At 59.4% G+C, this 55027-nt stretch carries 57 protein-coding genes, 1 tRNA gene and 1 other RNA gene (2 of these 59 running past the window's edge); 32 read left to right on the forward strand and 27 right to left on the reverse strand.

The features are described from left to right. The 3 genes in view from K7H22_RS04380 to K7H22_RS04390 are tightly spaced (each overlapping or abutting the next) and all read left to right on the forward strand, a layout consistent with a single transcriptional unit that may run on beyond the window. A protein-coding gene (locus tag K7H22_RS04380) for a GcvT family protein (protein ID WP_230799526.1) crosses the window boundary here: on the forward strand, positions 1 to 384 show its final stretch. The gene continues 2061 nt to the left of window position 1, outside the view; 384 of the gene's 2445 nt are visible here — the last part of the coding sequence; its start codon lies beyond the left edge, outside the window; the stop codon is at positions 382 to 384. Further along, positions 381 to 1961 (forward strand): trimethylamine methyltransferase family protein, encoded by a 1581-nt coding sequence (locus K7H22_RS04385; RefSeq protein WP_230799527.1) that lies wholly within the window; start codon positions 381 to 383, stop codon positions 1959 to 1961. Before K7H22_RS04380 ends, K7H22_RS04385 begins: the two co-directional genes overlap by 4 nt. Then, positions 1958 to 2860 carry an NAD(P)-dependent oxidoreductase gene (locus K7H22_RS04390; RefSeq protein ID WP_230799528.1) on the forward strand — a complete coding sequence of 301 codons (903 nt, stop codon included), beginning with the start codon at positions 1958 to 1960 and terminating at the stop codon, positions 2858 to 2860. The genes K7H22_RS04385 and K7H22_RS04390 overlap by 4 nt, the downstream gene beginning before the upstream one ends. A gap of 72 nt (positions 2861 to 2932) precedes the next feature. Here K7H22_RS04390 and pheT read toward each other — a convergent pair whose 3' ends face one another. From pheT to pyk, 6 genes are all read right to left on the reverse strand, one after another. Beyond that, positions 2933 to 5344: a phenylalanine--tRNA ligase subunit beta gene (gene pheT, locus K7H22_RS04395; protein WP_230799529.1), complete on the reverse strand. Its 2412-nt coding sequence runs from the start codon at positions 5342 to 5344 to the stop codon at positions 2933 to 2935. A gap of 74 nt (positions 5345 to 5418) precedes the next feature. Next, entirely contained in the window at positions 5419 to 6492 is a 1074-nt protein-coding gene (gene pheS / locus K7H22_RS04400; protein WP_230799530.1) for a phenylalanine--tRNA ligase subunit alpha, read from the reverse strand. A gap of 125 nt (positions 6493 to 6617) precedes the next feature. Further along, positions 6618 to 6980 carry a 50S ribosomal protein L20 gene (rplT, locus tag K7H22_RS04405; RefSeq protein ID WP_230799531.1) on the reverse strand — a complete coding sequence of 121 codons (363 nt, stop codon included), beginning with the start codon at positions 6978 to 6980 and terminating at the stop codon, positions 6618 to 6620. Between the two features lie 12 nt (positions 6981 to 6992). Next, positions 6993 to 7193, reverse strand: coding sequence for a 50S ribosomal protein L35 (rpmI, locus tag K7H22_RS04410; protein WP_230799532.1), 201 nt, complete (start codon positions 7191 to 7193; stop codon positions 6993 to 6995). Positions 7194 to 7393: 200 nt separating this feature from the next. After that, positions 7394 to 7615: a hypothetical protein gene (locus K7H22_RS04415; RefSeq protein WP_230799533.1), complete on the reverse strand. Its 222-nt coding sequence runs from the start codon at positions 7613 to 7615 to the stop codon at positions 7394 to 7396. Positions 7616 to 7659: 44 nt separating this feature from the next. Further along, positions 7660 to 9105, reverse strand: a complete 1446-nt coding sequence (gene pyk / locus K7H22_RS04420) for a pyruvate kinase (RefSeq protein ID WP_230799534.1) — start codon at positions 9103 to 9105, stop codon at positions 7660 to 7662. Positions 9106 to 9231: 126 nt separating this feature from the next. Between pyk and K7H22_RS04425 the strand changes: the two genes are divergently transcribed. Both K7H22_RS04425 and K7H22_RS04430 read left to right on the forward strand, forming a co-directional pair. Further along, positions 9232 to 9975: an N-formylglutamate amidohydrolase gene (locus K7H22_RS04425; protein ID WP_230799535.1), complete on the forward strand. Its 744-nt coding sequence runs from the start codon at positions 9232 to 9234 to the stop codon at positions 9973 to 9975. Between the two features lie 14 nt (positions 9976 to 9989). Then, positions 9990 to 10307: a DUF1244 domain-containing protein gene (locus K7H22_RS04430; RefSeq protein WP_230799536.1), complete on the forward strand. Its 318-nt coding sequence runs from the start codon at positions 9990 to 9992 to the stop codon at positions 10305 to 10307. A gap of 59 nt (positions 10308 to 10366) precedes the next feature. Here the strand turns inward: K7H22_RS04430 and K7H22_RS04435 are convergent, their stop codons facing one another. The 3 genes from K7H22_RS04435 to dgcN form a co-directional block, all read right to left on the reverse strand. Next, positions 10367 to 11227, reverse strand: a complete 861-nt coding sequence (locus tag K7H22_RS04435) for a D-amino-acid transaminase (protein WP_230799537.1) — start codon at positions 11225 to 11227, stop codon at positions 10367 to 10369. A gap of 33 nt (positions 11228 to 11260) precedes the next feature. Then, positions 11261 to 12226: an N-acetyl-D-Glu racemase DgcA gene (dgcA, locus tag K7H22_RS04440; RefSeq protein ID WP_230799538.1), complete on the reverse strand. Its 966-nt coding sequence runs from the start codon at positions 12224 to 12226 to the stop codon at positions 11261 to 11263. Between the two features lie 84 nt (positions 12227 to 12310). Then, positions 12311 to 13312, reverse strand: coding sequence for an N-acetyltransferase DgcN (gene dgcN, locus K7H22_RS04445; protein WP_230799539.1), 1002 nt, complete (start codon positions 13310 to 13312; stop codon positions 12311 to 12313). 277 nt (positions 13313 to 13589) lie between these two features. On the opposite strand from dgcN, the gene K7H22_RS04450 reads away from it, so the two are divergent. Further along, on the forward strand, positions 13590 to 14546 hold the full coding sequence (locus K7H22_RS04450; RefSeq protein WP_230799540.1) for an L-malyl-CoA/beta-methylmalyl-CoA lyase: 957 nt from the start codon (positions 13590 to 13592) through the stop codon (positions 14544 to 14546). A gap of 81 nt (positions 14547 to 14627) precedes the next feature. On the opposite strand, the gene K7H22_RS04455 is transcribed toward K7H22_RS04450, so the two are convergent. Further along, a complete protein-coding gene (locus K7H22_RS04455) occupies positions 14628 to 15080 on the reverse strand; it encodes an Lrp/AsnC family transcriptional regulator (RefSeq protein ID WP_230799541.1) in 453 nt (150 codons plus the stop codon). A gap of 72 nt (positions 15081 to 15152) precedes the next feature. On the opposite strand from K7H22_RS04455, the gene K7H22_RS04460 reads away from it, so the two are divergent. Further along, a complete protein-coding gene (locus K7H22_RS04460; protein ID WP_230799542.1) occupies positions 15153 to 15755 on the forward strand; it encodes a LysE family translocator in 603 nt (200 codons plus the stop codon). A gap of 84 nt (positions 15756 to 15839) precedes the next feature. Then, positions 15840 to 16802 carry an acetyl-CoA carboxylase carboxyltransferase subunit alpha gene (locus K7H22_RS04465; protein ID WP_230799543.1) on the forward strand — a complete coding sequence of 321 codons (963 nt, stop codon included), beginning with the start codon at positions 15840 to 15842 and terminating at the stop codon, positions 16800 to 16802. Between the two features lie 4 nt (positions 16803 to 16806). On the opposite strand, the gene K7H22_RS04470 is transcribed toward K7H22_RS04465, so the two are convergent. Next, entirely contained in the window at positions 16807 to 17454 is a 648-nt protein-coding gene (locus K7H22_RS04470; protein ID WP_330165837.1) for a GntR family transcriptional regulator, read from the reverse strand. A 44-nt stretch (positions 17455 to 17498) separates the two neighbouring features. Next, positions 17499 to 18191 (reverse strand): M48 family metallopeptidase, encoded by a 693-nt coding sequence (locus tag K7H22_RS04475; protein ID WP_230799545.1) that lies wholly within the window; start codon positions 18189 to 18191, stop codon positions 17499 to 17501. A 111-nt stretch (positions 18192 to 18302) separates the two neighbouring features. Here K7H22_RS04475 and K7H22_RS04480 point away from each other — a divergent pair, with 111 nt between their 5' ends. Beyond that, the gene (locus tag K7H22_RS04480) at positions 18303 to 18626 is read left to right on the forward strand and encodes a TIGR02300 family protein (RefSeq protein WP_230799680.1); all 324 of its coding nucleotides are present in this window, start codon (positions 18303 to 18305) and stop codon (positions 18624 to 18626) included. Between the two features lie 92 nt (positions 18627 to 18718). Beyond that, positions 18719 to 18794: transfer RNA gene (locus K7H22_RS04485), tRNA-Ala, on the forward strand. Positions 18795 to 19029: 235 nt separating this feature from the next. On the opposite strand, the gene K7H22_RS04490 is transcribed toward K7H22_RS04485, so the two are convergent. Beyond that, complete coding sequence (locus tag K7H22_RS04490; protein ID WP_230799546.1) at positions 19030 to 19395, reverse strand: hypothetical protein; 366 nt, start codon at positions 19393 to 19395, stop codon at positions 19030 to 19032. 21 nt (positions 19396 to 19416) lie between these two features. Between K7H22_RS04490 and K7H22_RS04495 the strand changes: the two genes are divergently transcribed. From K7H22_RS04495 to K7H22_RS04505, 3 genes are all read left to right on the forward strand, one after another. Continuing rightward, positions 19417 to 19683 (forward strand): hypothetical protein, encoded by a 267-nt coding sequence (locus K7H22_RS04495; protein WP_230799547.1) that lies wholly within the window; start codon positions 19417 to 19419, stop codon positions 19681 to 19683. Between the two features lie 130 nt (positions 19684 to 19813). Beyond that, on the forward strand, positions 19814 to 20839 hold the full coding sequence (locus K7H22_RS04500; protein ID WP_230799548.1) for a hypothetical protein: 1026 nt from the start codon (positions 19814 to 19816) through the stop codon (positions 20837 to 20839). A 6-nt stretch (positions 20840 to 20845) separates the two neighbouring features. Continuing rightward, on the forward strand, positions 20846 to 21271 hold the full coding sequence (locus tag K7H22_RS04505) for a hypothetical protein (protein ID WP_230799549.1): 426 nt from the start codon (positions 20846 to 20848) through the stop codon (positions 21269 to 21271). 256 nt (positions 21272 to 21527) lie between these two features. Here the strand turns inward: K7H22_RS04505 and K7H22_RS04510 are convergent, their stop codons facing one another. From K7H22_RS04510 to K7H22_RS04520, 3 genes are all read right to left on the reverse strand, one after another. After that, positions 21528 to 21707 (reverse strand): hypothetical protein, encoded by a 180-nt coding sequence (locus tag K7H22_RS04510; RefSeq protein ID WP_230799550.1) that lies wholly within the window; start codon positions 21705 to 21707, stop codon positions 21528 to 21530. 796 nt (positions 21708 to 22503) lie between these two features. Then, entirely contained in the window at positions 22504 to 23589 is a 1086-nt protein-coding gene (locus K7H22_RS04515) for a hypothetical protein (protein ID WP_230799551.1), read from the reverse strand. Then, on the reverse strand, positions 23586 to 23777 hold the full coding sequence (locus tag K7H22_RS04520) for a hypothetical protein (RefSeq protein ID WP_230799552.1): 192 nt from the start codon (positions 23775 to 23777) through the stop codon (positions 23586 to 23588). The genes K7H22_RS04515 and K7H22_RS04520 overlap by 4 nt, the downstream gene beginning before the upstream one ends. A 446-nt stretch (positions 23778 to 24223) precedes the next feature. Here K7H22_RS04520 and mscL point away from each other — a divergent pair, with 446 nt between their 5' ends. The 5 genes from mscL (at position 24224) to K7H22_RS04545 (ending at position 30657) form a co-directional block, all read left to right on the forward strand. Beyond that, entirely contained in the window at positions 24224 to 24646 is a 423-nt protein-coding gene (gene mscL, locus K7H22_RS04525; protein ID WP_230799553.1) for a large conductance mechanosensitive channel protein MscL, read from the forward strand. Between the two features lie 240 nt (positions 24647 to 24886). Next, complete coding sequence (locus tag K7H22_RS04530; RefSeq protein WP_230799554.1) at positions 24887 to 26047, forward strand: efflux RND transporter periplasmic adaptor subunit; 1161 nt, start codon at positions 24887 to 24889, stop codon at positions 26045 to 26047. A gap of 9 nt (positions 26048 to 26056) precedes the next feature. Next, complete coding sequence (locus tag K7H22_RS04535; protein WP_230799555.1) at positions 26057 to 29167, forward strand: efflux RND transporter permease subunit; 3111 nt, start codon at positions 26057 to 26059, stop codon at positions 29165 to 29167. A 78-nt stretch (positions 29168 to 29245) separates the two neighbouring features. Next, complete coding sequence (locus K7H22_RS04540) at positions 29246 to 29563, forward strand: ArsR/SmtB family transcription factor (protein WP_230799556.1); 318 nt, start codon at positions 29246 to 29248, stop codon at positions 29561 to 29563. A gap of 44 nt (positions 29564 to 29607) precedes the next feature. Beyond that, positions 29608 to 30657: a permease gene (locus K7H22_RS04545; RefSeq protein WP_230799557.1), complete on the forward strand. Its 1050-nt coding sequence runs from the start codon at positions 29608 to 29610 to the stop codon at positions 30655 to 30657. Between the two features lie 48 nt (positions 30658 to 30705). On the opposite strand, the gene ald is transcribed toward K7H22_RS04545, so the two are convergent. Then, positions 30706 to 31824 carry an alanine dehydrogenase gene (ald, locus tag K7H22_RS04550; protein WP_230799558.1) on the reverse strand — a complete coding sequence of 373 codons (1119 nt, stop codon included), beginning with the start codon at positions 31822 to 31824 and terminating at the stop codon, positions 30706 to 30708. Between the two features lie 141 nt (positions 31825 to 31965). Here ald and K7H22_RS04555 point away from each other — a divergent pair, with 141 nt between their 5' ends. Both K7H22_RS04555 and K7H22_RS04560 read left to right on the forward strand, forming a co-directional pair. Continuing rightward, positions 31966 to 32424, forward strand: a complete 459-nt coding sequence (locus K7H22_RS04555; protein WP_230799559.1) for an Lrp/AsnC family transcriptional regulator — start codon at positions 31966 to 31968, stop codon at positions 32422 to 32424. A gap of 67 nt (positions 32425 to 32491) precedes the next feature. Then, complete coding sequence (locus K7H22_RS04560; RefSeq protein WP_230799560.1) at positions 32492 to 34078, forward strand: GMC family oxidoreductase; 1587 nt, start codon at positions 32492 to 32494, stop codon at positions 34076 to 34078. 106 nt (positions 34079 to 34184) lie between these two features. Here K7H22_RS04560 and rpsU read toward each other — a convergent pair whose 3' ends face one another. Continuing rightward, positions 34185 to 34391 (reverse strand): 30S ribosomal protein S21, encoded by a 207-nt coding sequence (rpsU, locus tag K7H22_RS04565; protein WP_230799561.1) that lies wholly within the window; start codon positions 34389 to 34391, stop codon positions 34185 to 34187. 133 nt (positions 34392 to 34524) lie between these two features. On the opposite strand from rpsU, the gene K7H22_RS04570 reads away from it, so the two are divergent. The 4 genes from K7H22_RS04570 to K7H22_RS04585 all read left to right on the forward strand — a co-directional run bounded on the left by K7H22_RS04570 (position 34525) and on the right by K7H22_RS04585 (position 37951). Continuing rightward, entirely contained in the window at positions 34525 to 35223 is a 699-nt protein-coding gene (locus tag K7H22_RS04570; protein WP_230799562.1) for a COQ9 family protein, read from the forward strand. A gap of 27 nt (positions 35224 to 35250) precedes the next feature. After that, positions 35251 to 36234 (forward strand): NAD(P)H-quinone oxidoreductase, encoded by a 984-nt coding sequence (locus tag K7H22_RS04575; protein WP_230799563.1) that lies wholly within the window; start codon positions 35251 to 35253, stop codon positions 36232 to 36234. A 52-nt stretch (positions 36235 to 36286) separates the two neighbouring features. Then, positions 36287 to 37270: a quinone oxidoreductase family protein gene (locus K7H22_RS04580; protein WP_230799564.1), complete on the forward strand. Its 984-nt coding sequence runs from the start codon at positions 36287 to 36289 to the stop codon at positions 37268 to 37270. Positions 37271 to 37630: 360 nt separating this feature from the next. Beyond that, positions 37631 to 37951 carry an H-NS family nucleoid-associated regulatory protein gene (locus K7H22_RS04585; protein ID WP_230799565.1) on the forward strand — a complete coding sequence of 107 codons (321 nt, stop codon included), beginning with the start codon at positions 37631 to 37633 and terminating at the stop codon, positions 37949 to 37951. 69 nt (positions 37952 to 38020) lie between these two features. Here K7H22_RS04585 and K7H22_RS04590 read toward each other — a convergent pair whose 3' ends face one another. Then, a complete protein-coding gene (locus tag K7H22_RS04590) occupies positions 38021 to 38668 on the reverse strand; it encodes a ribonuclease T2 family protein (protein WP_419248148.1) in 648 nt (215 codons plus the stop codon). Positions 38669 to 38860: 192 nt separating this feature from the next. On the opposite strand from K7H22_RS04590, the gene K7H22_RS04595 reads away from it, so the two are divergent. Together K7H22_RS04595 and K7H22_RS04600 are read left to right on the forward strand one after the other, a co-directional pair. Next, positions 38861 to 39625: a DUF1013 domain-containing protein gene (locus tag K7H22_RS04595; RefSeq protein WP_230799566.1), complete on the forward strand. Its 765-nt coding sequence runs from the start codon at positions 38861 to 38863 to the stop codon at positions 39623 to 39625. A 136-nt stretch (positions 39626 to 39761) separates the two neighbouring features. Next, positions 39762 to 40907, forward strand: coding sequence for an FAD-dependent oxidoreductase (locus tag K7H22_RS04600; protein ID WP_230799567.1), 1146 nt, complete (start codon positions 39762 to 39764; stop codon positions 40905 to 40907). An 84-nt stretch (positions 40908 to 40991) separates the two neighbouring features. On the opposite strand, the gene recR is transcribed toward K7H22_RS04600, so the two are convergent. The 3 genes from recR to K7H22_RS04615 all read right to left on the reverse strand — a co-directional run bounded on the left by recR (position 40992) and on the right by K7H22_RS04615 (position 43804). Then, the gene (gene recR / locus K7H22_RS04605) at positions 40992 to 41585 is read right to left on the reverse strand and encodes a recombination mediator RecR (protein ID WP_230799568.1); all 594 of its coding nucleotides are present in this window, start codon (positions 41583 to 41585) and stop codon (positions 40992 to 40994) included. Positions 41586 to 41658: 73 nt separating this feature from the next. Continuing rightward, positions 41659 to 42003: a YbaB/EbfC family nucleoid-associated protein gene (locus K7H22_RS04610; protein WP_230799569.1), complete on the reverse strand. Its 345-nt coding sequence runs from the start codon at positions 42001 to 42003 to the stop codon at positions 41659 to 41661. Positions 42004 to 42040: 37 nt separating this feature from the next. Continuing rightward, complete coding sequence (locus K7H22_RS04615; protein ID WP_230799570.1) at positions 42041 to 43804, reverse strand: DNA polymerase III subunit gamma/tau; 1764 nt, start codon at positions 43802 to 43804, stop codon at positions 42041 to 42043. 144 nt (positions 43805 to 43948) lie between these two features. On the opposite strand from K7H22_RS04615, the gene K7H22_RS04620 reads away from it, so the two are divergent. Continuing rightward, on the forward strand, positions 43949 to 44791 hold the full coding sequence (locus tag K7H22_RS04620) for a neutral zinc metallopeptidase (protein WP_230799571.1): 843 nt from the start codon (positions 43949 to 43951) through the stop codon (positions 44789 to 44791). A 1-nt stretch (position 44792) separates the two neighbouring features. Further along, positions 44793 to 45293, forward strand: coding sequence for a protein-tyrosine phosphatase family protein (locus K7H22_RS04625; RefSeq protein ID WP_230799572.1), 501 nt, complete (start codon positions 44793 to 44795; stop codon positions 45291 to 45293). Positions 45294 to 45341: 48 nt separating this feature from the next. Here K7H22_RS04625 and rsgA read toward each other — a convergent pair whose 3' ends face one another. The 3 genes from rsgA to K7H22_RS04640 all read right to left on the reverse strand — a co-directional run bounded on the left by rsgA (position 45342) and on the right by K7H22_RS04640 (position 48646). Further along, entirely contained in the window at positions 45342 to 46439 is a 1098-nt protein-coding gene (rsgA, locus tag K7H22_RS04630; RefSeq protein ID WP_230799573.1) for a ribosome small subunit-dependent GTPase A, read from the reverse strand. A 96-nt stretch (positions 46440 to 46535) separates the two neighbouring features. Beyond that, positions 46536 to 46634, reverse strand: an RNA gene (gene ffs / locus K7H22_RS04635) — signal recognition particle sRNA small type. A 71-nt stretch (positions 46635 to 46705) separates the two neighbouring features. Continuing rightward, the gene (locus K7H22_RS04640) at positions 46706 to 48646 is read right to left on the reverse strand and encodes a bifunctional 2',3'-cyclic-nucleotide 2'-phosphodiesterase/3'-nucleotidase (protein WP_330165830.1); all 1941 of its coding nucleotides are present in this window, start codon (positions 48644 to 48646) and stop codon (positions 46706 to 46708) included. Between the two features lie 212 nt (positions 48647 to 48858). On the opposite strand from K7H22_RS04640, the gene nudC reads away from it, so the two are divergent. Both nudC and K7H22_RS04650 read left to right on the forward strand, forming a co-directional pair. Continuing rightward, positions 48859 to 49830 carry an NAD(+) diphosphatase gene (gene nudC, locus K7H22_RS04645; RefSeq protein WP_230799574.1) on the forward strand — a complete coding sequence of 324 codons (972 nt, stop codon included), beginning with the start codon at positions 48859 to 48861 and terminating at the stop codon, positions 49828 to 49830. A 138-nt stretch (positions 49831 to 49968) separates the two neighbouring features. Beyond that, positions 49969 to 50439: an SRPBCC family protein gene (locus K7H22_RS04650; RefSeq protein WP_230799575.1), complete on the forward strand. Its 471-nt coding sequence runs from the start codon at positions 49969 to 49971 to the stop codon at positions 50437 to 50439. 7 nt (positions 50440 to 50446) lie between these two features. Here the strand turns inward: K7H22_RS04650 and K7H22_RS04655 are convergent, their stop codons facing one another. Both K7H22_RS04655 and K7H22_RS04660 read right to left on the reverse strand, forming a co-directional pair. Next, the gene (locus tag K7H22_RS04655; RefSeq protein WP_230799576.1) at positions 50447 to 51424 is read right to left on the reverse strand and encodes a D-2-hydroxyacid dehydrogenase family protein; all 978 of its coding nucleotides are present in this window, start codon (positions 51422 to 51424) and stop codon (positions 50447 to 50449) included. A 35-nt stretch (positions 51425 to 51459) separates the two neighbouring features. Then, positions 51460 to 52290 carry a prephenate dehydratase gene (locus K7H22_RS04660; RefSeq protein WP_230799577.1) on the reverse strand — a complete coding sequence of 277 codons (831 nt, stop codon included), beginning with the start codon at positions 52288 to 52290 and terminating at the stop codon, positions 51460 to 51462. 146 nt (positions 52291 to 52436) lie between these two features. Between K7H22_RS04660 and K7H22_RS04665 the strand changes: the two genes are divergently transcribed. Further along, on the forward strand, positions 52437 to 52943 hold the full coding sequence (locus tag K7H22_RS04665; RefSeq protein WP_230799578.1) for a c-type cytochrome: 507 nt from the start codon (positions 52437 to 52439) through the stop codon (positions 52941 to 52943). A gap of 202 nt (positions 52944 to 53145) precedes the next feature. Next, on the forward strand, positions 53146 to 55027 hold the 5' portion of the coding sequence (locus K7H22_RS04670; protein ID WP_230799579.1) for an extracellular solute-binding protein. It continues 32 nt past the right edge of the window; 1882 of the gene's 1914 nt are visible here — the first part of the coding sequence; it begins with the start codon at positions 53146 to 53148; the stop codon falls past the right edge of the window.

Below are 55027 nucleotides of genomic sequence, written 5' to 3' on the forward strand. Positions count from 1 at the left end.
GAGGATCACGTGCTGGAAGCGGGCCTTGGCTTTGCCACCCGCACGGGCAAGGGCGATTTCATCGGCCGCGATGCCGTCCTGCGCAAGCGTGAGGTGGGGCTGAACCGACGGATGGTGCAACTGCTGCTGCAAGACCCCGAACCGATGCTGTTCCATAACGAGGCACTGGTACGCGACGGCAAGATCGTGTCGATCGTCACCTCCGCCAATTACGGCCACACGCTCGGCGGTGCTGTTGGCATGGCCTATGTCCCCTGCGCCGGACAAAGCGCGGAACAGGTGCTTGCTTCGGATTACGAGATCGAAGTGGCGGGGCGGCGGTTCAAAGCCAAAGCCTCGCTTGACCCGCTATATGACCCCAAGGGCGAAAGGATGAAGACATGACTGAGCTGCGTGTCGAAGGTTGCGCCCCCGAGCGTGCAAAGCGATCCGCCCTGCGATCCGGCGGACGGGCCGCCCGAGTCGCGGCGCGCGGCGCGCCCTTGGCGGACAATATCCGGCCTGTGCGCGCGGGCATGTCCGGCGGGCAATACAAACCCCTGACCGAGGCGGGAATGCAGCGCGTTCACCAAGCCGCCCTCGACGCTCTGGAAACTATCGGTCTGGCCGACGCGCCGCCTTCGGGGATCGAGATTATGACGCGGGCAGGGGCCATCCTTGGCGCTGACGGTCGCCTGCGTTTCCCCTGCGCCTTGGTCGAGGATATGCTGGCGCTGGCCGCCCGCGACATCACTCTGTTCGGTCGCGATGCGCGCCACGATCTGCACCTGTCGGGCAGTAAGGTCCATTTCGGCACGGCGGGGGCGGCGGTCCATATCGTCGATCTGGAAACCAACAGCTACCGCGACAGCACGGCCCAGGACCTGTTCGACGCCGCCCGCCTGACCCATCATCTGGACAATGTGCATTTCTTCCAGCGCGCGATGGTCTGCCGTGATGTGATCGACAACTTCCAGATGGATATCAACACGCTCTATGCCTGCTGCGCGGGCACCACGAAACATGTGGGCACATCCTTCTCGGACCCGTCGCATGTCGATGGGTGCTTTGACCTTCTGCACATGATCGCGGGCGGTGAGGAGGCGTGGCGCGCCCGCCCCTTTGTCAGCAACTCCAACTGCTTTGTGGTTCCACCGATGAAATTCGCGACGGAAAGCTGCCAGACGATGGAAGCATGCATCCGGGGGGGTATGCCCGTTCTGCTTCTGTCTGCCGGACAAGCCGGGGCCACCGCGCCTGCGCCCATCGCGTTGGCTATCGTGCAGGCGGTCGCCGAATGTCTGGCGGGCGTTGTCTATGTGAACGCCATGGCGCCGGGCCATCCCGCGATCTTCGGCACTTGGCCCTTCGTATCTGACCTTCGCACAGGCTCCATGTCTGGCGGCAGCGCCGAACAGGCGCTACTGACCGCAGGCTGCGCGCAGATGCACCAGTTCTACCGCTTGCCGGGCGGGGCCGCCGCTGGCATCGCCGACAGCAAGCTACCCGACATGCAGGCAGGCTGGGAGCAGGGAATATCGAACGTCCTTGCCGGTTTGTCCGGCCTGAACATGGTCTATGAGGCGGTGGGGATGCACGCCTCTCTCCTTGGGTTCTGCCTTGAATCGCTGGTTCTGGGCGATGACATGCTGGGCCAAGTCATGCGCTGCGTACGCGGCATAGACATAACCGAAGACAGTGTGAGCATCGAAGCGATGCGGCAGGTCTGTCTCGAAGGGCCGGGCCATTATCTGGGATCGTCGCAAACGTTGGCCCTGATGCAGACTGAGTATATCTATCCCGAAATCGCCAACCGCATGAGCCCCAAGGAATGGGCCGAGGCGGGCAAGCCTGACCTTCTGAGCGTGGCCCGCGCCAGGATGGACCGCATCCTCGCGCAATCCGGTTCCGAGATTGACCCCGTCACGGACGCCGCCGTGCGCGCCAAATTCCAGATCGCGTTTGAGGGGCGTTTCGTATGATGCGGCTCGGGTTCATCGGTTGCGGCAATTTAGGCGGCAATCTAGCAGCCAGCCTGCTGCGCGCAGGCTTTACTGTGACGGTCCATGACCGCGATAGCAGCCTGGGTGACCGGCTTCTGGCGATGGGGGCGACATGGGCCGACAACCCAGCCGCCGTAGCCGCAGCCTCGGACACCGTGCTGACTTGCCTGCCCTCGCCCGCAGTATCAGAGGTGGTGCTGCGCCAGATGCTGCCGTCAATGCAACGGGGCAATACTTGGGTCGAAATGTCCACGCTGGGCCGCGACGATATTCTACGACTGGCCGCCATCGCAGCGGATCACGGCGTGCGGATGCTGGAAAGCCCCGTCACGGGCGGCGTCCACCTTGCTGCGCGGGGCGAGATCACCGTTCTGGCGGGCGGCGACAAGGAGGTGTTCGAGGCGCATCGCGCGGTACTGGACGCGATGGGCAACCGCATCTTCCACATCGGCCCCTTGGGATCGGCGGCGGTGATTAAGGTCATTACCAATATGCTGGCCTTCATCCATCTGGTGGCAGACGGTGAGGCCCTGATGCTGGCCAAACGCGCAGGGCTGGACCTTAAAACCGCGTGGGAGGCGATCTCGGCCTCCTCGGGCACGTCATTCGTGCATGAAACCGAAGGGCAACTGATCCTGAACGGGAGCTATGACATTGCCTTCAGCATGGATCTGGCCCTGAAGGACCTGGGCTTTGCCATGGGGTTTGGTCAGGAATTCGGTGTGCCGCTGGAATTGGCGGGACAGGTGCAGCAGACCTTCGTCAAGGGTCGCGCGGCCTATGGCGGGCTGGCGCAGTCGACGCAGATCGTGAAACTTCTGGAGGATGTGCTGGGCACGGACCTGCGGGCGGACGGCTTTCCGGCGCGTTTGGAATGAGTGTTTTGGGCAAAATGAAACGAAAGACGCCGCCCCGGATCAGGGGGCGGCGTTTTCGTTTCTGGCTTTGGGTCAGCCGCGCAGCGCGCCGCCGGTGGCTTTGGTCACCTTCTCGATGATCCGCGCGCCGACCGCCTCGATCTCGGCTTCCTTGAGGGTCTTTTCCGTCGGTTGCAAACGCACGGTGATGGCCACGGACTTCTTGCCCGCGCCCATCTGCGCCTCGGCCTTGTCGCCGGTGAATTCGTCAAAGACGCGCACCTGATCAATCAGCGACTTGTCGGCACCAAGGGCGGCGTTGACGATGGTCAACGCCTCGACCGTATTGTCGACGACAAAGGCGAAGTCACGTTCGACCGCTTGCAGGTCGCGCATGACAAGCGCGGGGCGCGTAGCGCTGCTTTTGCGCGGTGCGGGCACCTCGGCAGGCCAGATGGTGAAGGCCACTGCGGGGCCTTTGACATCCATAGCGGCCAGCACTTTCGGATGTACCTCGCCGAAGACAGCCAGTGCTTTTTTCGGCCCAAGGCAGATCACGCCGTGCCGTCCGGGATGCCACCAACCGGCCCCGTTTCGCAGGATCTGCACGCGTTCGGGCGCGCCGAGAGCAGCCAGAACCGCCTCAGCATCGGACTTGGCGTCGAACAGATCAACCGCGCGCGATGCGCCATGCGGATCGCGCGGACCGGTGCGGCCCACCAGCAAGCCTGCCACCTGCACCACCTGTTGGCCCGGCTCTCCGCCGGTGAAGGCGTGACCCACCTCGAACAGCGCCAGATCCGCGAAACCGCGCGCCTGATTGCGGGCGGCGGCTTGCAGCAGGCCGGCCAGCAGATCGGGGCGCATATGGGACATATCGGCGCTGATCGGGTTGGCCAGCATCGTCGCATCCGTCCCGCCACCGAACAACGTGGCAGAGGTCTGATCAATGAAGCTGTAGCTGACGCATTCATTATACCCAAGCGCCGCCACCGTCCGCCGGGCGAGCTGCTCGCGCCGCTGGCCCAACGACAGGATCGGATTGGGCACACCCACATCCGCGCGCGGCAAGGGGCGGCCCACCAGCTTGGTCAATGAGGCGATCCGCGCCACTTCCTCGACCAGATCGGCCTCGCCCTGCACATCAGGGCGCCAGCTTGGCACCTGCGCCATGTTCCCTTCCAGCCGGAAACCCAGCTTGGTCAGGGTCTGGCGTTGTTCGCTTTCGGCGATATCCATGCCGACCAGCGACTTCACACGCTCGGGGTTCAGCTTGTAGGCGCGGCTGACATCCGGCACCTGACCCGCGACCACGACATGCGAGGCCTCACCGCCGCAAAGATCAAGGATCATCTGCGTCGCCAGATCAACCGCTTCCATGTTGAACGCGGGATCAATGCCCCGCTCGTTGCGATACCGTGCGTCGGAATTGATCTTGAGCGCGCGCCCCGTCATCGCGATCTGCACCGTGTCCCAGACTGCGGCCTCAAGAAACACATTCACGGTCTCAAGGGTGCAGCCTGTCGCCAGCCCGCCCATGATGCCCGCAATGCTTTCCACGCCGGTATCATCTGAAATCACGACCTGACCCGCGCCGAATGTATAGGTCTTGTCATCCAGACCTGTCAGCGTTTCGCCGCCCTTGGTCCGGTGAATACGCAGATCACCCTGCACTTTGTCCGCGTCGAAGACATGCAGCGGGCGATTACGATCGAAGGTGAAGAAGTTGGTGATATCCACCAAAGCCGAGATCGGCCGCAGCCCGATCGCGCGCAGCCGCGTTTGCAGCCAGTCGGGGCTGGGGCCGTTCTTGACTCCACGGATCAGACGGCCCGCGAAAACCGCGCAGCCGCCCACGCGCGTGTCCTCGTCGATGCTGACGTTGATCGGGCAGGGGAAGCTGCCCTTGATCTCGGCCTCTTTCGCGGGCTTGAGCGTGCCCAGACCGCGCGCAGCCAGATCGCGGGCAATGCCGCGCACACCCAGCGCATCGGGGCGGTTCGGGGTAATGGCAATCTCGATCACCGGATCGACCTTTGCGGGGTCGTTCTTGGCCAGCCAGTCGGTGAACCGCTCGCCCACCTCGCCCGATGGCAGTTCGATGATGCCGTCATGTTCCTCGGACAGTTCCATCTCGCGCTCGGAACACATCATGCCGAAGCTTTCGACCCCGCGGATCTTGCCCACGCCGATGGTGGTGTCAATGCCGGGGACGTAGGTGCCGGGCTTGGCGATCACCACGGTAATGCCTTCACGCGCATTGGGCGCGCCGCAGATGATCTGGGTCTCGCCCTCGTCGGTCAGCACCTTGCAGACGCGCAGTTTGTCGGCGTCGGGGTGCTTTTCGGCATGGACCACCTTGCCGATGGTGAAATCGGCAAGCTTCGCGGCAGGGTTCTCGATGCCTTCGACCTCAAGCCCCAGATCGGTGAGCGCATAGGTGATCTCGTCCACCGAAGCAGTAGTGTCGAGATGTTCCTTCAGCCAGGAGAGGGTGAATTTCATGATGCTGTCCCGTCTCGTTTGGTGGGTTTAGATCCACCCATGTCCTTGATGCGGCGGGATTTCCCGCGCGCCATTTATCGCGAAAGGCCGCCATGCAGCGTCGGCACATCCAGAGATGCAAAACCGTAATGCCGCAGCCAGCGCAGGTCTGAATCGAAGAAGGCCCGCAGATCGGGGATGCCGTATTTCAACATGGCAATCCGGTCGATCCCCATACCGAAGGCAAAGCCCTGCCATTCGTTCGAATCAATCCCGCCCGCTTGCAGCACCTTGGGGTGAACCATCCCTGAGCCGAGGATTTCCAGCCAGTCATCGCCCTCGCCGACCTTCAGCGTGCCGCCTTCCCATGAGCAGCGGATATCGACCTCGGCCGAGGGTTCGGTGAAGGGGAAATGCGAGGCGCGGAAGCGTAGTTCCACGTTATCTACTTCGAAGAATGCCTTCACGAATTCCTCAAGGCACCATTTCAGGTTGGCCATGGAAATATCGCGGTCAATCGCCAGGCCTTCGACCTGATGGAACATCGGCGTATGGGTCTGGTCGTAATCCGCGCGATACACACCGCCGGGGCAGATGATACGGATAGGCGCGCCATGCGCCTCCATCGAGCGGATCTGCACGGGGCTGGTATGGGTCCGCAGCACATGCGGCGGGCGGTCGTCGCCGTCCGCACGGTGCATATAGAACGTGTCCATCTCGGCCCGCGCCGGATGGTGCGAAGGGATGTTCAGCGCATCGAAATTATACCAGTCGGTGTCGATGCGCGGCCCCTCAGCCACCGAGAAACCCATATCGGCGAAAATCGCCGCGACCTCTTCGGAGACCTGCGAAATCGGATGGATCGTCCCTGCACGGCGGCCACGCCCCGGCAAGGTTACATCCAGCCATTCGGCGCGCAGACGCTCATCAAGTGCGGCATCGCCCAAGGCGGCCTTTTTAGCGGCCAGTGCGCTGGCGATCTCGTCTTTCAGCGCGTTCAGCGCGGGGCCTGCGATCTGGCGTTCCTCGGGGCTCATCTGGCCCAACTCGCGCATCTTCAGGCTCAACTCGCCCTTCTTGCCAAGAGCGGAAAGGCGCACCTCCTCGATGCTGCCCTCATCCGCGGCATTTGCGATCAGGTCCAGATATTTGCGTTTCAGATCGTCCATCACATGGCGTTCCTTGCTGTTTGGTCGTTAGCTGCCGCGGCATTGGCAGGTCCCGTTCATGCAAGAAGCCGCAAGACCCTGACAGGTCCGCGGCTTCCTTATTCTGCAACTCCGGTTGGAGTGGCTTACGCGAGCGCGGCCTTCGCCTGTGTGACGATGGCCCCAAACGCTTCGGGCTCGTGCACGGCCAGATCGGCCAGAACCTTGCGGTCCACTTCGATCCCGGCCAGTGCCAGACCGTTGATGAAACGCGAATAGGTCATGGTTTCATCGAATGCGCGCACACCGGCGTTGATCCGCTGGATCCACAGAGCGCGGAAATTGCGCTTGCGGTTGTGCCGGTCGCGGGTTGCGTACTGGTTGGCTTTATCCACGGCCTGCGCGGCAACGCGGAAAGTATTCTTGCGACGACCATAATAGCCTTTTGCGGCTTTGATGATCTTCTTGTGACGGGCGTGGGTAACGACGCCGCTTTTAACGCGTGACATATCAGATTCTCCTTAACGTGCGTACGGCATCATCGACTTGATGATTTTCTCATCAGGGGCCGACATGACTGTGGTGCCGCGGGCGTTGCGGATGAACTTCTTGTGACGCTTGATCATGCCGTGGCGCTTGCCTGCCTGACCGGTCAGGATACGTCCTGTCGCCGTCACTTTGAACCGCTTTTTGCAGCTCGATTTGGTCTTCATCTTGGGCATTTCCGTCTCCTTGACTTTGGGTCGGTTCACGCGCGACTCGGCATGCCACATTGGCCGGTCCCGCAGGTAAGAGCGCGCGATATACGAAGGATCGCTGCGGGTGGCAAGACAAAACCGCCCGAAAACACAACCCAATGGCGGCTGCCGTGTCAAAATCTGCGGTTCAGCCTTGCGGTCCCAGCGCGGCCAGTCCTGACGGATCAGAAAAGGCTGCCGATCACCTTGACGAAAACCTCCGGAATATCCGCGATGCGGTAGCCGCTGGGTTTTTGCGTCAAAGCGTAAAGTATGAGACCGCCCCCGACAACAAGCGCGATCATCGCTGTCCGAGGGGCGCGCCCCTCGGATACCGCGCTGACGATCGAGGGTGCCGACAGCACAAGGACAACAAGACCGACAACCAGAGCCAGATCGGTATTCAAATGCTACCCTCCATCAAGATGGCACAAACCAGCGATGATCGAGGCTACTCCGGATCGGTGGCGAAAATCAAACGTTCCGCACAAGGGGCAACGCGCAGGATATTGGTCGTGCCAGCTTTGTTGAACGGCACGCCCGCGATCACAAGAATCTGCTCTTCCTCGGTCGCGTAGCCCTGCGCCCGTGCCGCGCGCGCGGCATTGACCACGGCCATCTTGAAACGGTCAAGCGCCTCGGTCATCACGCAGTTGACACCCCATGTCAGGGCCAGCCGCCGCGCAGTGGCGCGCAGGCTTGTCATGGCGATAATCGGCACGCGGGGACGCTCGCGCGCAGTCAGCAAGGCGGTGGTGCCCGACTGCGTATAGCAGCAGATCGCCCTGATATTCGTAGTCTCGGCGATCTCGCGCGCGGCGGCGACGATACCGTCGGCAACGGTGGTGCGGTTGGCCTTGCGGCTGGCCTCGATCACCTCGCGGTATGTCGGATCGCTCTCGACCTCGATTGCGACATTGTTCATCGTGCTGACAGCCTCAACCGGATATTGCCCGGCGGCGGATTCCGCGCTGAGCATGATGGCGTCTGCGCCTTCATAGATGGCTGTGGCCACGTCTGAGACTTCGGCCCGCGTGGGCATCGGACTTTCGATCATGGATTCCAGCATCTGTGTCGCAACGATCACCGGCTTGGCAACCGACCGGCAGCGCCGGACAAGCCGTTTCTGGATCGGTGGCACGTTCTGCACGGGCAACTCCACACCCAGATCGCCGCGCGCGACCATAATGCCGTCACTGACCGCCAGAATGTCGTCAAAGCATTTCACAGCCGAGGGTTTTTCAATCTTCGACAGGATCGCTGCCCGTCCGCCCGCCAGTTCGCGGGCCTCGATCACGTCTTCGGGGCGCTGAACAAAGGACAGGGCCAGCCAGTCGACACCCAAAGCGCAGGCAAATTCCAGATCCTTGCGATCCTTGTCCGATAAAGCGGCAAGCGGCAGCACCACATCCGGCACGTTCACGCCTTTGCGGTTCGAGATAGTGCCGCCCACGGTCACCGTGCAATTTGCAAAATCGGGGCCGCAGCTTGTCACGGTCAGACGGATCTTGCCGTCATTGACCAGAAGGTTTGCGCCCTTTTCCAGTGCGGCAAAAATCTCGGGATGTGGCAGGCAGACGCGGGTTGCATCGCCTTCGGCCGGATCAAGATCAAGCTGGAAAGCAGCGCCTTCGACCAGTTCCTCTTCGCCTCTGGCAAAGCTGCCGACCCGCAGCTTCGGCCCTTGAAGATCGGCCAGAATCGCGATCGGGCTATCCAGATCTTTCTCGATCTGGCGGATGATGGCGTGACGCGCGCGGATATCCTCATGGGTGCCGTGGCTCATGTTCAGGCGGAATACATCTGCGCCTGCTTCGTGCAGCGCACGGATCATCTCGTAGTCGTTGGAAGAGGGGCCAAGTGTCGCCACGATCTTCACATTACGGTGCCGTCTCATACTTATGTCCCCTGATCTGGGTTGTTTTGCGGATGTTATCGCCATCAATCACCCAATCGCCGCGACTGTGCAATTCCATTCCCTTGTTATCTGTCCTAGGACTTCGCCAAAGGAAATGACAGCCCCATGACATACGCCCCATTCGAAATCATCGGTGCAGACAGATCGTCACGTTGGCTTGTGACCTGCGATCATGCAGCAAATACCGTGCCTGACTTTGTGGGCGGAGGCGATCTGGGGCTGGCGACCTGCGACATGGAGCGCCACATCGCCTATGATATAGGCGCAGCGGGTGTCAGTCGCGCTTTGGCCGATGCGTTGGGATGCCCCGCCATCCTGTCAAACTTCTCACGCCTCGTGATTGATCCCAACCGGGGCGAGGATGATCCGACGCTGTTGATGAAGCTTTATGACGGGACGATCATTCCCGCCAACCGGTATGCCGATGCGGATCAGCTTGAGATGCGGTTGAACCGCTGCTACCGGCCGTATCACACGGCCTACGCGGAACTTGCGGCGCGGCGCGCGGATACGGTGATCGTGTCGGTGCACAGCTTCACCCCGCAATTGCAGGGACGTCCGCCGCGCCCCTGGCATGTGGGAGTGCTTTATGCTGCCGATACTCGCCTGGCCCGTCCGCTACTTGCGCGGCTTCACGCGGAACCCGATATATGTATCGGGGAAAACGAACCTTATGGCGGGCATTTGCCCGGTGACGCGATCGCGCGTCACGCCATTGCATGGCAACGTCTGAATGCGCTGATCGAGATCCGCAACGATCTGATCGCAACACCCGATACGCAGATCCGCTGGGCAGAACGGCTTGCCCCGATCCTGCAACAGGCACTGGCCGATACCGGCCGGCCATGAAAGGAGAGTGACCGATGCAAGTCCAGACCCGCATTGAACTTGAGGCCGCAGCCTTCCGCGCCCTGCGCGACCACCTGATGGTGCAGCGCCCCGATGTGCAGAATATCGACATGATGAATTTGGCAGGCTTCTGCCGCAACTGCCTGAGCCGCTGGTATCAGGAGGCCGCCAATGCGCGCGGTATCGAGATGGGCAAGGAAGAGGCACGCGAGGTTTTCTATGGTATGCCCTATGACACTTGGCGCGCCCAGCAAGCCGAGGCCAGCCCCGAAAAACAAGCCGCCTTCAAGGTGGCTTTTGACGAGAACGTCACGAAAAAAGCGCCGAAGTAACCAGCGGCGCTTTTTTATCAAATATTCGTTCAGACGCCCAGACGCCCAGACGCCCGTTTTTAGACCGCAGCCTTGATGCTTTCGTCCAGATAGATCTCGCGCAGCCGCGCGGCAACGGGGCCTGGGGTGCCGTCACGCAGTTTTACACCGTCGATTTCGACCACCGGCATCACGAAAGCCGATGCAGAGGTGATGAACGCCTCATCTGCTTCCTGCGCCTCTGCAATCGTAAAGGGGCGTTCCTGGACCTCCATCTGCGCTTCGCGGGCAAAGCGCAGCACGGCCGCGCGGGTGATTCCGTGCAGGATATCATGGCTCAATTGGCGGGTGATGATCCGGTTGCCCTTGACGATATAGGCGTTGTTCGATGTGCCCTCGGTCACGGCACCGTCTTCGACCATCCACGCATCGTCGCATCCGGCTTTCTTGGCCATCATCTTGCCCATCGACGGATAGAGCAGTTGCACCGTCTTGATATCGCGCCGTCCCCAGCGGATATCCTCGATGCTGATCACCTTGATACCGGCTTTGGCCGCTGGGCTGTTTGCCAACCCCGGCTTGTTCTGGGTGAACAGCACCAGCGTTGGCGTGGTGGTTTCGGTGTCCGGAAAGGCGAAATCGCGATCACCCGCCGAACCGCGCGTGATCTGGAGATAGATCATGCCATCCTCGATCCCGTTCACGCGCACCAACTCGCGGTGGATATCCAGAAGGTCGTCGAATGCAGCGGGTTTTTGCATGTCCAACTCGTTCAGGGAACGCTCAAGCCGCACACGGTGACCCTCGAAGTCGATCAGCTTGCCGCCAAGCACGGATGTCACCTCATAGACGCCATCGGCCATCAGAAAGCCGCGATCAAAGATCGACACCTTGGCTTCGGTCTCGGGAAGGTATTCTCCGTTCACATAGACAGTACGCATGATCTGGTCTCCTGGTGTTGCGGGTGTCGCGGGTCAGCCCCAAAGGTCCGGTTCAGGCGGGTGCACCCCGGCATCATCGAATAAAAGCGGCGTGTCGCGGTCTTCGGCCAGAAGCAGCGGCCCGTCAAGATCTGTCACCATCGCGCCCTGTGCCACCAGTGTCGCAGGGGCCATAGCCAGCGAGCTGCCGACCATGCAGCCGACCATCACCTTGAAGCCCTGTGCAATTGCTGCATCGCGCAGGGCCAGCGCCTCGGTCAGACCACCAGTTTTATCCAGCTTGATGTTGACCACGTCATATTTGCCCACCAGATGCGGCAGGCTGTGCCGGTCATGGCAGCTTTCATCGGCGCAAACAGGCACCGGACGCTCCATTCCGATCAACACCTCATCCTGCGAGGCGGGCAGGGGTTGTTCCACCAGCGCCACGCCCAACCGCACCAGATGCGGGGCCAGATCCGCATAGACATCCGCCGACCAGCCCTCGTTCGCGTCCACGATAATGATGGACTTCGGCGCGCCCCGCCGCACGGCCTCAAGCCGCGGCATGTCGTCGGGCGTGCCGAGCTTGATTTTCAGCACAGGGCGGAACGCATGTTTGGCGGCTTGCGCCTCCATCTCGGCGGGTTCCGCCAAAGACAGCGTATAGGCTGTAATCTCCGGCTCGGGCTTGGACAGCCCCGCCAGTTCCCAGACGCGTTTGCCGCTTTGTTTGGCTTCAAGATCCCACAGCGCGCAATCCACCGCATTACGCGCGGCCCCTGCGGGCAGCAGATCATAAAGCGCCGCGCGAGTGATTTGTCCGCTCAGCCCTTCGATCTGCGCCGTAACAGAATCCAATGTCTCGTCATAGCGCGCATAGGGCACGCACTCGCCCCAACCGATGACTCCGCCATCGGTAATGCGCACGGTCAGAACCTGCGCCTCGGTCCGTGATCCGCGGCTGATCGTGAAGACCTGCGCCAGCTTGAACACATCCCGCTCAACTGTGATCTGCATGGTCCGTCCCCGTTTCATCTTGCTGCAAATACTCTGATCCTCCGGCACGACACAGTGCGCCAGAGGATATCAGTCAAAGACCTGTCAGATCGCGGCCAGCGCGTCCACCAGCTTGTCCGCGCCATAGCGGTAAGGGTCTGTCGCTGGCAGGCCAAGCCGCTTTTCCACATCGGCCAGATAGGCCTGCGCGTCTTCCTCGCTCATGTGCTGGGTGTTGATCGCGTAACCGATGACCTGACATGCAGGATTTGCGACCTTCGCCAGTTCCAGCGCTATGTCCCGCACCAGCTCAAGGCTGGGCAGTTTGTAGCCGGGCAGGCCGCGCATATGCTCGCGCGTGGGTTCATGGCACACGACCAGCGCATCTGGTTGCCCGCCATGGATCAGCGCCATGGTGACACCGGAATAGGACACGTGGAACAAGCTGCCCTGACCCTCGATCATGTCCCAGTGATCTGCATCGTTGTCAGGCGTCAACCATTCCACCGATCCGGCCATGAAATCCGCAATCACCGCATCAAGGGGCACACCGTCACCGGTGATCAGGATTCCTGTCTGGCCTGTTGCGCGGAAGCTGGATTTCAACCCCCGTGCTTTCATTTCGCGGTCCATGCACAGAGCCGTATACATCTTGCCCACCGAACAATCGGTGCCAACCGCCAGACACCGCTTCCCTGTGCGCTTCACCCCGTTGGCTATGGGATATTGGACAGAGGGCACCCGCACATCATGCAACTGTCGGCCAGTTGCTTGTGCGACCGCCACCAGATCAAGTTCGTCCCGCAGAAGGTTGTGCAGACCAGATGCAAGGTCGAACCCTTCCTCAAGCGCTTGCACCAGAACCTTTTTCCAGGCGGCCGAGATAATGCCGCCACGGTTGGCGACACCGATCACAAGCGTCTTGGCTCCGGCAGCGCGGGCTTCCTCCAGCGTCATGTCTGGCAGGCGCATATCGGCCTTGCACCCTTCCATGCGGAACTGGCCCACGGCATTTTGCGGGCGCCAGTCCTTGATCCCTTGCGCGACTTTGGCGGCCAGACTGTCAGGCGCGTCGCCCAGAAACAGAAGATACGGAGTCTCGATCATAGCGGTGGCCCTCTCACATGCGGTTTCGTCGCAGAGATTTACGGATTCTGCGCGGGATTGCATTGCGAATCCGTCAGCAGATTGCGCAATTGCACAAGATCCTCCGGCAGTTGATCAAATTACGCGCAGAATCTTCGAAATCATGGCTCGACTCGCGCGCTGGATGCGGCGTTGCAGCGTCATGCCGCGGCCGCAAAAGGCCCTTGCGTGAAGTCGCGCAATTTCATACCCAATGTCGGCAGAAAAACGTAATATCATTACCCGAAAGGACCACCCGATGAGCTTTCGTATCCAGCCCGCCGCGCCCGCCCGTCCCAACCGCTGCCAGTTGTTCGGACCGGGCTCGCGCCCTGCGATCTTCGAGAAGATGGCCACTAGCGCCGCGGATGTGATCAACATCGACCTCGAGGATTCGGTGGCTCCCTCCGACAAGGACTCTGCCCGCGCCAATGTTATCAAAGCCATCAACGAGATGGACTGGGGCAATAAATATCTGTCTGTGCGGATCAACGGTTTGGATACACCGTGGTGGTACCGCGATGTTGTCGATCTGCTGGAACAAGGTGGCGAGCGCCTGAACCAGATCATGATCCCCAAGGTTGGCTGCGCCGAGGATGTCTATGCCGTCGATGCGCTCGTGACGGCGATCGAACGTGCCAAAGGCCGCAAGACACCGATCACTTTCGAGGTGATCATCGAATCCGCCGCCGGTATCGCCCATGTCGAGGCGATTGCCGCCTCAAGCCCGCGCTTGCAGGCGATGAGCCTTGGCGCTGCCGATTTTGCCGCCTCGATGGGGATGCAGACCACGGGAATCGGCGGCACACAGGCCGATTACTATATGTTGCATGAAGGTGCGAAATACTGGTCCGATCCATGGCATTGGGCGCAGACCGCCATCGTTGCCGCCTGCCGGACGCATGGTATTCTGCCGGTGGACGGGCCTTTTGGCGATTTCAGCGATGACGAAGGCTTCCGCGCGCAGGCGCGCCGCTCGGCCACGCTGGGCATGGTCGGCAAATGGGCGATCCACCCCAAACAAGTGGCGCTGTCGAACGAGATTTTCACCCCGTCTGACGAGGCTGTCGCCGAGGCGCGTGAAATCCTCGCCGCGATGGAGCAAGCCAAGGCGCGCGGTGAGGGGGCGACTGTCTACAAGGGGCGTCTGGTCGATATCGCCTCGATCAAACAGGCCGAAGTGATTGTGCGCCAGTCCGAGATGATCGCCCGCTGATCCGCGCGGACTATCCTCCCCACCCCGCAGGCGGGGCGGTGGCAATTCGCGTATTTTCGGCAAGATCAAGCGCGGCTGTCGTCAGCCGCGCTCGTCTTTGGGTGAGCCCATGACAACGAATGACGTGATCGAATTGACCTGCGGCAAGGTGCCCAGCACATCGGTGTGAAAGCGTTTGTAGGCTGTGAGGTCCGCCGCTTCGATCCGAAGCAGATATTCGACATTGCCGGTGATGTTATGACATTCCCGCACTTCCGGCGCACGGGCGATGGATTTCTCGAAGGCTTCCTGTGCTGCTTTTGTATGCGTGTTCAGCCCGACCGTGATATAAGCGGTAAACCCGACGCCCATGGCTGCGGGGTCGAGAATCGCGCGATACCCCCTGATCACACCGCGCCGTTCCAGTTCCTGCACGCGCCTGAGACAGGCCGATGGCGACAGGCCCACGCGATCTGCAAGATCGGTGTTGCTGATGCGCCCGTTGCGCGAAAGCTCCCGCAATATATGAGCGTTTATTTTGTCTGTATCTGTCATTTGTTGCTATTTTTATCAAAAGATTTACATAAAAGCAATCTAATTGCGTGTGTAGTCGCATAATGTTGCATCATGACGCATGATGTTACTTTTGCCCTGACAGCCTTTGCATTCGTCTCGTCGATCACGCCGGGGCCGAACAATCTGATGCTGTTGACATCGGGCGCAAATTTCGGGTTTCGCCGGACCTTGCCGCATATGTTGGGAATCGGAATCGGTTTCGGTGTCATGATCGTTCTGGTCGGGTTGGGGCTGGTGCGGATTTTCGATGCCTTTCCAGTCGCCCATCTGGTGTTGACCGTTGTTGGAACTGCCTATCTTCTGTGGCTTTCGTGGAAAATCGCCAATGCCCAACCGCCTGATGCGGCGCGTGCCGGTACGAAGCCGTTCACTTTTGTTCAGGCAGCGCTGTTTCAGTGGGTAAATCCAAAAGCATGGCAGATGGCGCTTACGGCGATCACGCTTTATGCGCCTGACCGGACTGCCGTGGCGATCTTCTGGGTGGCGCTGGTTTTTGCGATGATCAATCTGCCTTCGGTCAGCATATGGACGGTTCTGGGTCAGCAAATGCGCCGCATTCTGTCCAAGCCCGGCCGTTTGCGCGCCTTCAACTGGAGCATGGCGGCGCTACTGGTGGCATCGCTGGTTCCCGCGATTCTTCCCAGATTAGGCTGAACCAGACAGGCCGGATTGCACGACCCCGTTGCATCCGTCGCCTGACAGGGTCATATACCTCACGTTTACAGGTGGAGTGAGCGCATGACCAACTACCTCGATTTCGAACGCCCCCTTGCCGAGATCGAAGGCAAGGCCGAGGAACTGCGCGCGATGGCGCGACAGAATGCCGAGATGGATATCGAGGCCGAGGCAGCGGCGCTGGACAAAAAAGCGTCCGATCTTCTTGTCTCGCTCTATAAGGATCTGACGCCCTGGCGAAAATGCCAGGTGGCGCGCCATCCCGACAGGCCGCATTGCAAGGATTACATCGAGGCACTGTTCACCGAATATACGCCCCTTGCCGGTGACCGGAATTTTGCCGATGACCATGCGGTCATGGGCGGTCTGGCGCGGTTCAACGATATCCCCGTTGTCGTGATTGGCCATGAAAAGGGCAATGATACCAAAAGCCGGATCGAACGGAATTTCGGCATGGCCCGTCCCGAAGGATATCGCAAGGCGATACGTCTGATGGACATGGCGCATCGCTTTGGCCTGCCAGTGATCACGCTGGTCGACACGCCCGGCGCCTATCCGGGTAAGGGAGCCGAAGAGCGTGGGCAGTCCGAAGCGATTGCGCGCTCGACCGAGAAATGTCTGCAGATCGGTGTGCCGCTGGTCAGTGTGATTATCGGAGAGGGCGGTTCTGGCGGGGCGGTTGCCTTTGCGACGGCAAACCGCGTGGCGATGCTGGAACATTCGGTCTATTCCGTGATCAGCCCCGAAGGTTGCGCCTCGATCCTGTGGAAGGATTCGGAAAAAATGCGCGAAGCGGCCGAGGCGCTGCGTCTGACAGCTCAAGACCTGAAAAAACTGGGTGTCGCGGATCGTGTTATCCCCGAACCCGTGGGCGGCGCGCATCGCGACAAGCAGGCCAGCATCAAGGCTGTGGGGGATGCCGTCAGTGCCATGCTGGCCGAGTTGGTTGACCTTAAAGGCAAAAAGCTGGTCGAGGACCGTCGTCGCAAATACCTTGATATGGGACGCAAGGGGCTGGCGGCTTAATCCATCAGCTTGCGAGCATCTTCAATCCCTGTGTCACGTCAGAGCGCACGGCCAGCCGTAGCCCGGGCTCATCGCCTGCTTTCAAGGCGGCAATGATCAGCCTGTGAAAATGCGGCGGGTCTTTGCGTTTCAGCCGCACATAAAGTGCGCGCATCGTCGGCCCCATTTGCAGCCAGACTGTTTCGGCCATGGCAAGCATCGCAGGGGCTTGGGCGCGCAGGTATAGTGTCCGGTGGAATTCCAGATTGGTGCGGATATAGGCCACCGCATCCTGACGCATCGCCGCGTCCCCGACGGCCGCGTTGATCGTCTGCAATCGCTCGATCAGCGCCATATGCGCGCGGGGCAGGGCGCGGCTGGCCAATTCCACCTCGATCAATGACCGCAGGGCCGCCAGTTCCTCGATCCGTTCATTGCTGAGTTCGGGCGTCGAGACGCGACCGGACGAAGACAGGGTCAGCGCACCCTCGGCCACAAGGCGGCGGACGGATTCGCGGGCGGGAGTCATGGAGACACCGTATTCCTTGCCGATGCCCCGCAGGGTCAGCGCCTGACCGGGGGCGATATCCCCGTGCATGATCCGGCTGCGAAGGCCACGAAAGACGCGGTCATGGGCATTCGGAGCGGGATCAGGGCGCGGTGTGACATTCAGCATGTCTTTATGTGATCACAAATCGGAAGAAGGTCAATTGGTGATCAGGCACCAAAGCGGTAGCGGTGCAGATCGCCGCCCTTTTCACGCAACCAGCGGCGCGGCGCGCGGTAGTCCCCGTAAAGGTCGCGCACAACCTGCCAGAACGCATCAGAATGGTTCATCTCGGCCAGATGCGCCACCTCATGGGCGGCAACATAGTTCAGCACCTCGGGCGGCGCCATGATCAGGCGCCATGAATACATCAGCCCCCCGTCCGCCGTGCAGGACCCCCAGCGTGATCGCGTGTCCCTCAGGGTCAGCCGCGCATAGGGCCGACCCAGTTGCGTGGCGTAATGGTCCGATGCGGCTGCCAGCCTGTCGCGTGCGGTCTGCTTGAGAAACCCCGCGATCCTTGCCGCAGCCCGTTCCGGTGTGCCTGGCACAAGCAACAATTCGCCCTCGGCCCGCACCAGACGCCCGCTTCCGCTGGCGATTCGCAATAGTCTACCTTCGAAAAGCAATTCACTATTGATTTCGATTCCTACGGGGGCGGGTTGGTCGTTCAGGTGTCGGCGCAGCCAGTCAGCCTTTTCATGTGCGAAAGCCAGCGCCTCGCGGTCGCTGGTCCGCAGCGGACAGGTCAGGGTCACACGCCCGTCAAGCCGCGATATCCGCAGCGAAATCCGCCGCGCCTGTGCGGTTTTCCGAAGGGTGATGGCCACCGGGGGGGTGCCCGGCAGGAAATGCTGTCCCATATGCCCTCCTCGGCAGGCGATGACGATGCGGTTAAAGCCTTTGACACGCTTGATCCGTTATGGCAGTTGGCGCGGATCGTCGACAAGACACAAGATTTGAAAGGGATATCCATGCCCAAGGAAGAATGGGGTGTAAAGCGCGTTTGCCCGACGACCGGCAAGCGTTTTTACGACCTGAACAAGACCCCGATTGTCAGCCCCTACACGGGCGAGGTTGTGGAATTCGATATCAGCAAAAGTCGCATGATTGCTGCTGATGCCGAGGACGCCGCGACAAAGAAAATGAAGGCCGCAAGTCTGGATTCCGATGAGGATGTTCTGGACGATGATGAGGTTGACGTCGAGATTGACGACGATCTGCTTGATGATGACGAGGACGACAATGTCTCTCTCGATGATCTGGCGGATGTCCCTGCAGACGACGACGAACTCTGAAGCCAACCACATGGTGCGGGCGGTATTTTCCGCTTGATCCCGCCCGCACCATTGCCTAAAGAACCGCGACAGTCCGAACAGGCTGTAAAGATGGGGCCTTAGCTCAGCTGGGAGAGCGCTTGCATGGCATGCAAGAGGTCAGGGGTTCGATCCCCCTAGGCTCCACCATCTCGCCTTTTGACGTTGAAATTTCCGCTATCACCTTGAACGGAAAGGCGGCTTCAGCGGTTCGATAACCCGAATTCAGCGAATACCGCAGAGACTCTGCAAAGGCCAGTCTGAGCACTGTTTTTTTGAAGGCCAAACTGACATTTTCGTAAAGATTCCAGGGACTTCCCAAAAACTCCAGCGCTGGTTCGATAAACTCCTCTAGCCTGCTCTTCGGCGGCACGATTCGAGTGGCTTATTCGGCCAGCAACAGCTTCTCGCGCTCCAGCTTGGCAATCTTGCCCTCATAGGCCTTGATGACGCTGGCGTTGTCAGCCTCGACGATCCGCTCCAAGAGCGGTTCGATCTGCTTTTCAGCATCTCGAAGCTGCCTTGCGATGTCTTCCTTCTCCCGATGCGCTTGGTTCAGGCGCATGTTCCATGCGTCCTTGAACATCGTTTTGGCAACCGTGAAGACCGTGCGCGTCGGCTGAAGGCTCTTCAGGATTTCTGCGAATCCGTCCTCAACCTTGTCGCGCGGGATCGATTTACGCTCGTTCTCACAAGCCAAGACCGCCACAACAGAAAGAGTCGCCGCGTAAGCGGCGGCTCCGCCCCTCATTGCAAGACAGGAGATTTTCCCATGACATCACAGACACACACCATCACATGGCGCGGCATCGCCACCGAGGTCACCCACACCCCCGCCACGTGGAGCGTGACCGATCACATCGAGCTGCGCACCACACTCAGAACGCCGCTTCCCGTCACCGAGTTAGGCTACCGCTCTGAATACTTCGCCCTTGGCAGTGTCGCCGAATACGGCGGCGCAGTTGCCTTCGTCACCGCATGGCTAGACCACGAGACCGCGCGCGCAGGCTGGCAAGGCGCACAGTTTTCCGTTCTCTAAGGGGGCAGAAAATTCGCGGCGCGCCTCACGACCAGCCGCTTTACGTCGCGAATGCTTCCACAGGCTCAACGAGTAGACAGAGACCTCGCGAAACTTCACACTACAGTTAGACGGATTGGGGGAATCAAAAATGCGTATCTGGCGTTTCGCTCTATCACTTAGTGTAGTGCTTGGCGTTTCGGCAACGGTGGCTGTAGGAAGCCCACGACTCGAATGTGCCGTTACGTCGCCTATGAAAGATCAAGCGGGCGAAGGCGGCTACGGTTTTGCGGCGTATTCCAACCTTGCGACATATGGAGATATGATGTGCTTGCAGCACATCTTAAGGAATTCTGAAGGCAATACTGCAACCAAAGTGTCTTGGTATGAGGCAACTAAAGAAGGTAAGAATACAATCATCAGCGTTCACACCCTGCCTGGATGCTACGATAATTTGCCAAACCAGGAATGCAACTGCAAAGAGATACCCTGCCAAGTCTCGCGTGAGTTCTACACCGAGAGTTTTGGCGTAAGGAACATACTTTCTACGGCTGAGTTCGGAATTCGGATCGGACAATATAGCGATGGTACAATTAGATCACGAAATATTGGCCAAGTATTCTTCTCGGAAGAAAAAGACGAAAACGAAAATGGCGGTTCACAAAAAATGCCTAACGATCCGTCGAAAAGTGACGGTCACGAGGAGTTGGGTCAGACGGATACAAGATATGCCCTTCTAAATGAGGGTGAGGATCAGTACTCTCGCATGACCACTCGCCTTTCCGGCTATCCCGTAGCACCAAACGGAGAATCGCTGTCTATTGACATGTACCTAAACTCACAGGCGTTTAAGGTGGGCGACGTCTATATGATTGATAATAGTATCAGCGTGGAGGCTGGGTTTAATCTCTTCTTTGTTGCGCCCATAGCGAATGCGCGCTCAGGTGATATTAATCTGGAAAATGGCACTGCTGCTGTGTCGTGGACTGGCTTCGAGCCCGAGGGTTTTAGTGATATTTTCCAAACGCAAAGCCAGTTGGCATCGCTAAGCGAAGGTGGCTTCCACAATTATGAAACAAGCAAGGTCGGCGTAAGTCCTAACGCAGAAATTGTGATTTTCATGAATGGAGAGATAATCCTTGAAGCGCAAGCTCCTGTCTACGTTGGTTTGGAGTGACGCACCATGGCGGGAATTCCAGACAGTCAGGTTGCAAAATGGATTGGTTTTATTTCTGGTGTGGTGGGTCTCGTGGGCTTGGTTGTGCCCGCAGTGACTGGCTTCGTCTCGGCAAGTTACGTATCTATCGCCGGCGTTCTAGGTATTGCTGGCGCGGTCGTACGTTTGTACACAAAGCGTGACGTCACTACTATCTCCTTGGGAATATGGTCGCTAAAGGTTGTGTTGTTGTTGATAGCTTTTTCTGTATGGATTGCACTTACAGTTCTTGGAAATCCAGAACTTATAAAAGGGTACGTTTCCCTGAATCAATTACATCGAGCTGTTATAGAATTTTTCGAGATTTATAGCCTCTTGACTTGTATTTTTGTTGCAATTCTATCATATCTGATTGTCGATTTATTGTATTCATTAGTTAAAGGGGTTTTTTGATGACATTGAGTTCGGATTATCATTGATAAGTACTGGCATTTACCGCTCTCGTTGACGGGTGGCTTTGGAGGCGCAGTATTGGCCTCGCAAAGCTCATTAGTTCTTGGCGCAGTGTGCGCGGCGGGCGGCGTTATCGTATGCGCGCAGGCAGCAAAATCAGCCCTTACGAGCAACGACTCACGTACCAAAGAACACCCAAGTTCCGATCCTCATCTTTAAGGGTCGCGGCTGACCTCACGGCCAGCCGCATCAGGACTTATGGACCTGGCGCACGGGTCGCCAGCTCATCTTCTACGTTTCGCATCGTCACAAGCGCTTCGCGCTGTTCCTGCGAGCCGCGCGGGGCGGCAGTGAAGGCGATGAACGCTTCTTTGCGCAGACCGTACAATTTAGGCGTGCTCAGCGTTGCTGCTTCAAACCGAGAGACAAGTTTCATGTCATCCTCCTTTGGCTTCAAGGAGGCTCCGAACCATTCAGAGCCTTTCGGCTCGCACCCATCATCATCGGCCAGTGAAGGCCTCTGATGGTTCGGAGGTGACGCGAGAACGCCACAGGCGGATGCGCAGGGAACGCGTCTGCAGGTTGCGGCTGCTATCGCCCAAAGCACCACAGGATTGATCTCGGGTTGATCGGAAAGAACAGGGTATCGGGTTTGCCCCGTCCCGAGCGCACCAAGGACAGCGCCAGCGTTTCCAGATGCGGATGGTCGCCACAAGATGCGCGCGACACGAAGCAGGGCATAAGGGATGCCAATGGCTGAAGGGCAGTCGCCGTTTTTCTGACTGCGTAGCTCTCACCCCTCTGATCCGGGCGGGCTTGTATGAAAATACCCAATAATCGCTCTGCGATTTCCTTGGCCGAACGCAGCACGGTCGTCAATGGCCTGCTCGCACCACCTGGATGCGCCAGCCGTGTTGACCGTGAATTCCGAGCCTTTGCCTTCGGCCTGAAGGGAGGGCATTAGCAAGCCACCCCAAACAAAGGAGATGAGATCCTGGCACGCGAGAAAACGAAAACTACCCCAGCACTTAACGCACCCGACTTTCTGGCTTGGCACGTCACGCAGAGAGGCGAGAAGTCCTTCTGGAACAAAGTCGGCGCAGCTTGGGCGCACAAGGACGGACAGGGCTACACGCTTCAGCTTGAGACTTGCCCGATCAACGGGCGGATCGTCCTGCGGGCTCCGCTCGAAGATACCCCACCGCAAAACGAAGGGCGCTCCTAGAGCGCCCTTACTCGGGAAATGCTGCCCATTCCGAGCCCTCGAAGTTTACACCACTTCCGACGATAACTGTGCCGCCCTTGGCGTTGGAGTGGAGAATGCGCACCCACCCACGCTCAGGACTGACCAAAAGCGTAAAGAGGTAGGGGTCGGGATCATCATCTTTGCTTAGCCCTCTGCCGTGGATAAGGGGGTAAAATCCCACACTGCCGAGCTCGAAGAGCTTTTCGACGTAGGTCGCGCAGCTGTCCACGTTTCGGTTCCAGCGATCTGCTGCAGCTTTGCATGCAACATCCTCTTCACGATAGTCGAATACGAAATCGTGGACCTGGTGCTCAAGCAGTTCGGGATCGGGTGGTTTTCCACGTGCCGTAAGCTCATCTGCAGTTTCGGCTATCGTCCGCTGCAGAGCGATTGCCATCATGGCATCTGTCACCTTGATCGGTCCGTCTCCAAAATCTGCCGTGGTGAAGTTTTCGTGGAGTTTTCGATGCCGACTAAAGTCCGCGAGGGCAAGGCGATCGCCAGTTGCTCGGACACATATCTTGGTGTTGCCTCCATCTGCGGTAAGCCGCCCTTCTGCGCGTATGAGAGCCCATCCGCCGCCAATACCTTCGCCCGCAATGAATACACGCAATTGTTCGGTCGTGCCGTCCTCATGCTCAAAGCGGCTTTCGAAGCGGGCGGGCACCGAGTAACCAAATTGGCCGACGACAACAGCGAAAGCTTGATCAGGGTTTCCACAAGCGTTCAGAAATTTCGGATTGGCATAGGCAGTCGAACTCTGCAGCGAGATCACAGCTGCTGATGCTAAGATTCCAAGGTATTGAAAAAAATGCATGACCCGTAGCGTAGCAGACGACCCGCAAAGCGAACAAGATTTTTTCCCTGCCCGCCGCGGCACCAAAGGCGAACGCACAGAGACCGTCGCCCTCGCGCGCGCTTGATTGCAGCATCGCTCGGCGCGGCATTCTTCCCGCGCGAAGCCGAGAGGATCGCGCAAGAACCGATCTTCCAGACCGCGCGGCATCGCCCAGCCGTGGTCTATGTAGAGCTGGCGCGACACGTCCCGTAGCTTGATCTTGTAGTGGTTCATGTTGATCGCTCGCAACCGCTCGCTGTCGATCCGCGACCAGACGGCATGAGGTGTCGCCGCCCGTCCTTTTCGTGGAAGACGATGGCGCGGGGCTGGCCTTCCAGCCCGAGCTTCGCCTCGACTTGCTCGATGGCTTTCTCGAAGTCCTCGATGGACGCATTCGCGCCCTCGGGCGGGTTGAAGCTCATCGATAACAGATGCTTTCGCAGCGCGTTCCCCGTGCAATGGCATCGACTTCGCCGAATGCCTCGACCAGACCATTATTGATGAAGCCGCGCCCATCATGCAGTTCAAGATGATCGTTGTCTCGCATAGCCAGAGGGTAGCGGGCGAGGTGCGGGGCATTGCCGCGCTTCTTGCGGCTGCATGCTTTCCGGTTGTGAAAACCGTCCCCAGGCCAAACCGAAAGGACGCGCTTTGATGCAAGCGTTGCGTTGCCAGTCCGCTCCGGCCTGCACCAAATCGGCCTAAGCCTGTCATAATCTGCTTACGCGGGCTCAAAAGCTTGTGATATCTTTCGATACACCAACGGACGCTGACCCACGGATGCGCGGTGCGTTTGCTGGTCTGTACGCATGGTGTGGTGGCGCCCAGACAAGTATCCGGGACGCTTCTGATGGAGAAGAGGGACTAAATGATAAAAGAATTCAGGGAGTTTATTGCCCGTGGCAATGTGATGGACATGGCGGTGGGGATCATCATAGGGGCGGCGTTTACGGCCATTGTCAGCTCGATGGTGGCTGATCTGATCAACCCGATCATCAGCCTTTTCATTGGCGGGATCGATTTTTCCGGCATGTATGTTCTTCTGGGCAGCGGCGAGTATGCCTCGATTGCGGCGGCAGAAGAAGCGGGTGCTGCGGTGTTTGCTTATGGCCGCTTTATCATGGCGGTGATCAACTTTCTGATCGTTGCCTTTGTCGTATTCATGCTGGTCAAAGCTGTCAATCGGGCACGGGAATCCGCGGTCAAGAAAGCCGAAGCTGCACCGGCTGCCCCTGCCGGTCCCAGTGAATTGGACATTCTGATCGAGATCCGCGATGCGCTGAAGAAGTAGGCAAAGCTTGCTGATAAATCCTCACAAGCCTGTGAGGTGCGTGACCCGCACGGCTTAGTGTGGGTCACTTGCAGTATCGGTAGTCTCTTTAGTGACGTTAATGTTGGGTCGCCAATGGTTGCCTAACACGGGCAACAGTTTACTTGTTCCGCAGTTTTTCTGAAACCAGCGACGATAATCTGTCTATCTGACGCATTATCGTGGGCGTTCAACGGGCCTGCCGACACCTGAGGAGACTACATGTCACTGTTCAAACAGATGCTGTTATCCGTTGTGGCACTTGGTATTGCCTTGGGGGTCTGGATCGCGTTCGTGCCCGCCGCTCAGCCCGTGCTGGAACGGCTGGGTGTCTATAATCTTCTGGGTATCGAACCCTCAACCGCATCGGCGCAGGCAGGCGGCGCTGGTTTCGGGCCTGGCGGTCCGGCGAAAGTTGTTCTGGACACTGTAAGGCGGGAGGTGCTCAGCCAGCGCGTCAACGCTATCGGCGATGGTCGTGCCCTGCGTTCTGTCAGTGTGCGCGCCGAACGGACTGGCAGCGTGAGGGAGGTTGAGGTGGTATCGGGCGCCTATGTCGAAGAGGGGGCCGTGATGGTCCGCCTTGAGGATCGGGCCGAGGTTATCGCCCTCGAACGTGCCCGTCTGATGTTGGCGGATGCAGAGGACTCGTTGCAGCGTGTGACACAGTTGGGCGATTCCGGCGCTGTCACGGCTGTACGTATCCGTGAAGCGCAGCTGGCGGTCGAGAATGCCCAGCTTGCGATCCGGCAGGCCGAAGTTGATCTTGACCAGACCGTTGTTGTCGCGCCGATTTCCGGTTGGCTTGGCCTTGTCGGTGTCGAGGTCGGCGATCGTCTGGCGGCGCAGGATGTGATCGGCGTTCTGACAGACCGGTCGCAGATCACCATTGATTTCCGTGTTCCTGAGCGGGTGATCGGCGAGTTGGAGACTGGTATGGATGTTCAGGTGCGCTCGATGTCGGGCGTGCCAGTTCCCGTTGCGGGCAAGCTGACAGCGGTAGACAATGTGGTCGACCGTGCAAGCCGCACCCTGCGGGTGCAAGCGGTCGTCGAAAATGGAAGCGATATGCTGCGCGAAGGTATGGCCTTTGAGGTGACGATGGATTTTGCGGGTGAGCCCTTTCCCTCCGTCGATGCACTGGCCGTACAATGGTCCAGCACAGGATCTTTCGTGTGGCTGGTGCGCGACAACAAGGTGCAACGCGTGCCTGTAGTAATCCTGCAGCGTAATCCCGAACGCGTGCTGGTCGAAGGCGAACTGGTCGAAGGCGATGAGGTTGTGATCGAGGGTGTCCAAACATTGCGTCCCGGTTCCGACGTCGTTCCGGTGACCAATGCCTCGGCTGCACGAGCCGAGGCCGCAACACCCGCGCGTCTTTAAGGGGGCGAGATGAAGAACCCGTCCAATCCAGCCCCGTCGACAGCCGGAACAGCTGTTTTCGTTCGCAGGCCGATCCTGGCTTTCGTGCTTAGTTCCCTTATCGTGATTGCCGGTTTTGCCGCGCTGTTCGGGGTCGAGGTGCGGGAACTGCCCGATGTGGATCGTCCTGTCGTCACGGTGACGACGAACTTTTCCGGCGCGTCGCCCGAAACGGTCGATCAGGAACTGACAGGCCGGATCGAGGGTGCTGTGGGCCGCGTTTCAGGCGTGCGGACCATCTCTTCCGAGTCGCGCTACGGTCGTAGTCGGGTCACGCTGGAATTCACCGACGGGGTCGATCTGGACGTGGCGGCATCGGATACACGTGATGCTGTGTCGCGGATTGCCAATGACTTGCCCGATGACGCGGATGAACCCAGCATCGTCAAGGCAGATGCCAACGCAGATGCGGTGATGCGGATTGCCGTCACTTCGGAAACCCGCTCGCCGCAGGATCTGACGCAGCTGGTGCGCGATCAGGTCGAGGATCGCCTGATCTCGATTCCCGGCGTAGCTGATTTGCAGGTCTATGGTGACCGCGAGGCGATTTTCCGTGTCGATATTAACCAACTTGAACTGGCCAGCAGAGGGCTTTCCCTTGCCGACATGGCCCGCGCGCTTGGTGATGTTGCCTTTGACGTGCCAGCCGGTGATCTGGATGGCAATCGCCAGTCGATCAACGTGCGGACAACAGCGACGGTCATTACCCCCGAAGCTTTCGAGGCGTTGGAACTAAGCCCCAATGTCATCATCGGTGATGTGGCCCGCGTTACGCTGGGGCCTGCGCCGAATGAAACAGTTTTGCGCGCCAATGGCGAAAACGGTATTGGTATGGGTATCATCCGAGCGGCGACCAGCAATACCCTTGATATCTCTTCAGGTGTGCATGAGGCCATTGCACAATTGCAAGATGTGCTTCCCGATGACGTCAAGATTTTCGTCACCTCTGACGATGCAGTCTTTATCAACGGCTCCATCAAGGAAGTGATCACGACACTAGGTCTGGCGATCGCTATCGTTGTGGGCGTGATCTTTGTCTTCCTGCGGGACTGGCGCGCGACGCTGATCCCGACGTTGACACTGCCGGTCGCACTGGTCGGGACACTGGCGGCGATCTATATCGTCGGGTTCTCGGTTAATATCCTGACCTTGCTGGCGCTTGTGCTGGCCACCGGCATGGTTGTGGACGATGCGATCGTGGTGCTGGAAAACATTGTGCGCCGCCGTTCCGAAGGCATGGGGCCACGCGCCGCGGCGGTCTTGGGCACCCAGCAGGTCTTTTTCGCCGTTGTCACAACGACCGCCACGCTGGCGGCTGTGTTTGTTCCGCTGTCATTCCTTCCCGGTCAGGCAGGGGGCTTGTTCCGCGAATTCGGCTTTACCCTTGCAATGGCTGTCATGCTGTCCTCGGTTGTGGCCTTGACGCTTGCGCCGGTTCTGGCCAGCCGGTTGCTGACCCGAAACGACACAAACGACACGCCGAAACGCGGCCCCATGATCTGGTTGGGCGACCGTCTAGCGAGCCTCTATGCCACCACCTTGCGAGGGGCGCTTGCGGCCCCGTGGGTTGTCGTGCTGGTCGCGGTCCTATTCGCGACGACCGCCGTTCTGGTCGCTGGCGGTATCCGGCAGGAGCTTACCCCGCGCGAGGATCGCGCGGTGATCCTGACCTCGGTGACAGCGCCGACCGGCGTTTCGCTGAACTATACCAGTTCGAAATTGCTTGAGATCGAAAGTGCGATGGCCCCGCTGCGCGAAAGCGGCGAGATGACCAATATCTTCTCGATCACAGGCTTTGGTGCCTCGAACCGTGGTTTTGTCGTCATGACGCTAGCCAATTGGGATGAGCGCGACCGCAGCCAGCAAGAGATTGTCGGCGACGTGAACCGGAACCTGTCTGGCGTGGTAGGTGTGCGGGCCTTCGTGATCCAGCCCAACTCCTTGCGTATTCGCGGGGCAGGGCGGGGATTGAGCTTTGCCATCACTGGAAACGACTATGAGCAACTTTCCGGTGTCGCCGACGAGTTGGTGCAGGCAATGCAGCAAAACCCTGCGATGGGACAGGTCCGGCTGGAATATGAAACAACGCTGCCACAGCTTTTCGTCGAGATCGACCGCACCCGCGCGTCTGATCTGGGCGTGAATATCACAGGTCTTGGGGACGCGTTGCGGGCAGTTCTGGATGGTCGCAGCGTGGGATCGGTCTTTATCAACGACACGTCCTATGATGTGCAGATGCTATCCACGACCGATCCGGTGAACGACCCTACCGATCTGGAAAACATCTTTGTTCAAGCCTCGAACGGTAACATGGTCCCGATGTCCAGCTTTGTGACGCTGGAAGAGCGCGCAGTTGCGCCTGAGTTGAAGCGCGAGAACAAGGCCCGCTCGGTCGAGATTACAGCAGGTCTGACCCCGGGGATGTCGCTGGGGGATGCGCTGGCCGAGGTGCGTGACATCTCGCAGGATATCCTTGCACCGGAGAACGCGATTGTTCCATTGGCCGAGGCCGCAGCACTTGATCAGACGTCGTCGGGGCTTTTCGTAACGTTTGGATTCGCCATTCTGGTTGTCCTGCTGGTACTGGCCGCACAGTTCGAAAGTTTCATTTCCGCCGTGGTGGTGATGGCAACTGTGCCTTTAGGCTTGGCCTGCGCAATTTTTGCGCTGCTGTTCAGCGGTCTCAGCCTGAACGTCTATAGCCAGATCGGGTTGGTGATGCTCATAGGCATCATGGCCAAGAACGGGATTCTGATCATCGAATTCGCAAACCAGTTACGCGACAAAGGTGCAGATGTTCGGCAGGCGATCTTTGATGCCTCGACCATCCGCCTGCGCCCCGTGATGATGACAATGACATCCACCGTTCTGGGCGGTGTTCCGTTGATCTTGTCATCCGGTGCTGGTGCCGAAGCGCGCGAGGCTCTGGGCTGGGTGATCGTTGGCGGACTGGGGCTTGCCACGGTATCGACGCTCTATCTGACGCCTGTGGCCTATCTGTTGCTGGCACCATTCAGCCAACCCAAGGTCGAGGAGGAACGCCGCTTGGTGCGCGAGTTGGAAGAGGCGCAGCGTATCTGATCAGTGTTCCTGCGGTCTCTCGTTTTCAGAAACCTGACGTGATGTTGACAAAACTAGTTTTTTAGTTTTAATGAGGGAATGACAACTGCAACGCCCATATCCCGCGCTTTGGCCGCTCTTGGCCATGATGTGCGCCTGTCGATCTACCGTCTGCTGGTGCGGGCAGGCGAAGGCGGGTTGAGCATTGGTGACGTGATTGATCATCTAGATATCGCGCCGTCGACCTTGGCGCACCATCTGGGCACTCTGGTCGATGCGGGGCTTGTGACGCAGGAAAAGCAGGGCCGAACGGTGATCAACAGGGTGGACTATGCCGTGATGCACAACACGGTCAGTTTCCTGACTTCAGAATGTTGCTGCGGCGTGTCGCTGTCCAAGTCGCAGACGGCTGCATGACTGGTTTTATCATTTAATATAACTAGATAATTAGGGAAATAGATATGACTGATCTGTCTGTGGAACCAACTCGCCCTTCGTCGCTTGTTGTCGTGATCTGGAAAAAACACCGTGTATGGCTGGCTTCGGCGTTGATCCTTGCAGTGTTATTGCTGCTTGATCCGCCTCAGGCCGCAGAATCCACCCGCTTTGCGGTCACAGCTTTGGCGGGCACAGCTCCTTTTCTTCTGCTCTCGATCGGAATTGCGGCTTGGGCGGTGACCACAGGCGCCGACAACCTGATTGCCAAGGCGTTCACCGGCGCCCCCGTTTTGATGATCCTGATGGCGGCGCTGGCGGGCGCGGTATCGCCCTTCTGTTCCTGCGGCGTCATCCCTCTGATTGCGGCGCTATTGGCGATGGGGGTGCCTCTGTCTGCTGTCATGACCTTCTGGCTGGCCTCGCCCGTCATGGACCCGTCCATGTTCGTGCTGACTGCCGGGGTGATGGGTTTCGAATTCGCAGTCGCCAAAACGCTGGCGGCTGTTGGCTTGGGCCTGATGGGCGGGGCGGTCGTGCATCTGGTTACAAAGGCAGGTGGACTGTCAATGCCGCTGCGCGAAGGGATAGGCAATGGCGGCTGCGGAGCCTCGAAAATACGCGCCCCGAAACCCGTCGTCTGGCGGTTCTGGCGGGAGCCTGAGCACCGCGCCAAATTCGGGCGCGAGGCGTTGAGCGTGTCCCTGTTCCTGACAAAATGGCTACTGCTGGCCTTTATTCTGGAAAGCCTGATGCTGGCCCTCATTCCGGCAGAGACCGTGACCGCGGTGCTGGGTGGTACAGGTATAGTCCCGATCGCGATAGGCACGCTGGTGGGTGTGCCTGCCTATTTGAACGGTTATGCCGCCTTGCCGCTGGTTGGTGGCCTGGTCGCGCAAGGCATGGCACCCGGGGCGGGTCTGGCTTTTCTGGTGGCCGGTGGTGTCACGTCACTGCCCGCAGCAATTGCCGTCTGGGCTTTGGTCAAGCCGCAGGTCTTTGCGGTTTATATCGCGGTATCTTTGGGCGGGGCTTTCGTGACCGGCCTGCTGTTCCATTTCTGGACGCTGGCCTGACATCACAGAGAAATGCGCGGCGCAAAACAATTGCACCGCGCATTTTTTTCAGGCGGCAACAAGTGCCTTGGGATCGACAGTGGCGATCCCCAAAGCTTCGCCCACCGCGGCATAGGTCAATTGCCCCGCATGCACGTTCAGACCCGCCAGAAGATGCGGGTCTTCCGCACAAGCGCGCTTCCACCCTTTATCGGCCAAGGCCAGCATGAAAGGCATCGTTGCGTTGCCAAGGGCAAGCGTAGAGGTGCGCGCAACAGCGCCGGGCATATTCGCCACGCAATAATGCATGATCCCGTCCACCGCGTAGATCGGGTCCTGATGGGTCGTGGCCTTCGATGTCTCGAAACAACCGCCCTGATCAATCGCGACATCCACCAGCACGGCACCGGGCTTCATCACGGCCAGTTGCGCGTGGGTGATCAGCTTGGGTGCCGCCGCTCCGGGGATCAGAACCGCACCCACCACCATATCGGCCATCGGCAGCAATTCGGCCAGCAATCCGGCCGAGGAATAGCCTGTCTTGAACTGGCCGCCGAACACATCGTCCAGATAGCGCAAGCGCGGAAGCGAGCGGTCCAGCACGGTCACATCCGCGCCCATACCTGCAGCGATCTTGGCCGCATGGGTGCCCACGACACCGCCACCGATCACCAGAACGCGGGCAGGACCAACACCGGGCACGCCACCCATCAATACGCCGCGCCCGCCATTGGCCTTCTGCAGCGTCCATGCGCCGACTTGCGGTGCCAGACGCCCCGCCACTTCGGACATGGGAGCCAGCAGCGGCAGGCCGCCTGAGCGGTCCGTCACGGTCTCATAGGCAATGGCGGTGCAGCCCGAGGCCAGCAGATCACGGGTCTGGTCGGGATCTGGGGCCAGATGCAGATAGGTGAACAGCAACTGCCCCTCGCGCAGCATCTTGCGCTCACCGGCCTGCGGTTCCTTGACCTTGACGATCATGTCGGACGTGGCAAACACCTCGGCAGCGGTGGCGATGATCGTGGCACCGGCGGATGTGTAGTCGGCATCTGTGAAGCCTGCCCCGACACCTGCGCCGGTCTCGATCAGCACTTCATGGCCGTGGGCCACAGCTTCCAGTGCTGCATTAGGTGTCATGCCAACGCGGAATTCCTGCGGTTTGATTTCTTTCGGACATCCGATTTTCATTGTGGTTTCCTCCCATTTGTCGCGTTTTGCCCATGATGACGCAAAACCGGCGCAAAGCGCTTGATTTCAGGGTCGCATTTGCAGCGCTTTTCCGGATATCCTTCGAGAAATCCGGTTTTTTATCGAAGGATTCTTCGCTTCATGGCCTTAGACCCGACGGATCGTCGTATTCTGGCTGTTCTCCAGCGCAAAGGGCGCATCTCGAATGCCGATCTATCGGAAGAGGTGAACCTGTCGGCTTCGGCCTGCCATCGCCGCGTCCAGCGTCTTGAAGAAGACGGCTATATCAGCAGCTATGTCGCCCTTCTGGATCGTCGCAAAATGGGGTTACCTACGCTGGTCTTTGTCGAGATCACCCTGTCAGGTCAGGCGGATGATCTGCTGGATGCTTTCGAAAAGGCCGTGTCGCGCATTCCCGATGTGCTGGAATGTCACCTTATGGCGGGCACCGCCGATTACATCCTCAAGATCGTGGCCGAGGATACCGAGGATTTTGCCCGCATCCACCGCCAGCATCTGTCGCGCCTGCCCGGTGTGGCGCAGATGCAAAGCAGCTTTGCTTTGCGGACCGTTTTCAAGACGACGGCGATTCCGGTCTGAAAGCTGCGCGCGATACGTTGCCAACAGGACGCCATTCCAGCAGATTGCCTCTACTGGGAGGATAGACATGCAGTGGGATTACATCATCGTGGGCGCAGGCAGCGCCGGATGCGTGCTTGCCAAACGTCTGACCGACGCAGGCCACCGCGTGCTGCTGCTCGAGGCGGGCGGAACAGATACCTATCACTGGGTCCATATACCGATGGGCTATCTTTACTGCATCGGCAATCCGCGCACCGACTGGATGTATCGCACGGCGCAAGAGGCGGGGCTGAACGGGCGGTCCTTGATCTATCCGCGCGGCAAGGTGTTAGGGGGATGTTCGTCGATCAACGGGATGCTCTATCTACGGGGGCAGGCGGCGGATTATGACGGCTGGCGGCAGCTGGGCCTGCCCGGTTGGGGTTGGGACGACGTGCTGCCTTATTTCAAACGCTCCGAGGATTTCGTGGAAGGCGAAAGCGAGATGCACGGCGCGGGCGGCGAATGGCGGGTAGAAAACCAGCGCCTGCACTGGGATGTGCTGGATGACTGGAAAGCCGCCGCCGTGGCGGCGGGCCTGCCTGAAACCACTGATTTCAACACCGGTAATAACGAGGGTGTGGGCTATTTCCGCGTGAACCAGCGCAACGGTTGGCGGATGAACACCGCGCGCGCCTTCTTGCGGACACGCAAGGGGCAGGGGTTGCAGGTCGAAACCCATGCCCAGACCCGTCGTGTGCTGATCGAGGACGGGCGCGCCGTAGGCGTCGAATATCAGCAGGGCAGCGAGGTCAAAACCGCCCGGGCGCGGGCCGAGGTGATCCTGTCCGCAGGCAGCATCGGTTCGGTACAGGTGCTGCAACTGTCGGGGCTTGGCCCCGCCGATCTGCTGTCGCGCCACGGGATTGCCGTAGTGCGCGATATTCCGGCTATCGGTGCAAACCTGCAAGACCATCTGCAACTGCGCTGCGCGTGGAAACTCAAAGGGGCCAAGACGCTGAACACGATGGCCAGTTCCATGCTGGGCAAGGCCAAGATCGGGTTGGAATATGTGTTGCGCCGGTCTGGTCCCATGTCGATGGCTCCCAGCCAGTTGGGTGCCTTCTCGCGCTCGCGCGAAGATCTGGCGACACCGGATCTGGAATATCACGTCCAGCCGCTGACGCTTGAGGCGTTCGGCCAGCCTTTACATGATTATCCCGCTATGACCGCCTCTGTGTGTAATTTGCGCCCCGAAAGCCGTGGCACGGTCGCGATCACCAGTAATGATCCGCGCGATGCCCCGCGTATCGCACCCAACTATCTGAACACCGAAGGCGACCGCCGCGTTGCCGTTGATGCGATCCGGCAGGCGCGCCGGATCATGGAACAAGCGCCGATGGCCCGCTATGCTCCCGAAGAGATGAAGCCCGGCTTCACAGCGCAGACTGATGAGGAGTTGAGGCAGGCTGCAGGCGATATCGGCACGACGATTTTTCATCCTGTCGGTACCGTTCGCATGGGCCACGATGAGGCCGCCCCGCTTGATGCCGAATTGCGGCTGCGCGGAATTGCCGGGTTGCGCGTTGTGGATGCCAGCGTGATGCCGGTGATCACCTCGGGCAATACAAACTCGCCCACGATCATGATTGCGGAAAAGGCGGCTGACATGATTCTTGCCGCTGCGCGTTGAACCCTCTGTCAGCTCTTCCGGCGGGCCAAAAAAACAAACCCCCGGGCCAGGGCACGGGGGTCGTCTTGTTCTAGCGTTCAAGCTTTCGGGAAAGGGGACTTTTGCTTCAAAGACCGCCTTCGCGCTGGGCTTTCTTACGTGCCAGTTTACGGGCACGACGGATAGCTTCGGCTTTCTCGCGCGCTTTCTTGACGGAGGGTTTCTCGAAATGTTGCTTGAGCTTCATTTCGCGGAACACGCCTTCACGCTGCAGCTTTTTCTTCAGAGCCCGAAGGGCCTGATCGACATTGTTGTCACGAACACTAACCTGCATGTGGTTTTCACCACCTTTCTAAGTTTGAGTTGCAAGAATTTGCAGGAGGTGGCCGTATAGCAAAGCGCGCCCTACTTGTCTAGGGTAACCCAGACGCGCCCCGTCGGGTATGACGGACAGGAAGGAATCCCTGATGACCGATACAGATGTGAAAGAGCGGCTGCTGGATGCGGCCTTGATGCATGTGCCGTTCGATGGCTGGTCCGAGGAGACATTCGCGGCGGCGATCCGTGATATCGGCGTTGCGCGCGCAGTGGCGCGTGCGGCCTGCCCGCGCGGTGCGGTTGATCTGGCCTTAGCTTATCATGCGCGCGGTGATGCCTTGATGCAGGCGCGTCTGGCAGAAACGGATCTGGGCGCTTTGCGTTTTCGTGACCGTGTCGCTCTTGCGGTGCGTTACCGGCTTGAGGTGGCGGATGACAAAGAGGTGGTGCGCCGCGGAACGGCCCTGTTTTCCCTGCCAGTCTATGCCCCTGAGGGCGCGCGCGCCATCTGGAACACATGCGACCTGATTTGGACAACGCTGGGCGATACGTCCGACGATATCAACTGGTACACCAAAAGGGCGACGCTGTCGGGCGTGTACGGTTCGACCCTGCTGTTCTGGCTTGGTGACGATTCTCTGGATCATCAGGCGACATGGTCCTTTCTGGACCGGCGCATTGACGATGTAATGCGCTTCGAGAAACTGAAAGCCTCGGTGCGGGACAACAAGGCGCTAAGCAGTTTGCTGGCCGCTCCGCTTTCGGTACTGGGAAAGATCCGCGCCCCGGGGAAAACGACCGGTCAGGACGGATGGCCTGGACGCTGGCCCTCACAAGGCGGGCGCTGAAACTGCACCACGAAAAAAGGAAGACTTATGACCGATACGATGCGCGCTGTTGAAATCACCGAACCCGGCGGGCCGGACGTTCTGCGCCTATGCTCGCGGCCTGTGCCGAAACCTGCGGCTGATCAGGTGGTGATCAAGCTAGCCTATGCTGGTGTGAACCGCCCCGATGCCTTGCAGCGCGCGGGGATGTATGCCCCGCCTCCGACCGCCAGCGATTTGCCGGGACTTGAAGGCGCGGGCGAGGTGGTGGCGATAGGCGCTGCCGTCACAACGGTGAAGGTAGGCGATCAGGTCTGCGCGCTGTTGCCCGGTGGCGGATATGCGGAATATGTGGCCACCCCTGCCGCACATTGCTTGCCAGTACCCAAAGGCATGGACCTCAAGCAGGCGGCCTGCTTACCCGAGACTTTCTTTACCGTCTGGTCCAATGTCTTCCAGCGCGGGGCCCTTAAAGCGGGTGAGCGGTTCCTGATCCATGGTGGATCAAGCGGGATAGGAACAACGGCCATCCAGCTTGCCAAGGCATTCGGTGCAAGGGTGTTTGTCACCGTAGGGGCTGCTGACAAAGCGCGCGCCTGCGTGGACTTGGGGGCCGAGCGCGCGATCATCTACCGCGAGGAGGATTTTGTCGAAGTTATGCGCGCCGAAGGTGGCGCTGATCTCATTCTTGATATGGTGGGCGGGCTTTACATCCCCCGCAACTTCCGCGCGCTGGCCGATGACGGACGGCTGGTCCAGATCGCTTTCCTGCAAGGTGCCAAGGTCGAGGTGAATTTCAGCGATCTGATGCGCCGCCGCCTGACCATGACGGGCAGCACCCTGCGCCCGCAGAGCGATCTGGCCAAAGCCCATATCGCCGATGCATTGCTTGCCGATGTCTGGCCCTTGCTGGAATCAGGTCTGGTTGCGCCAGTCATGGATAGCGAATTTCCGCTAGAGGAAGCCGCCGCCGCACATGCACGGATGGAAGCCAGCGGTCACATCGGCAAGATCGTTCTCAAGGTTGCGTAAGCAGCCGGTAATCCTCAAAACAAGCGCGACCCCAAGGGAAGAGGAAACCCAAATGACGACCATGGCCAAGACAGTGGTAATCGAAGAATTCGGCGGCCCTGAAAAGATGAAACTTGTGGATCGCGCTGTAGGCGATCCCGATCCGGGGCAGGTGCGCATTCGCCATCATGCCTGCGGGCTGAATTTCATCGACGTCTACCAGCGGACAGGGCTTTACCCGCTGCCGTTGCCGCATGCCTTGGGAATGGAAGCCGCAGGTGTCATCGAAGCCGTCGGTGAAGGGGTCACCCATCTGAAAGTCGGTGATCGCGCGGCCTATACATCGCAACCGCCGGGTGCCTATACCGAGGCGCGCGTAATGCCTGCGGCACAGGTGTGCCCGCTGCCTGACGGGATTTCCTTCGAACAGGGTGCGGCCATGATGCTCAAGGGGCTGACGGTCAATTACCTGTTCCACCGGACGGTTCCTTTGTCGCGCGGTGATACGGTTCTGTTCCATGCCGCAGCTGGCGGGGTTGGACTGATTGCTTGCCAATGGGCGCGGTCCGAGGGGATCAAGCTGATTGGCACCGCCGGAAGTGACGAGAAATGCCAGTTGGCCCTAGATCATGGCGCAACCCATTGCCTGAATTACCGTGACGGTGATTTTGCCGCAAAGGTTCGTGAATTGACGAATGGAAAAGGCGTTGATGTGGTCATGGATGCCGTTGGAAAAGATACTTTCGAAGGCTCTTTGAACAGTTTGCGCCCGCTTGGAATGATGATTTCCTTTGGCAACGCTTCCGGCAAAGTGCCTCCCTTCGATCTTGGAATTTTGGGGGCTAAGGGATCGCTTAAATTGACGCGCCCGACCGTTTACACGCATATCGGCGATCACTTGACCTGTCAGGAAATGGCAGCGCAGCTATTCGCTAAAGTTGAATCCGGTGATGTGGCCATCCGTATTGATCAGCGTTTTCCGCTTTCCGATGTTGCTATGGCGCATCAGGCCCTTGAAGCGCGCCAGACCACAGGGAGCACGATTCTCGAACTGTAAACATCCCGATCTTTCTTCAGTAAAAAAGAGGGAGGGGCACTCTGCCCCTCCCTCTTTTTCTTCGAGACAATTAATAAACGCCTACTTTTCTTGCGTTTACCTGCGCTAACGCGGTTCGGGTGCTTTGAGATAAACCGTATAATCACAATAAACTTCTGTAATCCAAAGTCCGAAAACCCATCGGATGATTGCTTTATAGGAAACTTATTTCTTTCCTAAACTGGGCTTGTTCTTCAAATTCAATTTGTCTTCTGCAATTGAATCTGTATTGTCCTGCACATTCTCGACTTATTCTCCTGTTCTGGATGGGGGCTTGGTTGTTGAGCGTAGAACAGTCTTTGATTGAATGGATGAATCGAAATGACACAAATCAACCTGGAAGAAATGACCCTGCCCGAACTGAAGTCCCTGCAAAAGAAAGTGGCAAAAGCCATCGAGGGATTTGAAGAGCGGCAGAAGTCGCACGCATTGGCCGAGCTTGAGGTGAAAGCGCGCGAACTGGGGTTTTCCTTGTCTGAATTGACCGGCGCGCCGCAAGGCAAGGCCAAGCGCAAGGCTGCGGCTCCGAAATACCGCCATCCCGACGATGCCAGCATCACCTGGACCGGCAAAGGCCGTCAGCCCGCATGGTTCAAAGCCGCCGTTACATCCGGTGTCTCACCGGACGACCTGCTGGTCTGATCCTGTTCAAAGCTTTCCGTAGTTTCAATGAAATCTCGGAAAGCTTTGAGCCCTTTATCCGAAACCGTCTTAGCGCAACGGATCAAACAAAGCGTCCTGCAGCGTGCAATCCCGCTGGACGTCGCGACCGCAAGGCACCGGATCAAGTGCTTTTGAAAGACATATCCTTGCCTCCTGAATGCGACCGTCGCGGCATGTGACGGTAAACATGTCAGGTTCCAGTTCCGGATTGTCCTTCAGGAATGCTTCCTCGATCAGACGTGCAGGCAGGCGCACAGGCTTGTCTAACCTGCGAAAGATAATGGGGCGGGTAATGCTGTCATAGGCTTTCCGCGACAGGTCGAAATAGCCCCGTGCGGTAAGGCCGCTGCAAACCCCGTGTTTGCGCCACTGGTGCCATGCCAGCCCCGATGTGCCCATGATATCAGACATGGCTTGCGTCATGGCAGGCGTCGGTTGCGGTTCGGTTGTCCGGCAATAGCTGGGCCAACCGCGATGGTATTGCGGCCAGAGGCCATGCAGCGTCCAGCCATGCCCGCTATCCTCGCGGCATTGCGGTGATCTGCGCGCATCGCCTTCCAACGCGCACCAGTTCGGGGACCAGCTTAACGCCATGACATAGTAATTGAACTCCCCGGGCCTCTCGGCCTCTGCTGTCAGTGCGCCGGCAAAGAGCAGGAACAGGGTTGTGATCGCGGACCGGAGCAACCGAAACAGTAAAGGCAAATCAGGCTCCAATCATAGTCTGGGTCAGGTTGGGCGCATTCGGGCTTTTCTTGGCGTGGCTTCTCTACTATATGACATCCAAGTTCCCCGACAACGGTAACCCGCCCCCACCAAGGGCAGCCTTTTCAGGCAGCGGGAAAGATTTGCCGTCCGGGGTCGCATTCGGGTCAAGGAGATGATGACATGACCAAACCGATCATGGCCAGGGCAACAGCCGTCTGGCTGGTGGACAATACCACGCTGACCTTCAAACAGATCGCTGACTTCACCGGAATGCACGAGCTTGAAGTGCAAGGTATCGCAGATGGCGATGTCGCCGCCGGGGTCAAGGGGTTTGACCCCGTGGCCAATAACCAGTTGACTCAGGACGAGATCGAGAAGGGTCAGTCGAACCCGCTGCACAAGCTGAAGCTCAAGTTCAACCCCGCCGCTGTCGGCGAGGAAACCCGCCGGGGTCCGCGCTATACACCGCTCAGCAAACGTCAGGATCGGCCTGCTGCGATCTACTGGCTGGTCAAGTTCCATCCCGAACTGACGGATGGGCAGATCGGCAAGCTTGTCGGCACGACCAAGCCGACCATTCAGGCGATTCGCGAGCGTACACATTGGAACATCGGGAACATCTCGCCGATTGATCCGGTCGCCCTTGGCCTTTGCAAACAGTCCGAACTGGATGCCGTCGTGCAGAAGGCTGCCGCCAAGCGCGCCGCCGAAGGTGGCGTGATGAGCGATGACGAACGCCGCAAGCTTGTCAGCACCGAGCAGTCCCTCGGAATGGAGGACGCGCCCCGCATGCCCACAGCGATCGAGGGTCTTGAAAGCTTCACGCTGCGTGAGGACGACGAGGACGACAAGCCCGAAATCAAATATGATGCAGACAGCTTCTTCAATCTGCCAGGCAATGACGATGATGAAGAGGACGAGGATGACAAGGGCGGACGCCGTTAAAGCTCTTCCAGCATCTGGTAATAGCAAAAAGCCCGGGCCGAAGTGTCCGGGCTTTTTCACATCCGCGCGCGGGATTAGACTTGGCATCGCTGTCCTCCAAAGGCACTCTGAACGCTGATCTGGACAGGAGCGGACCTTGGTCATTGCAGTTGTCGGTGCAGGGATGATTGGTGCTGCAGCGGCGCGCCATCTGGCGCAGGCCGGGCATCAGGTGGTGCTTGTCGGTCCACCCGAACCTCAAGACAAGATCCGGCATAACGGTGTCTTTGCCAGCCATTACGACGAGGGCAGGATCACACGGGCGCTGGACCCTTGGCCATTCTGGAGCAGGGTCAGTCGCGCCAGTATCGCCCGCTACCGCCAGATCGAGGCGGATAGCCGCGTGTTGTTCTTTCACGAGGTCGGCACCGTTCTGGCAGGGGACAAGACCAGCCCCTATATCACCCGCCTGTGCGACGTTCAGAAGCAGGATGATATTCCCTGCGAGTCGCTGCAGGATGCAGCACTGGCGTCACGCTTTCCCTTTTTCCGTTTTGGCGACGGAACCTTGGCCCTGCACGAGACACAGGGCGCGGGATACATCAATCCGCGCGCTTTGGTTCGTGCCCAGATCAGCCTTGCACGCAAGGCAGGTGCGCGTTTTTTGCCGGATACCGTGCTGGGTTTGGACGAGACCGCGGATGGTGTCTCGATCCGGACCGATCAGGGTACGGTTCTGGTCAACCAGGTGCTGGTGGCCGCAGGTGGTTTCGCCAATTCCGTTCTCGCAACGCCTTTGCCGCTGACTGTTTTTGCCCGCACTGTCGTCCTGATGGAGATTGACACAGCCGAGGCGGCCCGCCTGTCGGCGATGCCATCTCTCATCTGGCTGGAACCGGACGGGAATGATCCCTATCTCTTGCCGCCGATCCGCTATCCCGACGGGCGGACCTATCTCAAGATGGGCGGCGACGTGGTGGATGTCGTCCTGCCGGATACAGCGGCAACCAAGGACTGGTTCCGGTCCGGCGGAAATCCCGCCGTGGGGCAGATGCTGGAGGCACAGGTGCGCGCCCGTATGCCCGATCTGCGGATTATCTCGCGTCATGTGCAACCCTGCGTGACAACCTTCACCCCGCAAAACATCCCCGCTCTGGAACGCCTCAGCCCGCGATTGTCCGTGGCGGTCGGCGGCTGCGGCAGGGCTGCCAAATGCAGTGACGAATTGGGGCGACTGGGGGCTGAGCTTGCCTTGGGCCGTACATTGCCCGCGTGGGCGCTGGACGCGGCGTTGCCTAACTGAGAGCGTCCCGTATCTGTTTCTGCTTGCAATAAATATCCTGAAAGCAGCCCGCTTTAACAATCGCAGCGGTAGGTTGTGATGTCATCAGACCTTTCGCCGCGCATTCAGTGCTGCGGTGATCGTGCCGTCATCCAGATAGTCCAACTCTCCCCCGATCGGCACACCCTGCGCCAGCGATGTCAGTGTCACGCGCCCTTCAAGCTGGTCGGCGATGTAGTGGGCCGTGGTCTGCCCGTCGACCGTGGCATTCAGTGCAAGGATGACCTCGGTGACCGCCTCGCTATCGACACGGTCGATCAGACGCGGGATTCGCAACTGTTCTGGGCCGACCTGATCCAGCGCCGAGAGGGTGCCACCCAAGACGTGATAACGCCCCTTGAAAACGCCAGATCGTTCCATCGCCCAAAGGTCGGCCACATCCTCGACTACGCAGATCATCCCGTTCGCGCGTTTCTCTGACGCGCAGATGTCGCAGATATCCGCCGTACCGATATTGCCGCAGTTCAGACATTCCCGCGCCGAGGCCGCCACCCTTTGCATCAGATCGGACAGCGGCGTCATCAGAAGGCTGCGTTTGCGGATCAGGTGCAGCACGGCACGTCGCGCGGACCGCGGGCCAAGCCCCGGCAGCTTGGCCATCATGTCGATCAGGGCGTCGATCTCGCGGGTCGCGCTCATTCGGAAAGGTCCGGTCTAAGTCTGAAAGGTTGCGTAAGTATTAGGTACAAGATGAAACAGGCGCCGTATCCGGTTAGAAGGGAAGCTTCATGTCCTTAGGCAAACCCAGGCCTTCGGTCAGTTTGCCCATCTCTTCCTGTGCCTTTTCCGCGGCGCGCCCCTGCGCGTCCTTGATCGCGGCAAGGATCAGATCCTCGACCACTTCCTTGTCATCGGCTGAAAAGATCGACGGATCGATATCCAGCCCTTTCAACTCTCCCTTGACGGTGCAGGTGGCCTTCACAAGACCGGCCCCGGACTCGCCGGTGACGGTCATCTGCTGCATTTCTTCCTGCAGGTCAGCCATCTTTTGCTGCATGTCCTGCGCGGCCTTCATCATCTTGGCCATGTCGCCAAGCCCGCCTAATCCTTTGAGCATGTCTTACTCTCCTTGTTGATTGTCGCTTGCGGTCCGTTCAGTCATCTTCGAACGGGTCCCATTCATCCTCGACTTCGGGCAGGGCCTGCGCCTCGGCTTCAGCGGCCAGTTTGTCGGGTGTCCGGATTTCGGTAATGCGCGCTTTGGGAAAGGCTGTCAGGACGGCTTGGACCATCGGATGCGCGCTGGCTTGCGCCTTAAGGTCGGCCTCGGCCGCATCGCGTGAAGCCGCGATCGTGGGGGCGCCGCCTGCGTTCACGACCGTGACGGCCCAGCGGTTGCCTGTCCAGAGTTGCAAGCGCTGTCCCAGACGCTGCGCCAGATCGCCTGCCGCATCGGCGGTGGGCACGAATTCGATCCGTCCGGGACGGTAGGCCGCCAGTTGCAGGCCGGTCTCAACCTCGACCAGCAGTTTTACATCGCGGTTGGTGCGGATCAGGTCGACGACATGTTCAAAGGTCGGAAATCGCGCCAGCGCCTGCTCGGCGTCCAGTGCCAGTGCCTGAACCGCGCCACCATGGCCTGTATCGCCGCCTGAGCGCGCGGCGCCATAGGCGCCGGTTTCAGCACCTGCGGAGTTGCCGCCGGCCATGCCGCCCCCTGACGGGCCGCCCGGAGGCGTTGGAGAGGGCATCGGCAAGTCCGGCAGTTTGCGGACCAGTTCTTCCGGTGTAGGCAGGTCGGCCACATGGGTCAGGCGGATCACGGCCATTTCGGCGGCCATCATCGCGTTGGGGGCCTGCGCCACCTCGTCCAGCGCCTTGAGCAGCATCTGCCACATACGAGCCAGCGCGCGCAGCGGCAGGCCTTCGGCCATTGTCTGGCCGCGCGCCCTTTCATCTGGACCAACGGTTGGGTCCTCGGCCGCATCAGGCGTGATTTTGACCACAGAGATCCAATGCGTCACTTCGGCCAGATCGCGCAGCACGGCCATCGGATCGGCCCCGTCTGCATATTGCGCGCCCAGTTCAGCCAGCGCACCACCCGCATCGCCGCGCATGATCATGTCGAACAGGTCCAAAACGCGGCCCCGGTCGGCTAGCCCCAGCATCGCACGCACCTGATCTGCGGTGGTTTCGCCTGCGCCATGCGATATCGCCTGATCCAGCAACGACGTCGCATCGCGGGCCGAGCCTTCGGCGGCGCGCGTGATTAGGGCGAGCGCGTCATCGGTGATTTGCGCTGTCTCTGCGCCCGCGATCTTGCGGAGAAGGGCGATCATCACTTCCGGTTCGATCCGGCGCAGATCGAACCGCTGGCACCGCGACAGGACAGTGACCGGCACTTTGCGGATTTCGGTAGTGGCAAAGATGAACTTCACATGCTCGGGCGGCTCTTCCAACGTCTTGAGCAACGCGTTGAACGCGCTGGTCGAAAGCATATGCACCTCGTCGATGATGTAGATCTTGTAGCGGGCGGAGGCGGCACGGTAATGCACGCTTTCGATGATCTCGCGGATGTCTCCCACGCCTGTGCGCGAGGCAGCGTCCATTTCCATCACATCGACATGGCGGCCTTCCATGATCGCGGTGCAATGTTCGCATTGTCCGCAAGGATCGGTGGTTGGCCCGCCGGTGCCATCCAGTCCAATGCAGTTCATGCCCTTGGCGATGATCCGTGCGGTGGTTGTCTTGCCGGTGCCACGGATGCCCGTCATAATGAAGGCCTGCGCGATGCGGTCTGCTGCAAAAGCATTGCGAAGGGTGCGGACCATCGCATCCTGACCGACCAGATCGGCAAAGGTTTCGGGCCGGTATTTGCGGGCCAGAACGCGGTAGCCGGTAACTGGGGTCTGGGTCATGCTGCCTCAAAGTCAGGGATCAGACACCAACCTAGGCAATCGGACCTTCCACGTCCAGACGCGACCCCGTGATTTGCAGGCTTTTCGCAGGCTGTCTTTGGTGTAGTCTGGTCCAGTCAGGCTGGGTTCCGGGGGGGATCGACCATGAAACTCAAAGGGGTGCGGGGCAGCCGCAATATCGAGGACCGGCGCGGTCAGGGCCGCAGTGCCAGTGGCAAGGCCGGGTTAAGCGGCATTGGTCTGCTGTTGGTGCTGGCGATCGGGTACTTTGCGGGGATCGATGTAACCCCGCTCTTGCAGGGTCAGGATCGGCGCGGCCAGATTGCTCAGCGCGCGCCGACCGAGGCCGAGAATCACGCGGCGGATTTTACGGCGCGCGTATTGGCCACCACAGAACAGGTCTGGGGGCATGTCATGCCGGAGCAGGCAGGTCGCGCCTACCGCCCGCCGGTGCTGGTGCTGTATTCGGGCGTCACGCAAAGCCCCTGTGGTGGTGCATCCGGTGCGACAGGGCCTTTTTACTGTCCGGCGGATCGCAAGGCCTATCTGGATACCGAATTTTTTGCGACCCTGTCACGTGAGTTGGGGGCTAAGGGGGATTTTGCTGCGGCCTATGTGATCGCGCATGAGGTGGCCCATCACATCCAGAACGAGCTTGGTGTTCTGGGGCAGGTCCACCGTGCCCGTCAGGCGGCTAGCACGGCCGAGGGGAACGCCCTGACAGTGCGGTTGGAATTGCAGGCCGATTGTCTGTCAGGGGTCTGGGCCAGTGCCGTGGGCGGATTGCTGGAGCCGGGGGATCTGGAGGAAGCGCTGAACGCGGCGCGGATGATCGGCGATGACCGCCTGCAAGCCCGTGCGGGCAGGGTGCCGCAGCCCCACACCTTCACGCATGGCACCAGCGCGCAGCGGGCAAGATGGTTCGGCATCGGCTATGACAGCGGCGAGATCGCGCGCTGTGATACATTCGGGGCAAGGACGCTCTGACATGTCCGATCTTGTCATTCATGCCTTGCCCGTGGCGGGTGGCATACTGGCCATTGCCCCGATGCCCGGTCGGCAGGGTGACTATGCCGGTGATCTGGAACATCTGCGCGAATGGCAGCCCGCGCTTGTGATCAGTCTGACAACGCGATCCGAGATGGTCGAAAGCGGCTCGGACACTCTGGGTCAGGACATGCAGGAGCGTGGCGCGCGATGGGTGCATTTGCCGATTACGGATTTCGGTGTGCCGGATGCCAATGTGACCGCAGGTTGGGCATCGGTCAGCAAGCACGCACTGTTTGCCTTGTCAGGTGGCGGTCGGATTCTGGTTCATTGCAAAGGAGGCTGTGGCCGGTCCGGTATGATCGCGCTGCGCCTGATGATCGAGGCAGGTGAGAAACCCGCCGAGGCACTGGAGAGGTTGCGCCACGTGCGACCCTGCGCGATTGAAACCCAGGCGCAGATGGACTGGGCCTTATCGCGCAAGCGCAAGGCACGCAACTGACGTCATTTGGTAGATCGAACCAGCCTGACAGCATAACCTGAAGCTGCGTCAGGTCTTTCGGGGCGGCTTGTTGCCTTTGGCGTTCCGGTTGGCCGTCTGTTCGGCTGCATGGGCGCGGCTGAGCGCGCGGGCGCGGCGGCGGCTGACCGTCATCGAGGTCGTATTAAGACTGTCTTCGGATTTCAGTTTGCGCCAGCGCTCAAGCCGTGCCGCGTCAAGCTGGCCTGCTGCAATTGCTGCCTGCACCGCGCAACCCGGCTCTGCGCGATGGCTGCAATCGCGGAATTTGCACTGGCTGGTCAGGGCGGTGATATCGTCGAATAACTCGTCAATGCCTCCCGCCACGTCATGCAGACCCAATTCACGCATGCCCGGCATGTCGATCACAAGCCCGCCGTTCTGCATCAGGTGCAAGGATCGTGCTGTGGTTGTGTGGCGTCCCTTTGCATCGTCCTGCCGCATATCGGCGGTGGCTTGCCCGCTACCGGTCAGCGCGTTGATCAGCGTGGATTTTCCCACACCGGACGATCCTACGAAGGCTACGGTTTTTCCCGTCCCGCACCAGTCCGACAGCTTGGCCACCTGCAGGGGGTCTTTGGCATTGAGGGCAATCACGCCTGCTAGTTTGTCGGAAAGGGCACGGGCTTGCGCGACATAATCCTGCACATCATCGGTCTGGTCGGTTTTCGTCAGAATGATCACGGGGGCCACACCCGCATCCAGTGCCAGAACCAAATAGCGCTCCAGCCGGGCTGGATTGAAATCGGCATTGCACGAAGTCGTAATAAAAAGCGTATCCACATTGGCGGCAAGCAGTTGAGGCTTCGCCTCGACACCGGCAGCGCGACGGCTCAGCAGGGACTGACGCTCCAGCACTTTGGCGATGCGGCCGGTATCGGGATCGACGAGAACCCAATCGCCAACGGCCAGACCGCCTGCGCGCAGTTCCGGTGGAAACCCCAGCGGCCGCTCACCTGCCGCGTCAAGACCGGTCGCAATGGCACGCTGCACAGAAACGACCCGCATCGGGATAAGGCCCTCGGCATCCTCACCGGCGCATGCGACGGCGACAGCATCGGACCAGCCCAGATCGGTCAGCGTCACAGCATCGTTGACGGTCTCGTTCCGGGGGGTGTCTGCTGGCATCAGAGGCTTTCTTGGCGGATGTGGATAAGCCTAAATGCTTGGCCTGTTTCGCCATCCCGCGCAAGGGGCGAGACCTGTTCTTCCTGCAGTTGGGTAGGGTGAGAGGCTGGACAACGACCCAAGCGGGGCTCGTTACGGCTGCTTCCTTCCGGACCTGACCGGGTTGGCGAGGTGCCTGCCCGCGCCAACCTCTCGCCCTCCATATAGGACCGGGGTGCGGGATTCGCAAGATCACCTTTGCACCCGACGCCTTCAGCCAGGTGTCTTCAGAAATACAGCCGGAAACGCATGAACCCATTGGGGCCGGGGCCTGCGCTTTCAATTCGCACACCGGTCAGATCATGCAGGGCTTCGGCAGCGGCCGGCGCGCTGTCAAACAGGGCCGTTGTGCCGGGGGCGGATACGAAACGCCAGACAGGGGTTGTGCTTGGGGTGATCACCGAATGTCGGGAAATATGGTCGGCCAAGACAGCGCGAATAGTTTCGGACCCTCGGCCTTGCGGTCTATCCAGACGGATTTCGGTCATCGCCACCGCGGACGCAAACCCACCGCCATTCGCGCGGTAGTTGTTGGTGGCAACCACATAGGTCTGGTCGGGCTGAACAGGCCGGTTGTCGTATGTGATATCGCGGACCCGTCGCGAATTAGGGTGCTGTAGCCGTCCGTCAGGCGCGAAGCGGGGCGGCACAAACGGGTCGATCGTGTAACGCAGCCCGCAGATCACATCGAAGTTGTGGCAGGGAAAGCTTGCATCGCGCAGCATCTGGTCGGGCTTTCCCTTGCGGATAAGGCAGAACTGTCCGGCGGCATGTTCAAGCCAGTCCATCAAGGCCGTTCCCGTCACGGTAACAGCACTCAACCGGTTCGGGAAAAGATAGAGATCGGCAAGATTGCGAATACAAAGCGGTCCAGCGGGGACGTCTGTGAAATGCGTGGGCCCGGCCAAACCGCCAGCCTTGAACGGTGCGACGGCGGACAATAACGGCAGATCCGCGTAGGTGGTGCCTTCAAGAATCTTGGCAACGCGGACGCGTTGCGCCTCGGCCACCAGTTGCAGCGAGGGATCATCGGCCACAAGAGCAAAGAACGAGTGGAGAGGTTTGCTGCTATGTCCCACAAGGCGGCGCATATGGGTGAGCGTCCTGTGATGCGCGTCCAGCGTCAATGCAGCGACAGTCCCATCGTCGGCCACCAAAGCCCGGCCTTGCCCTGCATCAGCCTGCGGGTCACAAATCGGACGCAGGTTGCTGCGATGGCTGATGATCTGCCAACCGTTATGGTCTTTGGCCAGTTTCAGGTCGATCACCCCAAGATGTGAGCCCCAGAACCCTGCCATTACAGCGGGTTTTCCATGCAATGTGCCTGCCTTGGTGTCGACGCCTGCGATCCCTTCGAAATCCGGTCCGGGGAACATCTGGTGCTGGTGGCCGCAAAGGACCGCATCAACATCGCAAAGGGCTGCAAGTTGCAGCGCTGCGTTTTCTGTCCGCCTCATGCCCGTGTCAGGCGCGATACCCGAATGGCTGAGAAGGATCACGATATCCGCACCGGCTGCGCGCAGGGCGGGCAAATGGCCGCGCGCAGCCTTGAGCATGTCGCGCGTGTGCAGATGTCCTTCAAGGTGCGCCCGCTCCCAAATCTCTGTCTGCGGCGGCAGCACTCCGATGATTCCTATCTTGAGGTCCTGCCAATTGCCGCACTGGTCACGCAGCCTGCGCGCCAGAATGGTCCAAGGCGGCAAAAGGGTTGCATCGTTGGTGGCTGTGTCGCCCAGTTTGCGGGCTACATTGGCACAGACCACAGGAAATTCGGCCTGTTGCAGGGTATCGACCAGAAATGGCAGACCGTAGTTGAAATCGTGATTGCCCAGCGTTCCTGCGTCGTAACCAAGGCTGTTCATGGCCGCGATCATCGGGTGAGTGTCGTTTGTACCCGCCTTTCTGCTCATTGCATGAACATCGCCCAGAATGGTGCCTTGCAGGAAGTCTCCGGTATCCAGCAGGATCGTATTGGCCTGTTCCGCGCGGGCGGATCTGATCAGGCTGGCCAGCCGCACAAGACCGGTCCGGTCGGACGGGCGGTCCGCCAGATAGTCATAGGCCATGATATGAGCATGAAGATCTGTTGTCTGCATCACGCGCAGATCAAGCGTGGTTTGCGTTTTGGCGTACCGACGATATAGGCCGGTTGCTTCGGGCAGGGTCACTTTTTACCGATACTACAGTCTGGTATATTCTGGTTTTCACAGGTCTTCAGGAAGGCTTTGCCCGAACATTTTAGCAATAAAAATTTCTACTATAAAGAGAAATAAGACTATTCGCCTTTGGCTGCTTTGCATTCCCTCCGGCGCATGCCAGTGTTTTGCCAAGCTGGTTCGAAACCAATGATGCAAGAATATGAAAAGAGGCGCGGCGCAGGATGAAGATTGCGGAAACAGTGACATTTGGCGGATCGGGACTGGAACGGTTTGCCGAATTGCGCGGCGACCCTGTTGCCCTTGAATTGGCCAAGACCCATCCGCGCAGTAGCGCGATTGTTTTCTGGCGGGGAAAACCCCTGCTAGAGGATACAGCCAAAGGCCGTTTGCTGGCCCGTCTGCCGTTAAACCATCCGCTATTGGCCGAAACCGCACCGGATCATTTCTTTCTTGGCAAAGAAGATGGCGCGGCGGTTTTCGCGCAGGATCTTGCAGGTTGGACACCACCGGATCAGGACACGGCTATTCTGAACAGCTTTCTGGACCGCAGTGAACAACACCACCCTGCGCTTCCTGAAACCTTCCGTTTTGCGGAACTTCGTGCGGTGATGACGCGCCTCAGCCCGCGGGACGCCGAGCTTGCGGCAAGTGCGCGTGCGCTGTTGAATTGGCACGCCACCCATGGGTTTTGCGCGGTGTGCGGCGCGCGCAGCGCATCGGCCAAGGCGGGTTGGCAGCGCGATTGCTCATCCTGCGGGGCGCATCATTTTCCCCGTACCGATGCTGTCGTAATCATGCTGATCACGCATGGAAACTCGGTTTTGATGGGGCGCTCTCCGGGTTGGCCCGAGGGGATGTATTCGCTGCTGGCCGGTTTCATCGAACCCGGCGAGACTATCGAGGCGGCCGTGCGGCGCGAAGTCTGGGAGGAGGCAGGCGTGCGTGTCGGGCAGGTTGATTATCTGGGGAGTCAGCCATGGCCTTTCCCGTCGTCCCTGATGCTGGGATGTCGCGGCGAGGCGACAAGCCGCGAGATCACTATTGATCCACTGGAAATTGAGGATGCGATGTGGGTCACGCGTGACGACATGCTAGAGGCCTTTGCCGGACGCCATCCCAAGCTGTTGCCAGCCCGTAAAGGGGCTATTGCCCATTTCATTCTCAGCAACTGGCTTGCGGACAAGCTCGAATGACGCGACAGTACCTCTTGACGCGGGGCGGATTGGTGATGATCCATGAACGCTGGTTGCTGTGTCCGGATCAGGTTGCAATTTCTGGGAGGGCGCATGTTGTGAATGGTCCCGACACATCTGGTTAAAGAGTAAACACTGATGCATTTTTCGGCAAAAGAGGACATAGAAGCCCCAATCGAGGTGGTTTTCGCACAGGTGACCGATTTCGATGCGCTTGAGCGTGCCGCGCTGCGCCGCGGTGCGGATGTCCAACGCACGGATTCGCTGCGTAAAGCCGCTGTTGGCATGGGATGGTCCGCATCATTCACGGCGCGGGGACGCAAGCGCCAGCTTGAGATCCGGCTGACGGAATTCGATCCACCGCATGCGATGCTGTTCCATTCGGTTGCACAAGGCCTGGAATCGGAACTGAAAATAGAACTGGTGGCACTGTCGCGCGGCCGGACCCGTCTAAGCATCAAACTTGATCTGAAACCCCGCACAATTTCGGCAAGGCTTCTGGTGCAGTCTCTCAAGCTGGCGCGCACGAACCTGAACAAGAAATTCCATTTGCGGATGGCGGATTACGCACGCGAACTGGAAGAGCGCGCCAAACGGTCGAACGCGTAGCCCTTGATCAGCTTGCGGGCTGCGCCTCAGGATTGACCAGATGGATCGGTGCGCCTTTCGCATAGGCGTTGATCTGGTCGTAGATATCCCCGAACTGCATATCCAACTCGTCTTCCGTCACATAGCCGATATGCGGCGTGCAGATCACATGCGGATGCGCCATCAAAGGGTCGGTCGTATCGGTCAAAGGCTCGGTGTCAAAAACATCAAGCGCGGCCATGCCGGGGCGTCCGGCATTCAAGCCCGCCAGCAAAGCACCTTGTTCTATCAAGCCAGAGCGCGATGTATTCACCAATACCGAGCCTGTTCGCATCACGCCAAGATCTGCAGCAGTGATGATGCCACGTGTCTGCGGTGTCAGTTTCACATGCAGGCTGATGACGTCACATCCCGCAAAAAACGCCTCGCGCGTTTCGGGTACATGCAGACCGTCGAACTTTGCCCGCTGCCGCGCGTCTTCGGACCCCCAGATGCTGACCTGCATGCCGAACGCCGCTGCGTAGCCTGCGACCACTCCCGAAATCCGACCGTAGCCGTACAAGCCTATCGGCCGACCGCGCAAGGTGCGCCCGACGCCCATCTGCCAATCGCCTGCGCGCAATGACGCCATCTGCTGCGGTATCTGTCGCATCGCGGACAGGATCATCCCCCATGTCAGTTCGGCTGCCGCATAAGACGGCATTCCTGCGCTCATGTTCGAGGCCAGCAATACGCCCTGTGCAGTACACGCGGCCACATCCACATGCGGATAAGGCCCGCGCTGAGATATCAGGCGCAGTCGCGGCAAACGCGCCAGCAATGCCGCCGTGACTGGCGTCCGTTCACGAAACAGCACCACGGCTTCGGCTTCAGACAGTCTTTCGGCCAGCAGGTCGACATCCTCGACATGGTCGCTCCAAACGGTGACATCATGCCCCTCGATCTTTGCAAAAGACGACAACCCCTCCAGCGTGTGGAACCAGTCGTCAAGTATATGCACTTTCATCGAATTCCTTTCCGGCGCCTGAAACCGCCTTGGACCTAGAAGCGTTTGGGATCGGCCGGATAGACGCCCAATATGCTGAGGACATTTGTGAAATAGCGCAATTCCTCAAGCGCGAGGCGCACATTCTCGTCGTCGGGATGGCCCTCGATATCGGCATAGAACTGCGTTGCGGTAAATGACCCGCCGACCATGTAGCTTTCCAGCTTGGTCATGTTCACCCCGTTTGTAGCAAAACCGCCCATCGCCTTATAAAGTGCTGCGGGAATGTTGCGGACCTGAAACACGAAAGTCGTCATCATGTGATCCGACCTGCGGGACAGATCGGCCTGCGGTGCCATGAGCAAAAAGCGGGTTGTGTTGTGCCCGTGATCCTCGATATCGCGGGCCAGAACTTCGAGCCCGTGAATATTGGCTGCAAGCTCACTGGCCAGAACGCCCTCATGCGCGGCCCCGCCCCGTGCCAGTTCGGCAGCAGCCCCCGCACTGTCTGCGGCGGCTTCGGCGGTGATGCCGTGCTTTTCGAGAAAGGCCCGCGCCTGCGGGATTAGCACCAGATGCGCGCGTACCTTTCTGATATCGGACAGGTTGATGCCGGGACGTGCCATCAGGCAGATGCGGACCCTCACAAAAACTTCGTCAACGATGTGCAAACCCGATTCCGGCAAGAGCCGGTGAATGTCGGCGACACGGCCATAGGTCGAATTTTCGACCGGCAGCATCGCCATCACGGCACGTCCGGATTTGACCGCGTCGATTACGTCTTCAAAGGTGCGGCAGGGCAGGGCTTCCATGTCGGGACGCGCTGCAACGCAGGCTTCGTGCGAATAGGCCCCAAGATCACCTTGAAAGGCAATACGATTAGTCATGCAGTCATTTCCTGTCGAATTCGGGTCACTTTTCATCGCATCGGGCGTTTGGTCGCGGTAAGTATACCTTGCCAGACAGAAGGGGAAGCAATAGATAACCGCCGGACAGCGACCAAATGTAATTCGATTGAACGGACGGGCGACACATGCTTGACACGATGACCTTCACAAAGACCTTGGGTGCATTCTGCGGAGCCCTGCTGATTTTCCTTCTGGCCAAATGGGGCGCGGAAGAACTTTATCATATGGGCGGTCATGGCGATGTTCAGCAAGCCTATGTGATCGACACAGGCGCGGAAGAAGAGGTTGAGGTTGCGGAAGAAGTCAGCTTGGACGAGCTTCTGGCGTCGGCCGATCTGGGACGCGGTGCGCGCCAGTTCAACAAATGCGCCGCCTGCCACAAAGTGGAAGACGGTGCCAATGGAACAGGCCCGCACCTTTATGGTGTTGTCGGTCGTGACAAAGCCTCGGTTGACGGTTTCGGATATTCCGGTGCCTTGGACGCTGCAGAAGCATGGACACCTGAAAACCTGTTCGCTTTCCTCGAGAATCCCCGCGGCTATGCCCCCGGCACCTCGATGGCATTCGCAGGTCTGCGCGACGCGCAGGATCGTGCCGACCTGATCGCCTATCTTGACAGCGTCGACAACTGATAGGGCCATCACCGGCTATGAAATACCCACAAAGGCCGTCGTTGCGCTGCACCGGCGGCCTTTTTGCTGTGTAAATGGCCCGATACAAGGCGATCACGGAAAGATCACCTAATCTCAACTTGAACATGGCCCTGCGCGCCCTTTAGCTTAAATGTCATATAAGGTCGGAAAAGCCCGACCACACCAACAGGAGGATGAGCACTTGAACCGGCCCCGCAACAGCGCCGCCGCGCGCACCGCCCAACCCCTTTTGACCGTGTTCGGGTCAACCCTTGTGATGCTTGGTCTTGCCGCGATGATGTGGTTGGCCGCTTTGGCTCCGGTCAGATCCCAAGAGCCGACGACCCGTGCTCATGGTATTTCGACATTTGGTGATCTCAAATATCCAGAAGGCTTCGCGCATTTCGACTATGTGAATCCCGAGGCCCCCAAGGGCGGGACCTTCTCGACATGGGGTTTCGGGACTTTCGACAGTCTGACGCCTTTCATCCTCAAGGGAAACGCGGCCTCTCTCTCGACGTTGTTTTTCGACACGCTGATGACGGGATCGCTGGACGAGCCTGACGCGATGTACGGCTTGATCGCACACACGATCGAATATCCCGCAAGCAGGGAATGGGCGACCTTCTACATGCGCCCCGAGGCGCAGTTTTCCGATGGGACCCCTGTGACTGCGGATGACGTGGTGTTCAGCTTCGAAGTCCTTCGCGACAAAGGCAGACCGTCCTACCAAGTGCTGTTCAAGGATTTCAAATCGGTCGAGGCGATCGACGAGCACACTGTCAAATTCACCTTCAACCCCGATGGGGCCTTGCGGGAACTGGCGATGAGCGCGGCAGGCTTGCCGATCTTTTCGCGTGCCTATTACGAGAGCCGCGATTTCGCTGAATCGTCGCTGGAACCGCCGCTGGGATCAGGGCCATATCTGCTGAACCGCGTCGAACCGGGCCGGTCCGTCAGCTACAAGCGGCGCGACGACTACTGGGCGCGGGATCTGAATGTGACTGTCGGCCAGAACAACTTCGATATCCTGCAGGTGGAATATTTCGCCGATTACACCTCGGCATTCGAGGCGTTCAAGGGCGGGGCCTATATGTATCGCGAGGAATTCCTGTCGCTGCTTTGGGCCACAGGCTATGATTTTCCGGCGGTGCAAAGCGGCGCGGTGAAGGTGGAAACCTTGCCCGACGGTCGCCCTGCTGGAACGCAAGGGTTCTGGTTCAACCTGCGCCGCCCGATTTTCGAAGATGCGCGGGTGCGCGAGGCCATCGGTATGGCTTTCAACTTCGAATGGGCCAATGAAAGCCTGTTCTACGGTATTTATAGCCGCACCGACAGTTTTTGGGAAAACTCGACCATGCAGGCAGAAGGCATGCCCTCCGATGCGGAACTGGCCCTGCTGGAACCGCTGCGTGCAGATATCCCCGAAACCGTGTTTACAGAACCCGCCTTCAGTCCCGCGGAATCGAACACGTCCAATGTCGCTGATCGCGGTGCGTTGCGTCAGGCCGGTCGGATGCTGGAGGAGGCAGGCTGGACCGTTGGTGCAGACGGCATCCGTGTGAATGAACAGGGGCAGCGTCTGCGCATCGAGGTCTTGAACGACAGTGCCAGTTTCGAGCGGATCATCAATCCTTATGTTGAAAACCTGCGTCGGCTTGGTGTTGACGCTGTCTATACCCGCGTGGATGCAGCCCAGTCGCAAGAGCGCGAAAAGAAGTTCGATTACGATATCGTCACACGCCGCTATGCGATGTCCCAGACACCGGGTATCGAATTGCGCGGTATCTTCGGTGGCGAGGCGGCCAATGTGGAAGGGTCGAACAACATTGCGGGAGTGAACAATCCGGCTGTGGATTCGCTGATCAAGACGATCGAGAATGCCACCAGCCGCGAAGATCTTGAAACAGCGGTCTCGGCCTTGGACCGTGTGCTGCGGGCGATGCATATCTGGGTGCCGCAATGGTACAAGGGCGAGCATAACATCGCCTATTTCGACATGTATGAGCGCCCCTATACCGACACGCCGCCGCCCAATGGCATGGGCGAGTTGTCGATCTGGTGGTTCAATCCAGAAAAGGCGC

This window comes from Seohaeicola saemankumensis, from assembly GCF_021021435.1.
Lineage (GTDB): Bacteria > Pseudomonadota > Alphaproteobacteria > Rhodobacterales > Rhodobacteraceae > Seohaeicola.

Excerpts from the sequence above, each read along its gene's own strand:
- K7H22_RS04385 (WP_230799527.1), top strand. The coding sequence starts at position 381 with ATGACTGAGCTGCGTGTCGAAGGTTGCGCCCCCGAGCGTGCAAAGCGA.
- K7H22_RS04390 (WP_230799528.1), top strand. The coding sequence starts at position 1,958 with ATGATGCGGCTCGGGTTCATCGGTTGCGGCAATTTAGGCGGCAATCTA.
- pheT (WP_230799529.1), bottom strand. The coding sequence starts at position 5,344 with ATGAAATTCACCCTCTCCTGGCTGAAGGAACATCTCGACACTACTGCT.
- pheS (WP_230799530.1), bottom strand. The coding sequence starts at position 6,492 with ATGGACGATCTGAAACGCAAATATCTGGACCTGATCGCAAATGCCGCG.
- rplT (WP_230799531.1), bottom strand. The coding sequence starts at position 6,980 with ATGTCACGCGTTAAAAGCGGCGTCGTTACCCACGCCCGTCACAAGAAG.
- rpmI (WP_230799532.1), bottom strand. The coding sequence starts at position 7,193 with ATGCCCAAGATGAAGACCAAATCGAGCTGCAAAAAGCGGTTCAAAGTG.
- pyk (WP_230799534.1), bottom strand. The coding sequence starts at position 9,105 with ATGAGACGGCACCGTAATGTGAAGATCGTGGCGACACTTGGCCCCTCT.
- K7H22_RS04425 (WP_230799535.1), top strand. The coding sequence starts at position 9,232 with ATGACATACGCCCCATTCGAAATCATCGGTGCAGACAGATCGTCACGT.
- K7H22_RS04430 (WP_230799536.1), top strand. The coding sequence starts at position 9,990 with ATGCAAGTCCAGACCCGCATTGAACTTGAGGCCGCAGCCTTCCGCGCC.
- K7H22_RS04435 (WP_230799537.1), bottom strand. The coding sequence starts at position 11,227 with ATGCGTACTGTCTATGTGAACGGAGAATACCTTCCCGAGACCGAAGCC.
- dgcA (WP_230799538.1), bottom strand. The coding sequence starts at position 12,226 with ATGCAGATCACAGTTGAGCGGGATGTGTTCAAGCTGGCGCAGGTCTTC.
- dgcN (WP_230799539.1), bottom strand. The coding sequence starts at position 13,312 with ATGATCGAGACTCCGTATCTTCTGTTTCTGGGCGACGCGCCTGACAGT.
- K7H22_RS04450 (WP_230799540.1), top strand. The coding sequence starts at position 13,590 with ATGAGCTTTCGTATCCAGCCCGCCGCGCCCGCCCGTCCCAACCGCTGC.
- K7H22_RS04455 (WP_230799541.1), bottom strand. The coding sequence starts at position 15,080 with ATGACAGATACAGACAAAATAAACGCTCATATATTGCGGGAGCTTTCG.
- K7H22_RS04460 (WP_230799542.1), top strand. The coding sequence starts at position 15,153 with ATGACGCATGATGTTACTTTTGCCCTGACAGCCTTTGCATTCGTCTCG.
- K7H22_RS04465 (WP_230799543.1), top strand. The coding sequence starts at position 15,840 with ATGACCAACTACCTCGATTTCGAACGCCCCCTTGCCGAGATCGAAGGC.
- K7H22_RS04475 (WP_230799545.1), bottom strand. The coding sequence starts at position 18,191 with ATGGGACAGCATTTCCTGCCGGGCACCCCCCCGGTGGCCATCACCCTT.
- K7H22_RS04480 (WP_230799680.1), top strand. The coding sequence starts at position 18,303 with ATGCCCAAGGAAGAATGGGGTGTAAAGCGCGTTTGCCCGACGACCGGC.
- K7H22_RS04490 (WP_230799546.1), bottom strand. The coding sequence starts at position 19,395 with ATGAGGGGCGGAGCCGCCGCTTACGCGGCGACTCTTTCTGTTGTGGCG.
- K7H22_RS04495 (WP_230799547.1), top strand. The coding sequence starts at position 19,417 with ATGACATCACAGACACACACCATCACATGGCGCGGCATCGCCACCGAG.
- K7H22_RS04500 (WP_230799548.1), top strand. The coding sequence starts at position 19,814 with ATGCGTATCTGGCGTTTCGCTCTATCACTTAGTGTAGTGCTTGGCGTT.
- K7H22_RS04505 (WP_230799549.1), top strand. The coding sequence starts at position 20,846 with ATGGCGGGAATTCCAGACAGTCAGGTTGCAAAATGGATTGGTTTTATT.
- K7H22_RS04510 (WP_230799550.1), bottom strand. The coding sequence starts at position 21,707 with ATGAAACTTGTCTCTCGGTTTGAAGCAGCAACGCTGAGCACGCCTAAA.
- K7H22_RS04515 (WP_230799551.1), bottom strand. The coding sequence starts at position 23,589 with ATGAACCACTACAAGATCAAGCTACGGGACGTGTCGCGCCAGCTCTAC.
- K7H22_RS04520 (WP_230799552.1), bottom strand. The coding sequence starts at position 23,777 with ATGAGCTTCAACCCGCCCGAGGGCGCGAATGCGTCCATCGAGGACTTC.
- mscL (WP_230799553.1), top strand. The coding sequence starts at position 24,224 with ATGATAAAAGAATTCAGGGAGTTTATTGCCCGTGGCAATGTGATGGAC.
- K7H22_RS04530 (WP_230799554.1), top strand. The coding sequence starts at position 24,887 with ATGTCACTGTTCAAACAGATGCTGTTATCCGTTGTGGCACTTGGTATT.
- K7H22_RS04535 (WP_230799555.1), top strand. The coding sequence starts at position 26,057 with ATGAAGAACCCGTCCAATCCAGCCCCGTCGACAGCCGGAACAGCTGTT.
- K7H22_RS04540 (WP_230799556.1), top strand. The coding sequence starts at position 29,246 with ATGACAACTGCAACGCCCATATCCCGCGCTTTGGCCGCTCTTGGCCAT.
- K7H22_RS04545 (WP_230799557.1), top strand. The coding sequence starts at position 29,608 with ATGACTGATCTGTCTGTGGAACCAACTCGCCCTTCGTCGCTTGTTGTC.
- ald (WP_230799558.1), bottom strand. The coding sequence starts at position 31,824 with ATGAAAATCGGATGTCCGAAAGAAATCAAACCGCAGGAATTCCGCGTT.
- K7H22_RS04555 (WP_230799559.1), top strand. The coding sequence starts at position 31,966 with ATGGCCTTAGACCCGACGGATCGTCGTATTCTGGCTGTTCTCCAGCGC.
- K7H22_RS04560 (WP_230799560.1), top strand. The coding sequence starts at position 32,492 with ATGCAGTGGGATTACATCATCGTGGGCGCAGGCAGCGCCGGATGCGTG.
- rpsU (WP_230799561.1), bottom strand. The coding sequence starts at position 34,391 with ATGCAGGTTAGTGTTCGTGACAACAATGTCGATCAGGCCCTTCGGGCT.
- K7H22_RS04570 (WP_230799562.1), top strand. The coding sequence starts at position 34,525 with ATGACCGATACAGATGTGAAAGAGCGGCTGCTGGATGCGGCCTTGATG.
- K7H22_RS04575 (WP_230799563.1), top strand. The coding sequence starts at position 35,251 with ATGACCGATACGATGCGCGCTGTTGAAATCACCGAACCCGGCGGGCCG.
- K7H22_RS04580 (WP_230799564.1), top strand. The coding sequence starts at position 36,287 with ATGACGACCATGGCCAAGACAGTGGTAATCGAAGAATTCGGCGGCCCT.
- K7H22_RS04585 (WP_230799565.1), top strand. The coding sequence starts at position 37,631 with ATGACACAAATCAACCTGGAAGAAATGACCCTGCCCGAACTGAAGTCC.
- K7H22_RS04595 (WP_230799566.1), top strand. The coding sequence starts at position 38,861 with ATGACCAAACCGATCATGGCCAGGGCAACAGCCGTCTGGCTGGTGGAC.
- recR (WP_230799568.1), bottom strand. The coding sequence starts at position 41,585 with ATGAGCGCGACCCGCGAGATCGACGCCCTGATCGACATGATGGCCAAG.
- K7H22_RS04610 (WP_230799569.1), bottom strand. The coding sequence starts at position 42,003 with ATGCTCAAAGGATTAGGCGGGCTTGGCGACATGGCCAAGATGATGAAG.
- K7H22_RS04615 (WP_230799570.1), bottom strand. The coding sequence starts at position 43,804 with ATGACCCAGACCCCAGTTACCGGCTACCGCGTTCTGGCCCGCAAATAC.
- K7H22_RS04620 (WP_230799571.1), top strand. The coding sequence starts at position 43,949 with ATGAAACTCAAAGGGGTGCGGGGCAGCCGCAATATCGAGGACCGGCGC.
- K7H22_RS04625 (WP_230799572.1), top strand. The coding sequence starts at position 44,793 with ATGTCCGATCTTGTCATTCATGCCTTGCCCGTGGCGGGTGGCATACTG.
- rsgA (WP_230799573.1), bottom strand. The coding sequence starts at position 46,439 with ATGCCAGCAGACACCCCCCGGAACGAGACCGTCAACGATGCTGTGACG.
- nudC (WP_230799574.1), top strand. The coding sequence starts at position 48,859 with ATGAAGATTGCGGAAACAGTGACATTTGGCGGATCGGGACTGGAACGG.
- K7H22_RS04650 (WP_230799575.1), top strand. The coding sequence starts at position 49,969 with ATGCATTTTTCGGCAAAAGAGGACATAGAAGCCCCAATCGAGGTGGTT.
- K7H22_RS04655 (WP_230799576.1), bottom strand. The coding sequence starts at position 51,424 with ATGAAAGTGCATATACTTGACGACTGGTTCCACACGCTGGAGGGGTTG.
- K7H22_RS04660 (WP_230799577.1), bottom strand. The coding sequence starts at position 52,290 with ATGACTAATCGTATTGCCTTTCAAGGTGATCTTGGGGCCTATTCGCAC.
- K7H22_RS04665 (WP_230799578.1), top strand. The coding sequence starts at position 52,437 with ATGCTTGACACGATGACCTTCACAAAGACCTTGGGTGCATTCTGCGGA.